This window comes from Empedobacter stercoris (assembly GCF_025244765.1).
Classification (GTDB): domain Bacteria; phylum Bacteroidota; class Bacteroidia; order Flavobacteriales; family Weeksellaceae; genus Empedobacter; species Empedobacter stercoris.
This window is the reverse complement of sequence record NZ_CP104209.1, coordinates 1,742,501-1,800,171: the sequence shown is the minus strand read 5'-3', so window position 1 is coordinate 1,800,171 and position 57,671 is coordinate 1,742,501. Positions and strand designations below refer to the sequence as shown.

Here is a 57,671-nt window from a genome sequence, read left to right as displayed (position 1 = left end):
TTGTATCGAGATTTTGTGTTGGTATCTGCCAAAGAAATGGAGTTTTTTGTAAGAATATAATAACTTCCTCCCGCTGTTGCAAGAAGGTTAAACTTATCGAAACTTGCTAATTTGTATTCTGCTTCTACAGGAACTTCAATGTAATTAATTTTTTGTTCCATATTATTTGTTTCAGAAGAAAGCATAGTCATCATCGTACTTTGAGAGGTATTATTGGCAACTACTCTAATATTAGTGTGATAATTAATGTTATTAGATGATTTTGGAGCGTTTGCAGAAAGTGCAGAAATCCCAGTATTGATTCCAGAATTAACATTTGTTGTATGCTGTTGTAACTCCAATTTAGCAATACCAGAACGGATGTTTAAATTTTTATTTATTCGAACCGAAACTTTTGCACCATACGCAACTGTAATGCTGTTTTTGATGTTATAATCGTTAAATTCATTCGCTAAAATAGACTTTGAATCTAATATTATGGTTGGATTAACATAAGAAGAAATGGCCAGAATAGGCGCTTTAGGTTTGATTTCTATTTTTTCCTCTTCTTTTTTCTTCTTTTCTTCTTCAAGAACCAATTCTAATGGTTTTTCGTCTTGATTTTTTAGGATAGTATTTTGCTGAAAATTATTTCCTTTCTCACTAAAAGAGTTATTCTTTTGGTCTGATAGCTCGTTTTGGAAAGAATTATTTAGGGGAAATTTTTGTGTTTGATTTTCTTCTTTTTGATTTGTAGTAGAAAACAACGTTGACTTTTTATTTAATTCATCAAAATATGAATTTGGTTGTTTAGTCATATTATCATCTTGTGGAAGATTGTTTGTTGTTGAAGTTACTGGATTTTTAAAAGAATTTTTCTCCTCTACATTTTCATTTTTATTTGAAAAGTTTTGATTAGAATTTATGTTAGTTTTTACAATTTCATTCGTTGGAAACGGATGATTTGTAGTCGCATCATTTTGATTAAAATAATAATACACCGAAATTCCAGCAACCAAACATGCTGCAGTGGAACTTATCCAATAAAAAATCGGAACAATACGTTTTTTCTTCTCTTTTTCATCCAATTTTTGTTGAATATTTTTCCACGCATCTGTCGGTGGTAATTGTGGTTGAGAGAGTTTATCTTTAATATGTTGATCTAATTTGTTCATTTGTTGACAGTTTTTAAAAGGTTGAGTTTTTGTTTTAATAAATTTCGCGCTCTTGATAAGTTTGATTTTGAAGTTCCTACCGAAATATTTAACATTTCTGCAATTTCTTGGTGTGTAAATTCTTCAAAAACATAGAGGTTAAAAACTTGCCTGTACTGAGGTGGAAGATTATGAACAACTTCTAATAATTGTTGATAATCAAAATTATCCTCAATATCTTCGTCGTCATCTTGTGTTATAATGAGTTTTTCATAGTCTTCAAATGGTAAAGTGTTTTTCTTTTTTAATTTCTCTAAATTGAGATTTACCATTATTCGTTTCATCCATCCTTCAAACGATCCTTCAAATTTGAATTGGTTAACCTTATTAAAGATATGAATAAATCCCTCTTGAAAAATATCTTGCGCATCTTCGTAACTTTCGGCATAGCGAAGACATATCGAGAACAAAACAGGTGAAAATTCAAGATAAATTTCTTCTTGTGCTTTTCTATTTTGTTCTTGACATTGCTTGATTAAATATTCAAGAGAGTCTTTATTCAAACTGATTGGACTTTATTTTTCTTTGATATCTAAAATGATTGAATCATAAATAGGTTTGTTTGATTCAATATTATTTCCTGTCCAGAATTTTAAGGTATATTGCCCAGCTTCTTTAGGAGTAAAATTTAACGTTTTTGTTTCTGAAGTAAGTTCTTGTACACATGAAGAACCGCTTGCTTGACTTGCATAAACTCCAATATGATGTTTAAATTTTGTATCTCCACTTAAAGAACTAAATTGAATAAAGTTCTGACAAGAATTTGCTTTTTGATAGGTTACATGAATATTAGTTTTTTCTCCTACTGGCATTATAGAGTCTTTGTGAACGTAGATATCAGTTGTAGGTAAAAAACCATAATTTGTAAAATCTCCATCATCATCTAAACAGCTAAAAGTTGATAATCCTAAAGCGCTAACCAAAGCAAACATGCTTAATTTTTTCATTAATTTCATTGTATGAGTTTTTTAATTGTTATAAATGTAAGATTACAATTTTTTAAAATGGTTGCGTTTTAAATTTAATTTTAACACTATAAAATTAAAAATCCTCTTGAGAATCAAGAGGATTGTTTTGTTAGAAAAGGTTGTAAACTTTTAAGTTAGGTCAATCCGAAACATTTTTAACAATAGACTGAATGACATCTATAGACTACAAGATTACAAAATCAATAAAAGGTTGCGTCAATCTTTTATTTTTCTCTTCATTTATTTTTTAAATCCTCTACGATTAAATTTGCTGTTCTTTCTGAAGCGCCAATTCCTCCAAGTTTATGGTACAATTCTTCGTAATCTTGAAGGATTTTATCTCGTTTAGGTGAATTTAATATCAGATTTAATTCTCGTTTAATATTTTCGTACGTTAAGTCATATTGTATTAATTCTTTTACGACTTCTTCATCCATAATTAAATTGACCAATGAAATAAAACGAATATTTTTCACTACACGTTTTCCGATCTCATACGAAATTGCATTTCCCTTGTAACAAACCACTTCTGGAACTTTTAACAAAGCTGTTTCTAATGTTGCTGTTCCCGATGTAACCAAGGCTGCATGTGAAATACGTAATAAATCGTAGGTTTTATTTTCAACAATTTTCAATTGATTTCCGACAATTTTTTTATAATTTTCTGATGGTTGAGAAGGAGCTCCTGCCACAACAAACTGATAATCTGGAAAATCTTTTTCTACGGAAAGCATCAAGGGTAATTTGACTTTAATCTCTTGTGTTCGACTACCTGGAAGCAAAGCTATAATTGGTCTTTCGTCTAAATTGTGCTCTTTTCGAAATCGTTGTTCATCAATTGCGGGAAGATGATTGAGCGAATCTAACAAAGGATTTCCTACAAAATCGACTTTATAATCATAACGTTGATAAAATTCTTCTTCGAACGGAAGAATGACAAACATTTTATCGACAACTTTTTTAATTTTATGAACTCGTCCCGTTTTCCAAGCCCATATTTGTGGCGAAATGTAATAGTAAACTTTAATTCCAAGTTTTTTTACAAACTCTGCAATTCTTAAATTAAAACCAGGATAGTCAACTAAAATTACCGCATCAGGTTTATAGGTTTCGATGTCTTTTTTGGAAACAGAAATATTTCCTAAAATCGTTTTCAAATTCATTACAACTTCAGCAAACCCCATAAACGCCAAATCTCTGTAATGTTTGACTAAAGTTCCGCCTTGCGCTTGCATCAAATCTCCTCCCCAAAACCTAAATTCGGCATGTGGATCTTTTAATTTTAATTCTTTCATTAAGTTCGATGCGTGTAAATCGCCCGAAGCTTCACCTGCAATGATATAGTATTTCAATGGAAATCATTTTTCTTCTTACAAAGATAGGAGAAATCTATAAGTGGAGTAGATTTCAATGTTTTTTATTGCGTAAATTTACTCTTTCAAAGAAAGAAAAATGTCAGACGAGATTATAAATAAAGTTGCCAATAGTAGCTTAGTCACAATTGATTTACAGGATTATTATCCTGATGGAGATCGTGTTGTTTTTGACTTGAAAGATTGGTTATATGAAGAATTGATTCTTAGAGAAAAAGATTTTAGAGAAAATCTGAAAAATCATGATTGGTCACAATATCAAGATAAATATGTTGCATTAACGTGTACAGCAGATGCAATTGTTCCGTCTTGGGCATATTTGTTGGTCGCAGCATACTTGTCGGGAATAGTAAAACGCGTTGTTCACGGAAGTTTAGAAGATTTGGATACGATTTTGTACACAGAGATTGTCGATCATTTACCTTATGATGATTATATCGATGGAAAAATAATTGTAAAAGGATGTTCGTACAAACCCGTTCCAGATTCGGCTTATATTCAATTAATAGAACGTTTGCAACCTATTGTTAGTTCGTTAATGTTTGGTGAAGCATGCAGTACCGTTCCACTTTATAAAAAGAAGAAATAAAAAAAATCCGCTCATTGAGCGGATTTTTTACACAACAATAAATCGTAATTTATTGATTAGTTCTGAAAACTAATTTATTATCTCCTGGTTTTTCTTCGAAATAATCGATTAAAACCGCATCATTATCATTAATAGAACCTTTCAAAATTTCTTTTGATAATTCGTTTAATACATCTTGTTGAATGACTCTTTTTAGAGGTCTTGCTCCAAATTGAGGATCATATCCTTTTTTCGCTAAATATTCTACAGCTTCTGGTGTAATATCTAATGTGATGTCTCGTTGTGCTAATTTTTTAGCCACTCCATTCAAATAAATAGATACAATTCCAGAAATTTGGTTTTCACTTAGCGGACGGAATAATATGATTTCATCAATACGATTTAAAAACTCTGGTCTAAAATTTTGTTTTAACTCATCAAAAACAAGTTGTTTTGTTTCATCATAAATCTGTGGGACATTGTTTTCGTCAATATCAGCAAATTTGTCTAAAATTGTATGCGAACCAAAGTTAGAAGTCATGATGATAATTGTATTTTTAAAGTTGACCACACGACCTTTGTTATCTGTCAAACGACCATCATCTAAAACTTGTAACAAAATATTGAAAACATCTGGATGCGCTTTCTCAATCTCATCTAACAAAATAACCGAGTAAGGACGACGACGAACCGCTTCTGTTAATTGTCCACCTTCATCATAACCTACATAGCCCGGAGGTGCCCCAACTAAACGAGAAACCGCATGGCGTTCTTGATACTCAGACATGTCGATACGCGTCATTGCATTTTCATCGTCAAACAAGAATTCGGCTAAAGCTTTTGCCAACTCCGTTTTACCAACCCCGGTAGATCCTAAGAATAAGAACGAACCGATTGGTTTTCCTTCGTCGCTAAGACCTGCACGAGAACGGCGAATGGCATCAGAAACAGCTGTAATAGCTTCTTCTTGCCCTAAAACACGTTTGTGTAATTGGCTTTCTAAATTCAATAATTTTTCACGATCAGATTGCATCATTTTTTGAGCAGGAACACCTGTCCATTTCGAAACAACTTCTGCGATATCATCTGCATCAACAAATTCTTTCACCAATTTGTTGTGTTTGTTTTCTTCTAAATTTTTCTCAGCATCTTCTAAATCTTTTTTGGCATTTACTAAATCTTCAAATTCTAATTTAGATGCTTTTGCATAATCGTATTCACGTTTTGCACGTTCGATATCAAATTTGATATTTTCGATATGTTTTCTCAAATCCTGAACTTCATCAGCACGTGTTCTTTCTGCTTCCCATTTCGAGTTCAATTGATTTCTTTCATCTTGAAGATTTGATAATTCTTCTTTTAAAAGATTCAATTTTTTCTCATCATTTTCACGTTTTATCGCTTCAATTTCAATTTCTAATTGAATAATTCTTCGGTCTAATTTATCTAAATCTTCTGGTTTAGAATTCATTTCCATACGTAATTTAGAAGCTGCTTCATCCATCAAATCAATCGCTTTATCTGGTAAAAAACGATCTGTGATGTAACGTGTTGATAATTTTACAGCCGCAATAATAGCTTCATCTTTGATACCTATTTTATGATGTTGTTCGTATTTATCTTTAATACCACGCAAGATCGAAATTGCAGATTCTTCATCAGGCTCTTCCACCATTACTTTCTGAAAACGACGCTCTAAAGCTTTGTCTTTTTCAAAGTATTTCTGATATTCATTCAACGTTGTAGCTCCTATTGAACGTAATTCACCACGAGCCAAAGCTGGTTTCAGAATATTAGCTGCATCCATAGCACCTTCTCCACCACCACCTGCACCAACAAGTGTATGAATTTCATCGATGAATAAAATAATTTCACCATTTGAAGAAGTAACTTCTTTTACAACAGCTTTTAATCGCTCTTCAAATTCTCCTTTGTATTTTGCTCCCGCAACTAAAGCACCCATATCCAATGAAAAAATTTGTTTGTTCAAAAGATTTTCGGGTACATCACCATCAATAATTCGATGAGCCAAACCTTCTGCTATAGCGGTTTTACCTACACCTGGTTCACCAATTAGAATTGGGTTGTTTTTTGTTCGACGAGATAGAATTTGTAAAACACGACGAATTTCTTCATCACGACCAATTACAGGATCTAATTTCCCTTCTTTTGCTAAATCTGTTAAATTTTTAGCGTATTTGTTTAATGAATTATATGTTCCTTCTGCATTTTCAGAAGTTACTCTTTCTCCGTTTCTCAATTCTGTTACTAATTTTTTTGTGTTCTCGAATGTTACACCTTTATTTTTTAATAACTGACTAACAGGTGAACCATTCTTAATTATACCTAATAATAAATGTTCTAATGTGATAAAATCATCATTCATTCCTTTTGCAATTTCTTTCGCTGATTGCAAAATTTGGTTAGAAGAATTGGAAAGATGATTCCTTTGTTGCCCTTCAATTTTAGGGTATTTATTGATTTCAAGATCTAATTCTGGTTTTAATAAATCGAATTTGACACCTTGTTTTTCTAAGATTAATGATAACACATTTTCATCAACATCAATCATTCCTCCTAAAATATGAGCAGGTTCTATCGCTTGATTTTTATGTGAAACTGCGATTTGTTGCGCGGCCTGTATTGCTTCTCGACCCTTTATTGTAAATTGATTAAAATCCATTGACCCTTAGTTTTTTATATTCGTTTTGTATGGTTTTATTCCATCAAAAAAAATTCCAAAGTAGATAAGATGTTAAAAAACTGACTTTTTGACCTTATTGAATAAAAAAAAGAGACATTTTGACAATGTCTCCTTTAGGATTTTGGTTAATACTGACTTTAAAACAAACCTTCTACAGATAAATAACGTTCGCCTGTATCATAGTTTATCGTTATAATTTTAGCTTCATTTCCTATTATATCCAATTTTTTAGAAACAGCAGCAAGAGATGCACCTGTTGAAATTCCAACAAATAAACCTTCTTCTTTAGCAACTTTTTTGGTGAATTCAAAAGCTTCTTCTTTTGTAATTTGAATTGATTGATCAACAATAGTTAAATCTAAATTTTTCGGTAGAAATCCAGCTCCAATTCCTTGAAGAGCATGTGGACCAGGATTTCCTCCTGAAATCACAGGTGAATCTGTTGGTTCTACAGCAAAAACTTTAGTTGAAGAATTCGCTTCTTTTAATGCTTTTCCAATACCAGAAAGATGTCCTCCCGTACCAACACCTGTAATTAAATAATCAATTCCTTGAGGAAAATCTGCAAGAATTTCTTTGGCTGTTGTAGTATAATGAATAGTTGGATTTGAATTATTTTCAAATTGTTGTGGAACCCAAGCTCCTTCTATGTTTTCAGCTAATTCTTGTGCTTTTGCGATTGCACCTTTCATTCCTAATTCTTTTGGAGTCAAAACAAATTCAGCTCCATAAGCTTCCATTATTTTTCGGCGTTCAATCGACATTGATTCTGGCATTGTAATAATCATTTTATAGCCTTTTACTGCAGCTACAAAAGACAATCCAATACCAGTATTACCTGAAGTAGGTTCGATAATTGTTCCTCCAGGTTGTAAAATACCTGCTTTTTCAGCATCTTCAATCATTGCCAAAGCTATACGATCTTTGATTGATCCTCCTGGATTTTGTTTCTCAATTTTTATGTATACATGATGATTTGGAAATAATTTATTCAATTTGATTATTGGTGTATTTCCAATGGTTTCTAAGATATTATTATAAATCATTTTGATAGATTTTTAGATGATATAATCGTGATGTTGTTCAATTTTTTGCTTCTTTATTTGTGGTTTATTTTCTTGATAAACAATCGAATTATCTTCGATACTTTCTGTAATCCAAACATTACCTCCAATTATAGAGTTTTCACCTATTACAGTTGTTCCACCTAAAATAGTAGCTCCAGCATAGATTGTTACATTATTTTCGATGGTTGGATGACGTTTTTTATCCGCTAAATTCTTCGAAACATAAAATGCTCCTAAAGTTACACCTTGATAAATTTTGACATGATCCCCAATAATAGTTGTTTCTCCAATTACTATTCCAGTACCATGATCTATATAAAAGTTTTTTCCAATTGTGGCACCAGGATGAATATCAATTCCAGTTTTAGAATGTGCGTATTCTGAGAAAAAACGTGGTAAAATTGGAGTGTCCAATTTGAATAAAATATTAGCTAAACGATGGATAGCGATTGCAAAAAAACCAGGATAGGCTAAAATAATTTCTATTTCGGATTTTGAAGCAGGGTCATTCGCATAAAAAATGTAAATAAGATTTTCTAATTCTTGTCGTAGTTGCGTAAATTGTTCAAAGAAATAAAGACTAATTTTATTTGATTTTTCTTCTGGAACAATTTTTAGCAAAATAGTATTGAATTGATTTAACAAATCTTCTTTTCTGTAAGTTGAATTTGGTTGCTGAAAAATTTCATCGTAAATGATAGATTCAATTATTGGTTCTAAATCCGCTTTGTTGAATGGTAAACTATATTTTGAGAAATGGGTCATTTTACTTTATCTATAAACTCTATAAAAATAGTAGACAAATGTATTCATTTTTTTAGGTTTCTGTATAAAAATAAGCTAAAAATCTTTTTTTTTGATAAATATGAAACATTTATATGGCGATTATAGATGGAAAACAATACGTTGTATTGACTTGAATAAATAAAATTATATACTATTTATTTAAAAAATTACTAACTTTTAAATATTTAAAAAACAAATGTTTAAATGTATTTAAGCATTTAGTTTATACGATTTGTATAAAAAATAATACTTAGTGTTTTGTTTACACCAAAAAAGAGTTACTTTAGTGAAATAAATTTTAAAGGATAAAAATATGAAAAAATCAATTTTATTCGGATTATTCTTTATGTTGACATCTTTAATGTATGCGCAATCACCGATTGGAACATGGAAAACAATTGATGATGAAACAAAACAAGCGAAGTCTTACGTAGAGATTTTCGAGAAAGATGGAAAACTGTATGGTAAAGTCACTAAGATTTTAACAAAAGGAAAAGAAGACGCTAAATGTACAGATTGTTCAGGAGCGTTAAAAAATAAACCAATTTTAGGAATGCAAATTCTTACAGGTCTTAAAAAAGATGGTAAAGAATGGAATGGAGGAAAAATCCTTGATCCTAATAATGGAAAAGAATACAAAGCAAAAATGTCATTAAATGGTAATGACAAACTTGATGTAAGAGGTTATATCGGAATTTCTCTTGTTGGAAGAACGCAAACTTGGCATCGAGTTAAATAAATCAAAACAAAAACGAAAAGGTTACTCTGAGTAATCAAACCACAAAATTTACTCTATAATGACTATTTCTTAAAAAGAATAGTCATTATTTTTTTTGCTTAAATTTGCAAAGTCAAAATTATTCTTTTGATGATTAAAAATATAAAATGAGTTTAACTAAAAGAGCGTTCAACTACGCTAAACCATATAAAAGTTCGTTTATAACAGCGATCATCTTCAACTTACTTTACGCACTTTTCAATGTTGTTGCATTAGCTTTTATGATGCCAATTTTGAGCGTTTTATTTGGTGAAGAAAATAATGAAGTTGTCACGAAACCTATCTATTCGGGTAAATTAGATGATTTGAAGCAGTTCTTTTCTGATTATTCGGCTTACTATATGAATGAAGTTTCTCAAACAGAAGGACCTATTTATGTGTTGGCAATTTCCTGTGTCATTTTTATAGTCGCTTTTTTATTCCGAAATATTTTTAGTTTTTTATCGGAAACATGTTTAGTGGATTTACGTTCAGGTGTTACACGTGATTTACGTGTTGATATTCACAACAAAATTATCGATTTACCTGTTGCATATTTTACTGAAAAACGAAAAGGAGATATGATTAATCGTATTTCGAGTGATGTGAATGAAGTAGAATCAAATATTCTCAATTCGATTGTCGAAATTGTTCGATCGCCAATTATGATTATCGTTTTTGTGGGTGTATTATTTACGGTTAGTTATCAATTGACCATATTCGCTATTTTAGTTTTTCCTATTATGGGGACAATTATTTCCTTGATCGGTAAAAGCTTAAAAAAAGCTGCTGCTCATGCACAAGATGAATTATCAAACATTATTACCTATGTGGATGAAACGTTGACATCTCTAAAAATCATTAAGATTTTTAATGCTGAAGACCAAGTGAAAGGACGATTTGATGAATCGATTAATCGTTACAGAAAATACCTTCAAAAGGTTATGAAAAAGAGAGCTTTAGCTTCGCCTACAAGTGAGTTTTTAGGTGCGGTTACAATTGGATTGATAGTCTTTTTTGGAGGAAAATTATCATTAGAAGGAAATGGATTAACAGGTTCACAATTCATTTTTTATATTGCAACTTTTTACACTTTATTAGACCCAATTAAAAAGTTTTCGAAAGCTTTATCAGATGTTCAGAAAGGAGAGGTTTCTGCTCAACGAATCTTTGAAGTTTTGGATGCAGATGTATCAATTCAAGATTTACCAAATGCAAAAGGAATTGAAGCTTTTGAAGATAAAATCGAGTTTCGAAATGTAACATTCGCCTATGGAAAACATGATGTCATCAAAGATTTTAATTTAACAATAAATAAAGGAGAAACAGTTGCTTTAGTTGGGCAATCAGGTTCAGGAAAATCGACTTTAGCGAATTTAATTACGCGTTTTTGGGATGTAAAATCTGGCCAAATATTAATTGATGGAATTGATATTAAACATATAAAACTACACGATTATCGCTTATTATTTGGATTGGTAACGCAGGATTCTATCCTGTTTAATGATACTATTTTTAATAATATTTCATTGGGAGATAAATCGCCAAGTGAGGAGAAAGTTGTGAGTGCTGCGCGAATTGCTAATGCAGAAGAGTTTATAATCAAAATGCCAGAAAAATACCAAGAGTCGGTAGGAGAGGGTGGAAGCAAACTTTCTGGTGGACAAAAACAACGTTTAAGTATTGCGCGTGCAGTTTACAAGAATCCACCAATTATGGTTTTGGATGAGGCGACTTCGGCATTGGATACTAAATCGGAGAAATTGGTACAAGTTGCCTTAAATAATATGATGCAAAATCGTACTTCTTTGGTTATTGCGCACCGTTTATCTACAATTCAGAATGCAGATAAAATTGTGGTGATGGAAGCTGGAAAAATTATTGAAGAAGGAAATCATCATTCATTAATAGAGAAAAAAGGTGTTTACGCAAATCTTGTAAACATGCAAAATTTTGAATAAAAACTTTAGTATATTCTAAAAAAATCCGCTCACGAGCGGATTTTTTTTTGATATTATTTTAAATAGATTTAATCTCAAATCCTAATTTTGTCCAATCTTCCCAAAATGTCGGATATGACTTTTCTACGACCATTTCATTGTTAATGCGAATCGCATATTTCTGAGCTAAAGGCGCCATACACATTGCCATTCTATGGTCATTATATGTTTCAAAAGTTGGCGTTTCAGAAAAATCTTGATAACCTTCTATCGCTAAAGAATCATCAGTAATACGAATAATCGCACCTAATTTTTCTAACTCATTTTTCAATGCAACCAAACGATCTGTTTCTTTGATTTTTAATGTTTCTAACCCTGTTAAAATACAATTTACTTTCAGTCCAACACAAGTTGCGGCAATGGTTTGTGCAATATCTGGTGTATTGATTAAATTTAATTCAATCTTTTGTTTAGGCTGAAAATTCGCATCGTTTTTTAAGCTTAAAATTCCATTATCAAAAGTAGAAATCACACCGAAGTTTTCTGCATATATATTTTGCAAAGCCGAATCTCCTTGTAAAGAGTCTTCGAAATATGTAGAAATTTTAACTTCAGAATTTTGTGATAAAGCAATCAAACTATAATAGTAAGAAGCCGAACTCCAATCGGATTCAACTTGTACTATTTGCGCTTCGATCCTTTTCGTAAAAGGAACTTGAATTGTATTTCCTTCGAAAGTGGCTTTAATTCCAACTTTATTCAACAACTGAATTGTCATTTGAATATATGGAACAGAAATAATTTTTCCGTCAAGATTTATCGTCAATCCATTTTCTAATTTCGTTCCAATTAAACATAACGCTGTGATGTATTGCGAACTAATATTAGATGGAATAGTGATTGTTTCTTTGGTTAATTTTTTTCCTACAATAGACAAAGGTGGATAGCCTTCATTCTCTTGATACGAAATTTCTGCACCCAATTCGTTTAACGCATCTACCAAAATTTTTATAGGACGTTGTTTCATTCGATCAGAACCTGTTAACGTTACTTTTCGTCCGTCTTGAATAGAAAAATAAGCTGTCAAAAATCGCATAGCGGTTCCAGCGTGATGAATATCGATTAAATCTGTTTTGTTTGCTAAAGCCTTTTGCATTAACTGAGAATCTTCTGAATTTGAAATATTTTCTAAAGTCAAAACATTCTCAAATAATTGGTTTAATAACAATAAACGATTGCTTTCGCTTTTGGATCCTGTTATCGATAGTTGATTATTGATGGGAGATTGTAGCGCAGAAATTTCAATCATATTTATTTTAATTTATCATTATTTTGATGACGATCATGATCACGTTTTGTCTTGTAATCTAATTTTTTGTAAAAAGCAGACTCTAAATCAACACCAGTTTGATTTGCTAAACAAAGCGCTACAAAAATAACATCGGCCAATTCTTCGCCTAAGTCTTTGTTTTTATCTGATTCTTTTTCTGACTGCTCACCATAACGACGAGCAATAATACGAGCAACTTCACCAACTTCTTCTGTTAGTTGTGCCATATTTGTTAACTCGTTAAAATAACGAACACCGTGTTCTTTAATCCAATTATCAACGTCTAATTGTGCTTGTTTAAGGCTCATTTTGTTTAAAATTTTTAAAAGATAAAGGTACAAAAATAAAAAGCCAACTCGCGTTTGGAGTTGGCTTTATTCGCAGTTTCTATATTTTTATTGTTTAACTAAAATCACTTGCTGACTTTCAGCTTGAATGATATTTGTTAAAAATTCTTTCAATGGTTTGTAATATTGTGCTGGTAAAGTACTGTAAGGCATTACTTTTTGAGCTTGAGCAATAATATAGCCATCTTTTTCTATTACTTTGCAAATATATCCCCCAACTTGATCTGGCATTGTAAATTGTTTATCTACAGGTAAAGTTTCTACTTTGTATCCTTCAGGAATTTTAATTTTCACTGTATTTGTATTCGTTATTGGCGCACCAAATTCGATGTTATAATTACGTTGTTCTAAATTCAAGTTATGTTTTGTGTTTGTTACAAAAAGAAAGGGATTGAATAAGATTTTGTTTCCTGCAACATCCACTTTTACATCATCAAATTTGAATTGATGACGAATATTATTTTGATTGTTATCTTGTGTTTTAAAATCAGAAATTTCGAAATTATAATCTTCTACAAATTCTTTTTCGAACGCTTTTGGATCGTTTGCAATTTCATTTTTATCGAACATATAAAAGTAATTATCTCTTACATTAGAAAATTGACCTTTCAAATTTCCATCAGTAGTTAAATCGGCGGTAATTGATATTTTATTATTCGTCATAACAGAATTGCGCAAAGGAATTTCTTTGATTCCTTTTTCATTTACCATAAATCCACGATCGTTGATTGCTCTTAGTGGCAATAAATTGATTTGTGCATTCTTATCCGTCGCATCCATCAGATAAAAATCATTATCCACATCTGCCCCAACAATGACATAATTTAGTTTGCTGCGAGAAGGAAATGAATAATTAATTAATCCATTTTGCAAAGAACTTAACACAATAGGATTAGCATTTAATCCAGCTTTTCGCAACATTGTAGTCAATAATAAATTAAGATCAGCAACATTTCCAGATTTCTCATTAAATGTTTTTCTTATTCCTTTTTCAGTTGTTTCGCTGTGGTATTCGTTCCACGTAAAATTCTTTTTAACGTAATCATAGATAGCAGTCATTTTTTCGGTATTCGTATTTTTTCCTGCTATTGTTGCGTTTACCGTCTCGTCTAAAAAGTTATTTCCGTTTAATTGGCGACCAAAACCTTCGTGATCCATCAAGTCTTTTCCAATGCGTTCCCAAGTAGTCGCATAATTTTCTGTTGTTCTACCCGGTACTGAGAAAGAGGCTAGCTCTAACTGAATACTTGCTAACATATTTCGTGGATTGAGCACATAAGCTTCGCGAGAATAAGAAGGTAAGTTGGTTAAAGTGTAGGTTTGGGTATTTAATTTTAGTTTTTGAGTAGTTGAAGTAGCTCCTTGGTTTCCCATATCTCCTCCGAAACTTGAAACACCTCTGTTTCCAAAGGAAGTACTTGTAAATGTTTCTTCTTTCGAGTTAGTTGATATTTTAGGCGTAAAACCACCTCTCAAATCTTGTTGATAATTAAAATATTCCTGATTTTGAAATGTAAAATTACTTGCAACAACTGGTATTGATTGTTGGAAATACCAAGCGTCAGTTTGTCGAACAAAAGGAGAAACAATTTCGTATGTATATTCTAAGATTGAGCCATTTTTAACATTTGGAAATGTAAAGGTTTGCTTATCTAAAAAACGATGAACTTTTTCTAAGAAAATATCTTTTTTCTCTACTTTTTGCTCAACTATTTTTCCATTTTCTAAGTTATAAGTAACAGCTTTTAAAGAAAGTAATTTATCTTGATCAGTTGTTGTGCTTTTATAAATAGGAATTTCAATTTTTAAAACATCGTCAGGTGTTTTGTCTTTATCAAAGACAATCATGCGATAAAAAACTTTTTTTGTTTGTTCAACACCGCCCTGATTTGTATTGAAACTTACTTTATAATTTCCATCTGCATACAAAACTTCTGCTGGAGCATCTGCCTGTATTGTACTCTTTGTTTTCTCGAAATCTTGTTTTGATATTTTTCCAAATTTCACATCTTGCGCAAAACTTGAAACTGTAGCAACAGAGGCCACTATCGCAATTAATGTTTTCATATAAGTGTGTTATAGTTTTTCTAAAAGTAATTTTGTGTTGTCATATCCTGCTATTTGTCGGCGAAATTCTACATATTCATTGAACTTTTCTTTGGTAAATTTTCCAGGCAATTGTTTGTAAATACGTTTAACCTCGATTGTGGCATTTTCTTTTGGATTGATTTCTAAATGATATTCACCAAAAACCGATTTCACAGAAATTGAATCAAATTTTTGAGGCAATCTATAACCAGCAGGTAATGCAAGCGAATAGATTACTTCGTCAACATATCCAGATTCAATTTTAAAATCAAACTTTCTGTCTTTTGCCTTTTTCAAAGAGGTTTCTTCACGATTTACAGGAATCATATTAATGATGATATTGTTTCCCTGAATTTTAGCGTAATTAGGAACTGAAAAATCAAAATTGGATGTAAAAACTGCATTTTCCCAATCGTTTTCAAACTCTTTTTGCTTAAAATGAATTCCTTGTAAAGATGAAAATCTGTTTTTTAGACGAATATCAAGATCCTTTTCACTAAGTTGATTGTATCTTGCTAAATTTTCATAAATCAATCCTTTTGACGTTTCTTTAAATTGAAAATTCAGTGTTCCATCAACAGAGATTGTAGCATTACCAGTTACGATTAATTGATTGTCTTCTGGTTTGAAACTTTGAGAAGGAATTATTTTTCCACCTTTTTCATCTAAAATAAATACTTTTCTGTTCGCTGTAAAATCACCTAAATAATTAAATGCTGAAGTTTGACTAGTTGTTTCTAACCATATATCTTCGTCTTTTAATGGTACATACAAGATAACATGATCACCTTGTAAATACATCATATCCTCAGTCATATCTTGTGCAGGTGATCCTGAGTGTACTTCGGTATAATAAGATTTGATGCCAACAGCATCTAACATCGACATCGTGTAATTTGTCAACGCTTTACAATCGCCATAACTTTTACTTTCTACATAAGAAGCGGGAAATGGCGACAGTCCACCGATACCTAATTGTACACCAATATAACGGACTTTGTTTTGGAGATGTTTGTACAAAATCTGGACTTTCTCTTTTTCTGATTTTGCATCTTTTACAAGCTGTTGGAAAAATGATTTTTGAGCTGTTGTAAAATCTTGTTTACCTCCCACTAAATAATCGTAGGTCCATTTTCCGTAATCATTCCAATTATCAAATGTACCTTTAACTCCATCGATATTAATTTGATTCGAAGCTAAAACAGCATTTGGAAAAATATTTCTGATGCTCAACATTTTATCTTCTTCGTTAAAAGCTGGAATATGATTAAATCTATAGTTTAGATTATTCGTATCACCTTCTTTTTGAATGTTAAATCCGACAAAATTATTTTCCTTAATTCGGATAACAGAATTTGTTTTATTCGTGAAAGAATAAGATGATTTTTCGATGGATAAATTTGGAGCTTTTACAGGAAACCATTTTGGGATACCAATCGTATTTTTACTCGTAATCGAAATTTTATAATGTATCGTATAAGGATATTGAGTAGGCGTGAAATTAAGGTATTTGATACGATCATCCGTGTACATTTGACCACTACTCACAAAACTTTGATCACTAAAATCTTTGGATTTAAATTTTTTAATTTCCTTGCCATTCGCATCAAACAACACAGCTTCTAATGCATCAATTTTGATATTCGGATTGTAATGTGCTTGTGCTCTTACATAGCTATCTCCAGCTTTATTCAAAACTGTAACCACAACTTCTTTTGTGTGTTTGAGTTCATCAATTTTTAAAAGATCAATTTTTTCATCCTCCTTTCGGACAACAGCATAGGCATCTTTTAACAAATCGGCTGGAATTTGATCGACTGCATAATTTTGCGAAAAGCAAAAAGAACTGATAAATAAAGTTGTAAAAAGTAGAGTTTTATTCATTCAATAATAGTGTTATATTAATTATTCTTTATTTTTCGAATCGATAAAAATGGTTACTGGACCATCGTTGAGTAATTCAACTTTCATATCGGCACCGAAAATTCCTTTTTGTACAGGCTTGTAATTGGTCTCTAAAACCTCCAAAAAAGAGTGATATTGCTCTTGAGCTAAATCTGGTTTTGATGCTTTTATGTAAGAAGGACGGTTTCCTTTTTTTGTTGAAGCATGTAACGTGAACTGGGAAACGATCAAAATGTCACCTTTTGTTTGTTGCACGTCTAAATTCATTACCTCGTTTTCATCGTTAAAAATTCTTAATTGAATCATTTTTTTTGAAATCCATTCAAAATCTTCTTTTGTATCCTCAGGCTCAAAACCTACCAAAGCCAAAATTCCGTTGTTTATTTTTCCAGTTATTTCTCCTTCAACCATTACAGAAGCATGTTGTACACGCTGTAAAATCATTCGCATAAATAAGGTGTCTTGTATTTAATAAAAAAACTTTAGAAATTTAAGAAAAAGTTAACAAATAAAAAAGCGTTAAAAACACATATTTTAAATGAGTTTTAACGCTTTGTCGTAATTTTAGTTTGGAAAGCAATCGCTTTATGTTTATTATGGTTAATTTAATTGATTAAAATAAATTTCATTTTCAATAATTATTGCATAATCTAATTCATACAGATTAGAGATTTCTTTTGCTAAGATTAATTCTCGCTCAATACTATCTAATCGACTTTGATTGTTTTCACTATTTTCGAACTCAGCAATCCATAATTTATTTGGATTAATTGGCTGCCATTTTAAAACTTCCAAATGTTTCAAAAATATTTCTTTTTGTTCTTTTGTGCATTCAACAAAATCCAATGCTATCTGCACAGATAAATTGCTCATTCAAAATAATTTTAGCAAAAATAAACGGTGTGAATGGTCTTTTTTTACGTGAAACCGTAATTTGAAAAAAAAATAATCCATTTCTGTAGAAATGGATTATTTATGCTATTTTATTTACCAGTGTAAATATCTTCTTCTAAAAAAGTGAGGTAATTTTCGTAACGTGAAATAGCTATTTCATCATTTTCAACGGCATCTCGAACAGCACATTTTGGTTCGTTAACATGAATACAATTATCAAACTTACAATTGTATTTCAACGTTAAAATTTCAGGAAAGTAACCTTGCAATTCAGATTTATCAATGTGTACTAAACCAAATTCTTTGATTCCAGGAGTATCGATAATGAAACCACCAAAAGGCCATTCGTACATTTGGGCAAAAGTTGTGGTATGCTGTCCTTTGCTATTAAAATCAGATACTTCGTGCGTTTTTAAATTTAAATCGGGATTTAATGTATTTAATAATGTAGATTTTCCAACTCCAGAATGTCCTGAAACTAAACTTACTTTATCTTTCATTAACGCTTTTACTTTATCTAAATTTAAACCTGTTTCGGCAGAAATATCAATGCTTTCGTAACCAATTGTATTGTATATTGATTTGTAAATTTCTAGTTCAGCGATTTCATCTGCTGTGTACGTATCCATTTTATTGAATAGAATGACAACAGGAATATGATAAGCTTCGGCAGTAATCAAGAATCGGTCAATAAAACCAAACGAAGTTTTGGGATTAGTAAGCGTTACAACCAAAAAAGCGACATCAATATTAGAAGCAATAATGTGTGTTTTTTTGGAAAGGTTGACCGATTTTCGAATGATGTAATTCTTACGGTCATATATTTTTGTAATAACCGCAATATCATCTTTATCAATTTCAAAATCAACCTCATCACCAACCGCAATTGGGTTAGTGTGTTTGATATTTGCTATTCTAAATTTTCCTCTAATTCTTGCCTGATAAGTTGTACCATCTTCCGTAAGAAGATGATACCAGCTACCAGTAGATTTTATGACAATTCCTTTCAATATTGTTTATATTTTTTCTTCTTTTTTAACCATAATCTGGTTCTGTTGTGCAACAGACTCTTGATGTATTGCTTGTAATAATTTATCAACAAAATCCTCCGATAAACCTAAAGAAACTCCAGCTTTTACCGAATTATCTTTAATTTGTTTCCAACGATCTGGTTGAAAAACAGCCACATTATGTTCTTTTTTCAATTCTCCAATAGAATTTGCAACTCTCATACGTTGTGCAATAGTATCTAAAATAGAGTTATCTAATTCATCAATTTGATGACGTAAGTTTTCAATTCCAGTTTTGTAAATTGCATCTGGATCATCAGATTGGCGAATTTCTAAATCTTTCAAGATTTCTAATAAACGAGCTGGCGTAATTTGTTGTGCAGCATCCGACCAAGCTTCATCAGGATTATTATGTGTTTCAATCATTAATCCGTTGTACTCGAAATTGAAGGCTTGTTGAGCAACATCAAATAAACCTGTTCTATTTCCACAAATATGAGATGGATCACATATAATTGGAACATTAGGTAATTTATTTTTGAAATCTAACGCTATTTGCCATTGTGGATTGTTACGGTATTTTGTCTTTTTATACGTAGAGAAACCACGGTGAATGGCACCTAAGTTTTTGATTCCTTGACCCTCTAAACGTTCTAAAGCTCCAATCCATAAATCTAAATCTGGATTAACAGGATTTTTCACCAAAACAGTTTTGTCTGTATCGCGTAAAGCTTCTGCTATTTCCTGAACTGTAAACGGGTTTACAGTAGAACGTGCACCAATCCACAATACATCAACATCATATTCTAATGCTAATTTTGCGTGATTTGCGTTGGCAATTTCAGTTGCGATTTTCATTCCGAATTCGTCTTTTACTTTTTTCAACCAGTTTAATCCGATTGCACCAACTCCTTCGAAACAATTTGGTTTAGTACGAGGCTTCCAAATTCCAGCACGAAAAACTTGTACATAATCTTTGTCCAAATCTTCGGCGATTGTCATCATTTGTTTTTCACTTTCTGCACTACAAGGTCCAGCGATGATCATTGGTTTATCGTATTCTTTTATCCAATTATTATTTTCCATAATGTTTACAAATTTAAGGTTTAATATTTACTTGTTTGAGTGTAAATTATTTATTCTTTTTTGTGATTCTTCGCCAAGCTCAGAAAGACAGCTATTATTTTATTTATTTAAGATTCGACGTATGTCGTTCGTATTTTTTAAATATTGATGAATATCAGTAGCTTCTTTTTCTTCAATCATTTTTCTGATTTTAGAAATTTGGGTTTGATAAGCATCAATCGCATTGAGTAAATTTTCTCGGTTCTGAATCAAAATAGGTGTCCACATATCAGGTGAACTTTTTGCTAAACGAACAGTAGATTCAAACCCAGAACCTGCCATGTCAAAAATTGCTTCTTCGTTTTTTTCTTCTTCTAAAACAGTTTGTCCCAAGGCAAACGATGTAATATGTGAAAGATGAGAAACATAAGCAATATGTGCATCATGCGCATCAGATGTCATCGTTTTGACATTCATCCAAAGCGATTGATAAATCTTTTTCACTTTTTTAACAGCTTCTTTTTCACTTTTTTCAACATCACATAAAATTGCGACTTTGTTTAAGAAAAGTTCTGGAAAAGCTGCTTTTGGTCCTGAATTTTCAGTTCCAGCAATTGGATGTGTAGCAACAAACTGTTTTCTTTTGGGATGATTCAAAACCTTTTTACAAATTCCAGCTTTTGTTGATCCCATATCCATCACAATTGTTTTATCATTAATTTGATCCAAAATCTCTGGTAATACTTTCTGAATCGAATTAATTGGAACTGCAATAACGACTAAATCTGATTGAGAAAGTGCTTCATTTAATGGTGCAATTTCATCGACAATACCTAATTCTAACGCTTCAATTTGATGCGTTACATTTTGATCTACTCCAATAATTTTTTCGGCAAAACCAACTTTTTTTAACGCTAAAGCAAACGAACCTCCGATTAATCCTAAACCGATTACTGAAATTGTTTTCATGCTTCGACTCTTTTCTTAACTTCAATCAACTTCTCTAATGGTGCACATAGTGAGAATCGAATAAAACCTTCACCATTGCTTCCGAAAATACTTCCTGGTGTTATAAACACTTTCTTGTCGTGAAGAATTTGGTCAATAAATTCTTTATCATCTTTTCCATCTGGAAGCTTTGCCCAAATAAACATTCCTGCAGCATCTGGGTTATAGTTTACATTTAGAATATCTGCAATTTCCCAAATCACTTTTCTTCGTTCTGCGTATACTTTTGTCAACTCATCGTACCAAGAATCATCGACTAAAAGTGCTTTTGTAGCGGCTTTTTGTATAGCAAAATTCATTCCCGAATCCATGTTAGATTTCACTTTTAATATAGCGTTAATAAAAGCTTCTTTTCCGATTACCATTCCTACACGCCACCCCGCAATATTAAAGGTTTTACTTAAGGAATTCAGTTCAATACAAACCTCTTTTGCGCCATCAATTGCTAATATACTTGTTGGTTCATCGTTCAGAATAAAACTATACGGATTATCATTGACGATTAAAATATTGTGACGAGTAGCAAATTCCACTATTTTTCTTAGAACATCTTTCGAAGCTTTAGCTCCTGTAGGCATATGTGGGTAATTTAACCACATGATTTTGGGTTTTTGTTCAGCTAATTTTTCTAATTGTTCAAAATCTGGCAGCCAATTATTTTCATCTTTCAAATCGTAGAACAAGGGTTCTGCTTGTACTAATTCAGTTACCGAAGAATACGTTGGGTAACCAGGATTTGGTATCAAAACTTTATCGCCTTCATTCAGAAAAGCCATCGAAATATGCATAATTCCTTCTTTTGAACCCATCAGCGGTAAAATTTCAGTTGTAGGATTAGCTGTTACATGAAACTTATTTTTGTAAAAATTAGCCATTGCCTCTCTCATTTCTGGAATACCTCGATAACTTTGATAACCATTAATTCCGCTTTGAGAATTTTTGATTAATGCTGCAATCACATCTGGATGAGGTTGTAAATCTGGACTTCCAATTCCTAATGAAATGATTGGTATGTCGGTTTTCATGTTCGCTATTTCTTGTAATTTTTTCGAGAAATAGTATTCCTGAACACTTTCTAATCGTTGGGCTTCTGCTATCATTTTTTTCCCAGTTTATATTCGCCTAATATTTCTAAATCCGTTAATTTTCGTGCAATTTTACCAAGTAACTCATAATATTTTTCTTTTTGATCGAACGTAATGTCGATGTGAAAAGAATATTCCCAAGGTTTTTCGATAATTGGAACAGATTGTATTTTATCCATATTAATTCCACATTCCGCAATTTGATTCAGTACATCTACCAAAGCACCAGCTTTGTGTGGAACTGAAAATCGCATCGAAACTTTGTTGAAATCTTCGTAATCATTGTGCTCGCGTTGCAATACAAAAAAACGAGTAAAATTATCTTGAAACGTTTGAATGCTCGAAGCTAAAATGTCTAATCCATAAACTTCTGCTGCCTTTCGAGAGGCTATCGCCGCAACATCATTTAAATCTTGTTCTACAATATCTTTGGCTGTTAATGCGGTATCAATATCATTTACAACGCGCCAAGTTGGATGTTTTTCAAGAAACTTATCACATTGTAATAAGGCCATTTGATGCGAACGAACTTCTTTTACGTCTTCTAAAATTTGTCCTTTTTTGACCATTAGTTGATGTTGAATGGATAAATAAATCTCGCCAACAACTTTTAAATTGTATTTTGTAAGCAATGCATAGTTTGGTAAAATTGCTCCGGCGATTGTGTTTTCAATTGCCATTACTGCTTTGTCAACCTTTCCTTTTGCAAGCGATTTTGCCAAGGTTTTGAATGTATCACATTCTACAATTTCGATGTCATTTCCTAAATAATTATTGGCAGCTTCATGATGATACGAACCAATATAACCTTGTATTGCAACTCTTGTTTTCATTTTTTTTCCACAAAAAAAGTCCCACAAAATGCGGGACTTTAAATTATCTTATGTTGATGTTACAATCAATTACGACAACGCAGTCCCTGCTCTCCTGGATAATATCCAAAAAAGTAAAAGAAAAATGCGTTAAAATAATTGAATGATGTCATTCTTGACTTTTTTATTTTTACAGTTACAAATCTAAAAGATAAAATTTTATATATCCAAATCTTTTTCACTAATTTTATCGAAATTTTTTCATCAAATGGGAATAATCATTAAAGATTTAGTAAAAAAATACGGCGAACAATTAGCTTTAGACAATGTTTCATTTTCTATAAACAATGGAGAAGTTGTTGGTTTATTAGGACCAAATGGAGCAGGAAAATCTACCTTGATGAAAAGTATTACCAATGCAATTAATACAGATGCTGGAGAAATTTCTGTGAATGACTTGAATGTTTCGACTCAACCAATAGAATCAAAGAAATTGATTGGGTTTTTACAAGAAAATAATCCGCTGTATATGGATATGTACGTGAAAGAATATTTAGAATTTGTCACAAACATAAGAAAAGTACCAAAATCAAAAATAGATGAAGTAATTGAAAAAGTAGGGTTATCTCCCGAAAAACACAAGAAAATTCATCAGTTATCAAAAGGTTATAAACAACGTGTCGGATTGGCTCAAGCGATTATTTCGAGTCCAGAAATATTAATTTTAGATGAGCCTACAAATGGTTTGGATCCAAATCAAATTATAGAAATAAGAGAAGTTATTCGTGAAATTGGAAAAGAAAAAACAGTGATTTTATCGACGCATATTATGCAAGAAGTAGAAGCGCTTTGTTCACGTGTAATTCTATTGAATAAAGGTAAAATTATCGCAGATCAATCTATTGAAGAATTTAAAGGACAATATAAAAACTTGGAAGAAGCTTTTCATGTTTTGACACAATAATAAAATCCGCTCATTGAGCGGATTTTATTTATGAATTATTTCTTTTTCAAGATAAAAACTTCTTTTATTTTTTCGGGATTAACTTTTTCGTTTTTAGATGTTGTTTCAAGTTTAGTGATTAATTGATTTACTTCTTCCTCTGAAGCTGGACCACCGATATTTTCACCATTCACACGAGAATCTTCTAAGACTTTTCCTGTCGAATCTAAAATTACCCAAAAAGGTAAACCTTGATCTTTTCCTCTTAATTTCTCATTAACAGCATCTCCACCGGGCGTTTCTAAATTTTTCTTTTCTGCTCGTTCTTGTACTGTCATAAAAGTCTTGACATAATTCGCATCAAAATAAGATTTTACAAGAGGATCGTCCATGTTTTTTTCCATCTTTTTACACCAACCACACCAAGAAGCATGAAAAATTAAAAAGACATTTTTATTTTCAACTTTTGCTTGATTTTGAGCTTTAGTTAATATTTCTGTTGCTGTTTGTGCATTTACAATACTACTTAAGGCGATTACAAAACCAATAATTAAAACGTTTAATTTCATTGTAATAAGTATTTAAGTAAATGTAAAAAAATAATTGTATTTTCAATTAAAATTAACACTTATGAAACATTATTTAGGATTTATTTTCTTGATTTTACTGACAAGTTGTGCTACGAATAACATAAAAACAATAGAAGGAAAATGGCAACAAGACTTTTTGGATTATAAATCGAAAGTGGTAGAAGTTCCATTGTCAAAAAGTAATGCAATCATGGATGTTTCTAAAATTAAATCAAAACTGAAAATTGAATTTGATTTTCAGGACGGTTATGAAAAAGATGTGACAGATTCTATTGTTTTTAATTTTCCTCAACTCAAATTCAGAAAGATCAATCTTGATAAAACATCTAATTATTATGATTTGAATTATGATACTACATGCGATTGCTTGTTGGGCGAAATGAAATCATATTCTGGTAATGTCTTAAATATAAAATTGAACAGAGTTTCTTCGGTTCAATAAATTTAATGGAAATCATTATCTTTGCACAAAATTATTAGAACATCGATCTAATAATCAATCATTAAAAAAAGAGACAACATATATGAAATGTGGAATTGTTGGATTGCCTAATGTTGGTAAATCTACTTTATTTAACTGTTTGTCGAATGCAAAAGCACAATCGGCGAATTATCCTTTCTGTACAATTGAACCTAATGTAGGAACGGTTTCTGTACCAGATACACGTCTAAATCAATTAGAAGAAATTGTAAACCCAGAACGCGTTGTACCTGCAGTTGTAGAAATAGTGGACATTGCTGGTTTGGTAAAAGGAGCAAGTAAAGGAGAAGGTTTAGGAAATCAATTTTTAGGAAATATTCGTGAGTGTAATGCTATTATTCACGTTTTACGTTGTTTCGAAAACGAAAACATTACGCACGTTGACGGATCTATCGATCCTATTCGTGATAAAGAAACAATTGATTTAGAATTGCAATTAAAGGATTTAGATACGGTTGTAAAACGAATCGATAAGTCTAAAAAAGCGGCTAAAGCTGGTAACAAAGAAGAACAAAAAATAGTAGAAGTTTTGACTGCTGTTATTGCTCATTTAGAAGAGTTAAAAAATGTTCGTGAAATGGAATTAGATGAAAAAGAACAAGAAATTATTGATTCTTTGCAATTAATTACAGCGAAACCAGTTTTGTACTTGTGTAATGTTGACGAATCTGCAGCAAAAGATGGAAACGAATTTGTTGCGAAAGTAAAAGAAGCGGTAAAAGACGAACATGCAGAAGTATTGGTTTTAGCAGCTCAAATTGAAGCGGATATCAACGAGTTAGAAACATACGACGAGCGTCAAATTTTCTTAGAAGAATTAGGATTAGAGGAGCCTGGTGTTAATCGTTTGATTCGCTCTGCTTATTCTTTACTAAACTTAGAAACTTATTTTACAGCTGGTGTAAAAGAAGTTCGTGCATGGACAATTAAAAAAGGATCTACAGGACCACAAGCTGCTGGAGTTATTCACACCGATTTTGAAAAAGGATTTATTCGTGCAGAAGTAATCAAATTTGAAGATTTCTTGACTTACGGTTCTGAAGCAAAATGTCGTGAAGCAGGAAAATTAAACGTAGAAGGTAAAGCATATATCGTACAAGACGGTGATATTATGCATTTCTTATTTAATGTTTAAGCATATATTGAAACGAAATATAGAAAGCTCAATCGAAAGATTGAGCTTTTTTTTGTACGATTAATTTAGTTAAATCTTAAAAAGAAGTAAATAATATTCAATAAAGTATTTGTTTTATGGTGAAAATGTAGATTTATGTGAAATTTTTCAGGATGTTTAATCAAATGAAGAGTGAATTTAATTATATTACCATCTAATTTATTAACACGAATAAGATATGATTAAAAATTTACTTTTATTAGGAGGTGTATTGTTTGCTTCTCAAATTAATGCTCAGACTACAATTTTCGAAGAAAATTTTGATACACCAGAAAAACAAGCTTTATGGACAATAGGTGATTTGGATGGAGATAAAGATACTTGGCAATTTGTAGAAGCAGCAGAAGCAGAAGCGCCTTCGTTTACGGGGTCTTTCGCTTGGTCTTTTTCTTGGTTTTTTCAAGTTTTTACGCCAGACAATACTTTAACAAGTCCTATATTCACAATTCCTGAAGGTAATAAAACCGAATTGACATTTAAAGTTTCAGCTGCAGATAACGAAGAAGGTTATTTTGAAGAACATTATGCTGTTTATGTAATTCCTGCAAATACAACTTTTGTAGGTACTGAGACGCCTGTTTATGAAGAAACCTTAGACGGTGGTTATTTCGATGTTGCCAAAACAGTAAATGTGGATATTTCTGATTATGCTGGTCAAGATGTGCAATTGGTTTTTAGACATTACGATTGTTCTGATATTTTATATATAGGATTGGATGATGTTAAAGTTGTACAAGAAAAATTAGCTGTTTCAGATGTTAATCAATCTACAATTACAGTATTCCAAGATAATGGATTCGTAAAAATAGCAGGAATAAAAGAGGTGAAAAGAGTTAAAATATTTGATGTTACAGGAAAACAAATGTTAGAAGTTCAGAAGTCAGAAGCTAATATTTCAACCTTGCCAAAAGGAGTTTACATTGTTAATTTCTATACGGAAGATAGCGTTATTTCGAGAAAAATTATAAAAAAATAAAAGTAAACGAGTTGTGTAATTGCAACTCGTTTTTTTTTGTTTAAGAAAACAAAATCATTATCATGAAATCTTTGTCTTAAATTTATCGCTTGATGTTCATTTGTCAATTGATTCAACAAAAAATAAGAGAAGAAGCATGAGGCAACTTTGATTTAATCATTTTCCAAAATAGGTTGATTTCACTCAAAATCAAATCAATGAACCTTCAAAATATTAAGATTTTTTTTCTTATTTTTGTAAAACTCGTTTTAACACTCAACAACTCAAATGTCAGAAATAGATCAACAAGTAAATTATACGGAAGACAATATCAAAACTCTTGATTGGCGCGAACATATTCGTATGCGACCTGGTATGTATATTGGGAAGCTGGGAGATGGTTCGTCTCAAGATGATGGGATTTATATATTGTTGAAAGAGATTGTAGATAACTGTATCGACGAATTTGTGATGGGAGCAGGGAAAACTATCGAGATTAATCTGCGCGAAGATGAAGTAACAATTCGTGATTATGGTCGTGGAATTCCTCTTGGAAAAATGGTTGATGCTGTTTCTAAGATGAATACAGGAGGTAAATACGATTCACAGGCCTTCAAGAAATCGGTTGGTTTAAATGGTGTTGGTACAAAAGCGGTAAATGCTTTGTCGACATCATTTCGTGTTCAATCTATTCGTGATGGAAAAACGCGTGTAGCAGAATTTGAGAAAGGAATTCTGAAATCTCAAGAAGATGAGAAAGAAACCTCTTTAAGAAAAGGTACCAAAATTACGTTTGTTCCAGATAAATCAATTTTCCTGAATTTTAAATTCAGAAAGGAATATGTAGATAAAATGTTGAGAAACTATGTCTATTTAAATCCTGGATTGAAAATTATTTTTAATGGAGAAGAATTCTTTTCGAAAGATGGATTGAAAGATTTATTGAAAGATAATATTGAAGAAGAAACAATCTACGAGATTATTCATCTGAAAGGAGATGATATAGAATTAGCGATGACGCATAGCTCAAAATCTTATTCAGAAACCTATTATTCTTTCGTAAATGGACAAAACACAACGCAAGGAGGAACACATTTAACAGCTTTTAAAGAAGCAATTGTAAAAACAGTACGCGAATTTTACAATAAAAATTATGATCCTGCGGATATCAGAAAATCGATTATTGGAGCAATTTCGATTAAAGTCATTGAACCTGTTTTTGAATCTCAAACGAAAACAAAACTTGGTTCGAATGAAATTGGACCAGGAATGACAACAGTTCGTACGTTTGTAAATGATTTTATCAAAACAAATCTTGATAACTTTTTACACAAAAATACAGAAGTTGCACAAGCACTTGAACGTAAGATAAAACAATCGGAAACCGAACGAAAAGAACTTTCCGGAATTCGAAAATTAGCACGTGATCGAGCTAAAAAAGTAAGTTTGCATAACAAAAAATTGCGCGATTGTCGTCAACATTATAACGATCCAAAAGCTGAATTGCGTTTAGATACAACGATTTTTATTACCGAAGGAGATTCTGCCAGCGGATCAATCACGAAAAGTAGAAGTGTAGAAACGCAAGCTGTATTTAGTTTGAGAGGAAAACCGTTAAATTCGTATGGTTTAACAAAGAAAATTGTGTACGAAAATGAAGAATTTAATTTGTTACAAGCTGCATTAAACATAGAAGAAGGATTAGAAGATCTACGCTACAATAATGTTGTAATTGCAACTGATGCCGATGTCGATGGAATGCATATTCGTTTGTTGATTATTACGTTTTTCTTACAGTTTTTTCCAGAATTGATCAAAGAAGGGCATTTATATATTTTACAAACACCTCTTTTTCGAGTAAGAAATAAAAAAGAAACACGTTATTGTTATTCTGAAGCCGAACGAATAAAAGCGTTGGAAGAAGTGAAAAATCCTGAAATCACACGATTCAAAGGATTAGGTGAAATATCGCCAGATGAGTTTAAACATTTTATTGGAAAAGATATTCGTTTAGAACCTGTAATGATTGGAAAAGATCAAACGATTGATAGTCTTTTAGAATTTTACATGGGAAAAAACACACCAACAAGACAAGAGTTTATTATTAACAATTTAGCAATAGAAGCTATAAAAAATTAAAATTATATAAATCAAATTCTTTCTATCTACCTAATAACCTATTATAATATTTATGAAAAAAAATAATATAAATGTGATACAGCTTTTCAGAATGCTTAACATCACAATCGTTATTTTAATCATTCTAAACATCATTATGTATACGGGTATTTTACCGCACAAGTATCACATAATACCACCTTATATTGTATCTGTTTTTATCGCATTACTGATTTATGTGAGTTGTAAAAGTGGAAATCAATTTTTTGCAATTGACACAAAAGGGGAAACGATAACATTTGAAACAAAGAATGTAGGATTTTTATCCTTCTTAAATTCAAAACCAAACAAAATCGATTTACCAAAATATAAATTAATCAAGTACGATTTTCAGAAAGGACTATTTTCTAAAACACTTGTTTTTTATATCAATAGTAAAAAGAATCCTACCAATTTAACAAAAGTGAAATTTCGTTTAGCATTCATATCTAATCGAAATCTTAATATTATTTTGACAGAATTAGATAAAATTGTTTCGTCTAATTCTATAGTTAAAAAAAAAGTAGAAGTAGCTATTTAACATGATGCAAGACAATCAAGAGAGCATCAAGAAAGTTTCTGGTATGTACCAAGAATGGTTTCTTGACTATGCTTCTTATGTAATTTTAGAACGAGCAATTCCCTCTATTTATGATGGATTGAAACCAGTTCAACGTAGAATTTTACATTCAATGCGTGAGTTGGAAGACGGACGATACAACAAAGTTGCGAACATTGTAGGAAATACAATGAAATATCATCCACACGGTGATATGGCGATTAGTGATGCAATGGTGCAAATTGGTCAAAAAGAATTGTTGATTGACATGCAAGGAAACTGGGGAAATACCTACACTGGCGACCGTGCAGCTGCATCTCGTTATATAGAAGCACGATTAACTAAATTTGCATTAGAAGTTGTCTATAATCCAAAAACAACAAAATGGCAACCATCGTATGATGGTCGAAATAAAGAACCAATCGATTTACCAATCAAGTTTCCTTTACTTTTAGCACAGGGAGTAGAAGGAATTGCAGTAGGTCTATCAACAAAGATTTTACCTCATAATTTTAATGAATTAATTGATGCGTCAATTTTACATCTAAAAGGAAAGAAATTTCAAATTTTTCCAGATTTCTTAACTTCAGGATTGATTGATGTTTCTGATTATAATGACGGATTAAGAGGAGGTAAAGTTCGGATTCGTGCAAAAATTTTACAAGAAGATAAAACAACGCTCAAAATCACAGAAATTCCTTTTGGAACAACAACAGGATCTATGATCGACTCGGTGTTGAAAGCCAATGACAAAGGGAAAATCAAGATTAAAAAAATCGAAGATAATACCGCAGCAGAAGTTGAAATTTTAATTCATCTCGTTCCAGGAAGTAGCCTCGATAAAACAATTGATGCACTTTATGCATTCACTGATTGCGAAATTTCTATTTCGCCAAATGCGTGTGTCATCAATGAACAAACTCCCGAATTTTTGACCGTTTCTGAAATTCTGATTCATAACACCAACAATACTGTTGACTTATTGAAAAAGGAATTGGAAATTGAGTTAGATGAGTTACAAGAACAATGGCATTTCTCTTCTTTGGAACGAATTTTTATCGAGAATAGAATCTACCACGATATCGAAGAAGAAGAAACATGGGAAGGAGTAATTGCTGCGATTGATAAAGGGTTAAAACCACATATTGCGCACTTAGTTCGCCCTGTTACAGAAGAAGATATTGTCCGATTAACTGAAATCCGAATCAAACGTATTTCGAAATTTGATTTAGATAAAGCCCAACAATTTATTGAATCGTTAGAAGATAAAATCGAAAATGTAAAGCGTCATTTAGCTAATTTAATTGATTATGCGATTGATTATTTCAAAAATCTAAAAACAAAATACGGAAAAGGTAAAGAACGTAAAACAGAAATTAGAACATTTGATACGATTGATGCAACAAAAGTTGCAGTAGCAAATACACGATTTTACGTGGATAGAACAGAAGGTTTTATCGGAACTTCATTGAAAAAAGATGAATTTTTATTCGAATGTTCTGACATTGATGACATTGTTGTTTTCAAAAATGATGGCTCCATGATTGTAACTAAGGTTGATACAAAGACATTTGTTGGAAAAGGAATTATTCATATCGGAATTTGGCATAAAAATGATAAACGTACCATTTATAATTTGATTTATCGCGATGGTAAAAATGGCCCTGCTTATCAAAAACGTTTTGCTGTAACCGGAATTACACGCGACAAAGAATATGATTTAACAGCAGGAAATAAAGGTTCAGAAGTGTTATATTTTTCAGCAAATCCAAATGGAGAAGCAGAAGTCGTTTCAATTATTCTGAAAACGCATCAACGCATCAAAAAATTGAAATTTGATATAGATTTTGCTGATTTAGCCATTAAAGGTCGTGCTTCAAAAGGTAATTTGGTTACTAAATACCCTATCAAAAAAATAGAATTAAAAGAGGAGGGAGTTTCAACTTTAGCCCCTCGTGAAATTTGGTTTGACACGGGTACAAAACGTTTAAACGCCGATGGAATTGGCATTTTATTGGGTTCTTTTAAAGGAGATGATAAAATTTTAACGATTAATAAAAAAGGTGAAGCGAAATTGGTTTCATTTGATTTGAGTAATCGTTTTGACGAGGATTTAGAAATTATCGAAAAATGGAAACCTGCAAAACCAATTTCTTGTGTGTATTTCGATGCAGAGAAAGAACGTTATTTCGTGAAACGCTTTGTATTAGAGGATACGTTTTCTCCTCAAATTTTCTATACATTAGAAGATGGAAAATCGTCAATTAAAGTTATTTCGACAGATTATTTACCTGTAATTGAACTGATTTTTCCTAAAGTGAAAGGTGTAGAAAAAGAACCAGAAGTGATTAATTTAGAAGAATTTATAACGGTTAAAGGTATAAAAGCACAAGGAAATCAGTTAACAACGTTTAAGTTGAAACAAATAAATATTTTGGAGCCACTTCCATTCGACGAACCAGAAGAAGAGGAAGAATCAGAGTCAGAAGAAGAGCAGCAGCCGACATTGTTTGATGCAATAGAGGAGAATACAAATGAAGAAGAAAATATAAAAGAATAATGGGGGATATCTCACTCGTTGCATTAGCCGTAATTGGCGTAAATGTATTGGTAAGTTGGAAAGGATTTAATGATCATGCTTTCTTTGATAAATATAAATTTCAGGTAGGATCTATCCTGCATCACAAAGAATATTATAGAATTTTAAGTTCTGGGTTTTTACATGTTGATTTTACACATTTGTTGTTTAATATGTTAACCTTGTATTTTTTTGCAAACCCTGTGATTGCATTTTTTGCAAGTCCAGAAGGATTTTTGTTTGGAGATTTCTCGAATGCAAAATTAAATATAGGCTACGGCATGTTTCTTTTGGTCTTTTTAGCAGCTGTTATAGGGGGAAACCTTTTGTCGGTATTGATTCATAAAAAAGAAAACTTTTATTCAGCTGTAGGAGCTTCGGGAGGAGTAACAGGAATTTTATTTGCTGCGATTGCAGCTTTTCCTGAAATGGAATTACGATTATTTTTTGCACTTCCTATTCCTGCTTGGATTTTTGCCATTCTATATTTAGGATATTCTGTTTACGGGATGAAAACTAATTTAGGTAACATTGGACATTCCGCACATTTAGGAGGCGCAATTGTAGGGATGCTTACTGCTATTCTATTTTATCCAACTATATTACAAATTAATACCTATTATATTTTAGGAATGATGCTTCCGCTAATCGTTTTATTTATAATGATATTGAAAGAACATCGGAAATAAAAAAATGATTATAAAAATAAAAAGCTTCAAAATTTAATTTGAAGCTTTTTTTATGATAATGAAATAGATTATATCTAATTATAATACTCTTTTTACATATAAGAATTTTGGACCCCAGTATCTGTCATTTAAAGAAGAAACAATAACTCCTTTTGATGTTGAAGAATGAATAAATTCTAAAACTCCATCTTTATTACGTCCATGTACAATACCAACGTGCGATACTCTACCACGACCTCTTGTAGCAAAGAAAACCAAGTCTCCTTCTTTAGCTTCTGATGTACTAACTGTAAAACCTTCTTTTGCTTGATCAGCTGACACACGAGGTAAATTTTTATTAAAAGTTTCGAATACATTTCTAACAAAAGCAGAACAATCAATACCATTTCTTGTTGTGCCTCCGTATCGGTATGGAGTACCAATATAAGTTTCAGCTTCTTTTAATAAAAATCCAGAAAACAATTCGTTTGTTTCTTCTAAAACACTGTTTAACACGACCATAGATTTTGCGTCATCGTTAATTTCTATTGGTGTTACATCCAGATTGGCATGTTTGTTGATTATTTTAGCTTGAGTTTCAATCGCTCTTGGCTTCGGAATGAAACTTCTCGAAGAATATTCTGTAGCTTCGTTAACTGGGGTTAAAGATGAACAAGATGTTATAAACATCGTGCAAACCACCGCAGCTACACCTAATATCGATGCTTTCATATATTGAGTATTCGTTTGTATAAATTTTAATAGCATCGCTAAAGTAATTGTTAAAATTATAACTCATTATATACAAGCAACATTTTGACAAAATATTAACTTCCTTAACATTTTTTTAACATAAATTTTAATAAAAAAACTTTTAATTAAATTTGGAACTTTAAAAATTAGTTCTAAATTTGCACTCGCTTTTCACAAGAAGTTGTAAAGCCGTCATGCGGCCCATTCGTCTAGTGGTTAGGACATCAGGTTTTCATCCTGGAAACAGGAGTTCGATTCTCCTATGGGCTACATTAAAAGTGTTTTAGAAAATTATTAAATTAATTTGGCGAGATAGAATATTTGTTTATATCTTTGCCGAACTAAAATAGAAAGAGATTTAAGTTATGGCAAATCATAAGTCAGCATTAAAAAGAATTAGACAATCAGCGGTAAGACGCGATCGTAATAAATATTATCATAAATCAGCTCGTACAGCTATTAAAGCGTTAAGAACTGAATCTGATAAAAATGAAGCAGAAACTGTTTTTCCAAAAGTTTCTTCAATGATTGATAAGTTAGCAAAAAGAAACATTATTCATAAGAATAAAGCTTCAAACTTAAAATCAAAGTTAGCGAAACATATTGCGGGATTAGCTTAATAAAATAAAAGTGGTCCCTTCGTCTATCGGTTAGGACACTAGATTTTCATTCTAGAAAGAGGGGTTCGATTCCCCTAGGGACTACAAATTAATAGATGGATTGCATTATTGCAATCTTTTTTTTCCTTGTTCATAGTTGTTGATTTTTATTAAACAACCAGTAGAATACTGTGTAAAGGAAATTGTTTTTTGTGTTTTGTTTGTAAAGGTTAATCATATTGTTTAGATGATTAATCGGGAATGAAAATGTCGCTGTATAATTCAACTTGGTTCAAATTATTAGAATTATACATCGACTTTTCTACAACTCCCAACACAAAATGAAGTTCATTCAAAAAAAAAAGAATATTCGAATTATTTAATTCATATTAAGTGGTCCCTTCGTCTATCGGTTAGGACACTAGATTTTCATTCTAGAAAGAGGGGTTCGATTCCCCTAGGGACTACAAATTTGACTTAAATAAAAAAAATAAAAAATATTTCGAAAATTGTTTGGTATTAAAAAATAAACGTTTATTTTTGCACCACAATAATACGAAAGGAGGTCCCTTCGTCTATCGGTTAGGACACTAGATTTTCATTCTAGAAAGAGGGGTTCGATTCCCCTAGGGACTACAAAAAAGCATTCAAAACTGAATGCTTTTTTATTTTGAAATAGTTTAGTTTATATTGGTTCGTTGTAATCAATAAAAAAGCGTTTGAAGAAATAGACTTCAAACGCTTTTTGCTTTTATATCTATATCATTACAATTTTGGAATAGCAGCTATTAACTCTTTTGTGTAGTTCGTTGTAGGATGTGCGTATACTTTATCCGCATCATCTAATTCTTTCATTTCACCATGTTGCATTACCAACAATTGATCACTCATATATTTTACAACAGCCAAATCGTGTGAAATAAAGATATAAGTAAATCTAAATTCCGTTTTTAAATCATTTAGAAGATTTAAAACTTGTGCTTGCACAGAGACATCTAAAGCAGAAACAGATTCATCACAAATAATAAATTTTGGGTTTAAAGCCAATGCACGAGCAATTCCGATACGTTGACGCTGACCTCCCGAGAATTCATGTGGGTATTTATTCAAATCTTGTGCTGTTAAGCCTACTTTTTTCAAAAGTGTAGAAGCCGTTTGCAATCGTTCCGTTTTATTTTGTCCAATTCTATGGACTTGCATCGGTTCAGTAATAATTTGTGCAACCGTTTGTCGTGGATTCAAACTTGAATATGGATCTTGAAAAATAATCTGGATTTCTCTTCTTAATTTTCGAATCTCTTCTTTTTTAAGTTTAGTAATATCAACTCCATTATAATATATTTCACCTGCAGTCGGTTTTTCCAATAATAAAACAGTTCTACTCAACGTTGTTTTTCCAGAACCAGACTCACCAACTAATCCCATTGTTTCACCTGGATAAACCTTAAATGAAATATCATCTACAGCTTTTACACTCGGTATTGTTGAATCTCCAAATAAGGAAGATGGATAAAAATATTTTTTTAAATTCTTGACTTCTAAGATAGGTGGATTTGCATATATCTTTTCGTGAAAACTTGTTCGTTCTTCTTTTGTATAGGTTGCTGTTTTAAAATCTGGGTTATCAAGAAAATCTTTTACAGTTGGTAAACGTTTTGCACGTTCTTCTAATCGAGGTCGACAAGCAATTAGTCCTTTTGTATAATTTTCTTTTGGATGATGAAAAATAGTTTCTACATTTCCTTGTTCTACAACATGACCTCGAAACATGACCAAAACCTCTTCACAAACATTTGCAATTACGCCCAAATCATGTGATATAAACAACATGCTCATATTGTTTTTTAATTGTAATTCCTTCAATAAATCGAGTGTTGCTCTTTGTACTGTTACATCCAAAGCAGTTGTAGGTTCATCGGCAATCAATAATTTAGGCTCGCAAGAAATTGCCATAGCAATCATCACACGTTGCTTTTGTCCACCAGATAATTCGTGTGGATACGCTTTATAAATACGTTCTGGATTTGGTAATTTAACTTGTTCGAAAAGGTGTAAAACTTTCTTTTTTGCTTCGTCTTTGTTTAATTTTTGATGCAAACGAATGGCTTCTTCTACTTGTTCACCACAACGTAAACTTGGATTAAGTGAAGTCATTGGTTCTTGAAAAATCATTCCGATTTCATTACCTCTAATTTCTTCTAATTCTTTGGGAGAAAGTTTTAGTAAATCAATCATTTTATCATCTTGACGAAAAAGAATTTCACTTTCTGGATGAATCGTCGCATTTGGAGATAATAATCCCATGATTGCTAAAGATGTCAAAGACTTTCCCGAACCAGATTCTCCCACAATACCTAAAGTATCGCCTTGTTCAACTTTGAAATTAATGTTGTTCAGCACTTGTTTATCTCCAAAAGAAATTGATAAATTTTTAACCTCAATGATATAATGTAAACTTTGATTTTGCATTGCAAATAGTTGCTTGGTAAATGAAGTGGAAATTTAGTGATTTTTAATGATTTTCTTCACTCTATAAATTCTAAGATTTTGTATTTATTTATTTTGTAATTTTGCTACGAATCAAACCGTTGTGATTTATAATATTTTTTATTAATTTAGACATATTGATTTACTGGCTCACAAAAACTTATAACAAGTCAGTTTCTTAAATTCGAAGAATGGATACATACTCCCAGATTTCGACATTGTTTTTAGTCGCTAATCACAATGTCGCCGATGAAATTTCTGTAGCAAAACTTTTGCTTACAATTTTCCTTGTTTTATTAAATGGTTTTTTCGTTGCAGCAGAATTTGCAATTGTAAAAGTACGTTCGTCACAAATTGAAGTCAATCAAGATATAAATGAAAGAACTTCGAATGCTGCAAAGCGAATTGTAACACATTTAGATTCTTACCTTGCAGCAACACAATTAGGAATTACTTTAGCTTCCTTAGGATTGGGTTGGGTTGGAGAAAGTTCTATCACACCAATTATTTTAAAACTTTTTGAAGTTTTAGGTTTAACCTCTCCATCTTGGACTACGATTGCACAAAATGCAGCTATTCCAGCTTCATTCTTTATTGTGACAATTTTGCACATTGTTTTTGGAGAATTAGCACCAAAGTCATTAGCAATTCAGTATCCAACAAAAACAACATTTGCTGTTGCTTGGTCACTTAGAGTGTTTTATTTTGTATTCAAACCACTTATTGTAATGATGAATGGTATGGCTAATATTATTCTTCGAGCATTTGGAATTCACCCTATTCATGGAGGAGAAATACATACAGAAGAGGAATTAAAAATGATTATTACCGAAAGTACCGAAGGTGGTGCAATCGAAGAATCAGAGCGAAATCTGATTCAAAATGTTTTTGATTTTGATGATCGTCGTGTCATGAATATTCAAACATTACGTAAAAATGTATCCGCAATTAATATCAATACTTCTGTAAAAGAAGCGTTAGATTATGCGATTAATGAAGGATATTCTCGTTACCCTGTTTATGAAGAAGAATTTGATAATATAAAAGGGATTATTTACGCGAAAGATTTGATTAAACAATTATTAGAAAATCCTAACCAAACGGAGATCGAAGGTTTGTTACGTGAACCTATTTTTATTTCAGAAAATGCATTGATTAAAAATGTAATGAAACAATTTCAGAAAAAGCATATGCAAATTGCGGTTGTGACTAACGAAGTTGGTGAAGTAGCAGGAATTGTTTCGATGGAAGATATTTTAGAGGAATTAGTTGGTGAGATTCAGGATGAATATGACAACGAAGATCCTATTGTTTCGCGTGTTTCGGAAGGTATTTATAATGTAAATGCTCACAATGCAATTAGTGATATTAATCGCTTAGTTCCTTTTAAATTCGAAGAAAGTGAACATTATGATACGTTGGCTGGGTTGATTTCTGAATGTTATCCTGACAAAGAATTGTCCGAAGGTGATTTGGTTGATTTGGAAGAATACACAGGAACAATTATTAAAATGTACCGAAATTCGGTAGAACAAATTCAATTAAAAGTGAAAGAAGAATTCATCGAGAATTACCGAGATGAACCTGACACAGCTGAAGATGATGAAAATTAGTCTTTAAAATATGAATGAAAAATCCGCTCAACAACGAGCGGATTTTTTTATTTTATATATCTTCTTTTCTCGAGAGCGGAATATCATATCTCATTTTTCGAAAAACATTAATCAAGGTCACCACATCTTTTTCACAGTAATCTTTAATGCGTTCGACATTATTTTCGTCATAATAAACCTTTGCGACCTGCGAACCATCTATATCATCTTTTGGCGTAGGAATTTCGAATACATTGGCTAATAAATCCAACGATGTATAATTTTTATAATCGCCAAATTTCCATAATTCCATGGTATCTAAATGCTGAACTTCCCAAGGTTTTTTGCCAAATAATTGTAGAATTGCAGGAATTTCAATTTGATTAATCATCATTCGGCGAGCGATGTAAGGAAAATCAAATTCTTTTCCATTATGTGCACATAATAGATGATCTGGTTTGAAAAAATTTTCAATTAACATCGAATTAAAATCTTCTAACAATTTCTTTTCGTCGTGTCCATAGAAGCTTTTGATGTGAATAAATGAATCTTTGACAACAATCCCTACAGAAATACAAACAATTTTACCAAATTCAGCCAAAATGCCTGCACGTTCATGGTAAAATTCTTCTGGAGAAATTTCATTATTATTACGTTGATAAGCTGTTTTCTTTTCCCAAAGCGCTTTTGTTCTGTCTGATAAAAGGTTCCAATCATCTGTTTGTGGAACCGTTTCGATGTCTAAAAATAATATTTTACTGTAAGGAATTCGTTGGATCATTTTCTTTTACTTTTTGATTAATACGCATCGCTTCGTCAACTAATCGATAAACATCACCATCGGCTATTGGATGGTTATTTGGAAGATCATTATGTGTTTTCCCTGTTCGGGCAATTACTATTTTTTCTGACGGAATTACAATGACACGTTGTCCCAAATGTCCTAACATTGCATAAAAAGGTGTCTTGTAATCGTAATCCATCCAAACAGAATAACCATAAATTTTTGGTTCATTTGGTTCGAACGCTTTTTTGTTTGGTAAAACCATTTTCTGTACAAATGTAGAATCTAAGATCTGTTTTCCATACCAATTTCCATCATTCAGTAACAATTGTCCAAGCTTTGCAAAATCGCGAGTTGTCGCATTGAAACAACAGTAGGTCTTTTCCATTCCCTTTGGACTGTCTTTGGACCATTGTGCATCCATTTCCATTCCCATAGGTTGCCAAAACTCGTCTTGGAAATATTGCGATAACGATTTATTTTCAATAGCACGTTCAATAACGATTCCTAATAATTGTGTATCACTCGACTGGTATTTAAAATGTTTTCCAGGTTGAGAAACAAATTTTCGATCTAACATTTGTTTCACAATATCATCTCCATAATACGCTTTTGCAGTAGGATTAAGAGGAAAATAATAATCTTCATCCCAATCATATCCTGATGTCATAGCAGATAAATCGCCAATTGTACATTGCGAACCAAATCGATCATCTTTAAATTCTGGAATAAAATCAGTGATTTTTTGATCTAAGCTTTTGATGTAACCTTGCTCTATTGCTTTTCCTAACATCATTGTCGTAAATGTTTTTGCCATCGAAAACGAATTGGTAATATCATTTTGTGCATAACCGTTAAAATAATATTCGCTCAGAATCTGATGATCTTTGATGATAACAAATCCAGCTGTACCAAAATCTTTCATCTCTTTTTCAAAGTTAACTGACAAAGGAAATTGATTATAATCCAAATGTTGATGCCAAACTCGCGGAGAACCTGCCAAAATTACATTATTGTCAAAATCTTTGTAGTCATTTATATTAGCTGTTTTTTCACCTTTCATATAAGTTAATTTTACACCACGAAAAATGTAATCATTCCCTGTTGCATAAAGAGTTAGAATTAATACGCAAATGATTATAATGAACCATTTTATTATTTTCCAAAGTATTTTCATCTCAAAAAATTATAATCTTTTACTAAAATAAGCTTTTACTATTAAATAATGTTAAAATTCTATCACTTCGGAATCGTTTTTGTAGAGTTAATATGTATCTTTATACGAGAAAATAAATCTAAAAAATAAATATTATGGCTTTTGAATTAGCAAAATTACCTTATGCATTTGATGCATTAGAACCTCATATTGACGCAAAAACAATGGAAATTCACCATGATAAACACCATGCTGCGTACACAAATAACTTAAATGCCGCTATTGAAGGAACTGATTTAGCAAATGCTACAATCGAAGAAATCTTAGCTAAAGGTACAGATAAACCAGCTGTTCGTAACAATGGTGGTGGGTTTTACAACCACAATTTATTTTGGGAAATTTTAACTCCAGGTGGAGCGAAACAACCAACTGCTGAAGTTGCTGAAGCAATTAATGCTGCTTTTGGATCTTTCGAAGCTTTCAAAGATGAATTTGCTAAAGCTGCTGCAACACGCTTTGGTTCTGGATGGGCTTGGTTAATCGTAAAAGATGGTAAATTAGTTGTAACATCAACTCCAAATCAAGATTCTACTTTGATGCCAGTTGCTGATGTACAAGGATTCCCTATTTTAGGATTAGATGTTTGGGAGCATGCTTATTACTTAAACTACCAAAATCGTCGTCCTGATTATATCGAGGCTTTTTTCAATGTAATTAACTGGGATAAAGTTGCAGAAAGATTTGCATCTGCTAAATAATAAGGTTTAAAATTTTAAACAATATAAGACTTGTGTAGAAATACGCAAGTCTTTTTTTATCTTTGGAAAATGGGAATAATTATTTTAGAGAATATAAAAATTTATTCGAATCACGGATGTTTAGAAGAAGAAGCAAGAATTGGTTCGGATTATTTGGTTGATTTGGAAGCACATGCCGATTTTACAAAAGCATGTGATTCGGACGAGTTAGTTGATGCCTTGGATTATGTATCCTTAAATAAAATTGTAAAGGAAGAAGTGGGTGTTCGATCTAAATTGTTAGAACATGTTTGTAAAAGAGTATTAGATCGTGTAGGTCAAGAACTTACGAATGTGACTTATGCTAAAGTAAAATTGTCTAAGCTGAATCCTCCTATTGGTGGGCATGTAGAAAAAGTAAGTATTATTTTAGAAAAAACATATTAAAGTTTTTTTTTCTGAAAATATTACTATATTTGCAGTCCAAAAGAACGGGAATGGTTCCTTGACCGAGAGGCTAGGTAGCGGTCTGCAAAACCGTCCACAGCGGTTCGAATCCGCTAGGAACCTCAAAAGCTTTAATCAATTTGATTAAAGCTTTTTTTATTTTCCGAAAACTTATTACATAAACAACACCAAACTCACAGCCATCACAAACATACCGATAACGATACCGTAAGTAGATAATTTTTTTCCGGCATATTCTTTAGCAGTTGGAATTAGTTCATTAATCGAAATATACACCATCATTCCAGCAACACTTGCGAAGATTGCTCCGAAAATTGATTCATCAAAGAATTGCAAAAGGACAAAATATCCGATTAAAGCGCCAATTGGTTCTGTTAATCCTGAAAGAAAAGAATACCAAAAAGCTTTCTTTCTATTTTTTGTTGCATAATATATAGGTATCGCTACTGCGATTCCTTCTGGAATGTTATGTATGGCAATTGCGGCAGCGATTGAAATGCCGTAGGTAGGATTTTCTAATGCAGAAAGAAAAGTGGCTAAACCTTCAGGGAAGTTGTGAATAGATAATGCCAAAGCAGAAAACATTCCTAATCGTAAAAGTTTTTGATCGGTTGTTTCTGTTTTATTTTCTTCGTGGTGATGATGTGGTAAAATTTTATCAATTAGAATAATAATTAATATTCCTATAAAAAATCCCAATAAAGTATAACTGTAACCTAACTTTTCTCCAAAAACAGCGGATAAAGATAATCGTGCTTTTGTTAAAATTTCTACAAAAGATACATATAGCATTACTCCAGCAGAAATCCCTAACATCACACCTAAAAATTTTGGATTGAATTTTTTGTACAATAAACACAAAACACTTCCAATTCCAGTACTGATCCCAGCAAGAAAAGTTAAACTAAAAGCAAATATAAATGGGCTTGAAAACATCTATTTTAATAAGTAAGTTAGATTAATCTAACAAATATAAAGTTTTCTTTCCTTTGAATCAAAATAAATTAACCATAGAAAATTCAATGTATTTTGTCAGTTAATAGTATTTATGAAAAGGATACACTTATTTTTGTTTCATTAGTCTTTATTTTATGGAACTTTTAGACGAAAATATACAAAGCGATTTATATCGTTCAACTTTAGAATTAGTTTCTCAATTAGGTTTGTCCAGTTACTCAACAACAGTAATTACAACCCTATTATTATCAATTGCACTTGTTATTATTTTATATGCGATTGATTTTCTATTGCGTAAAGTGTTGTTATTACTATTGACAAATATGATTCAGAAGAGCAAAACAAAGATCGATGATTTATTAATTAAAAACAGAGTTTTACAATTCCTTACCCATATCGTTCCTGTTATTGTCGCTAAAGAAGCAATTCCGCTAATCTTTAAAGGTTTTCCGAATTGGATAAAAATTGCAGTGCAAATAACCGACGTTGTGTTAGTAGTAACAATAGGATTATTTTTCAATGTAATTTTCAGAACATTCAGAGATTTTCTTCGAAGCAAAAAATCATTTGCGGACAAACCAATTGATAGTTATTTGCAAGTAATGAATATTACGTTGTTTTTTATTTGTGGAATTCTTATTTTCTCGATTGTGACAGGTAAATCACCTATTACATTTTTGGTTTCGTTGGGTGCTGCATCTGCAGTTTTGATGTTGGTTTTCAAAGATTCGATTTTAGGATTTGTAGCGAGTATACAAGTTTCCATGAATGATATGGTGCGTGTAGGTGATTGGATTGAGATGACGAAATATGGCGCAGACGGAACGGTAATCGAAATTAATTTAGGAACAGTGAAAGTCCAGAATTTTGATAAGACTATTACAACAATTCCAACGTATGCATTGGTTTCTGATTCGTTTCGTAATTATCGAGGAATGCAAAATGCAGGAGGAAGACGTATAAAACGCTCGATAAATGTAAAAATGAATTCGATTCGATTTTTAACTGAAGATGAAATTGAAGAATTAAAAAAAATTAGAATGTTGTATGATTTTATTGTTGATCGCTCCAATGAAATTGCACAATATAATGTATCGAACAAAGTTGATCCAACAATCTTAGCAAATGGAAGACGGATGACAAATATTGGATTATTTCGTCAATACATCAAAACATACACGTATAATAGTCCTAAGATTAGAAAAGATTTAATGTTCGAGGTTCGCCAACTTCAACCAACAGAACATGGTTTGCCAATCGAATTGTTTATGTTTACCAATACAACAGTTTGGAATGAATATGAAGTGATAATGGCAGATATTTTTGATCATATTATTGCGGTTGTTCCATATTTTCATTTAGAAATTTACGAATCGCCTTCTTCGGACGATATGCGTGTCATAGCAGAAGCACTGAATAGAAATATTTAACACAGAAGCTGAACATTATTGTTCAGCTTCTGTGTTATTATTTGGTTTTTCCATCAAATTCTTCATCAAATTTTTTAATTTTTGATACATAAAAGATGTGAACAGAATGAGTATTCCTAAAACAATGAACGATATAATTCTGAAAACATTACTCATTTCCCAAACATCAACCAAATATAATTTTAGAATGATCAATCCAAATAGAGCAATTCCTACTATAGGAAAGCCTTTGAGTTGTTTTCTTAATCCAAAATAAATCAACACAAATCCCAATACTGCCCATATAATCGGTAATAATATCATTCGAAAAATATCTGCTTGATGTGAAAAGTTAGTTGTTCCCTCATTTAGTGTTAATAACATAAACGAATTGTATTTCTCAAAACTAATCACGTAAACAACCAAAAGCATACTGATGATTTGTTTGGCAGTTGAGGTTTTGAAATCGTGATTTTTTACAATTAAATAGACGAGATAAGCGGTAGGAAGTAGATAAGTTAAGTAAATAAAATAACTATTGATGCCGTAATTCGTTTTACTTGATAACAACGGAATATTAGCAAACAGTGGTAAAAGTAGAACGCACAATCCAGCTGAAATCTGCAATACTAGCTGCAATGTACTTCCTAAATTTAGTCTTTTCCGTAGTGCTAAAATTAAAGCAATAAAGAATAAAGTATAAATCAAAATGTAACTTATAATCATCATAAAGTTGAAATAAGGTTCGATTTGGTAAATTAATTCGAACAATATTCCTGTATACATCAATAAAAGTGATGTTGAGATGAAGATGAATTTTGAATGATTGAGCTTGAACCCTAAGAATTGTTCTTCTGTTTCGAAATCTTTCATCAAATATATATTCGCGATAGAACAAATTAGTGCAATGATACTTGTGATAAAAACATGATTGAATAAAAGTGGTAAACGCGAATTGCTATCGATATAATCAAACCAATTAACACATAAAGCAATCAAAAGAAATGGAAACATTGCGATGAAAAAGATTTTGAAAATATTTTCGCGACTTTTTTTCCACAGAAATAATAATAACGTAGATTCTATTGCAAAACAAACCGAAACAACATTTGCTTTGAATTGTAATGCAATCGCAGCAGTAATTAGGGCAATACTCAAACCTATTAAGGTATTTTGTAATAAATTATTTTTAGACGTTTTGTAGATATAAATCGCGCCAAAAGCATTAATTAATCCTACTATAAACACAATCAAGCCATTGTTATTTCCAACAATATAATAATAGACGGAAGATATTAAAATGGTTGATAGAATTGTATTGAAGCTTAGTAAAAGTGAGTTCCAAACTGAAAATTCTTCTTTTTTGATGTAGTTGATTAAACTTGTAACAGTAAAAGTAACGTAAAGTAGTGCGTAGAAAAGATATTGAGACGAGGTTTTAGATTGATCAATCCATGAGATACTATATATAGACGTAAAACAAAAAGCGATAAACGAAATAACTTGCCAGTTTTTTCGCCATGCCATAAAGAGCATGCTAAAATTGAGAATAACCAAGTAAGCAAACAGGAAAATATAATTACTTTCGCCTGTGCTAATCATCAATGGAGCTGTAAAACCTCCAAGTATAGAAAAAATAGCCAAGACTTGTCGATTATACAACATCGCCATAACAATTGAGAAAATTGTAACGAGTGTTAATAACGTAAAAGTTACGTGTTGAGAAAGTAACTGATATTCTCGAAAAGCAATGGTTAGCGTGAAGTACATGACGGTTAATCCTCCTCCAATTAAGATAGAAGAAAAGATAGCGTAGTTTTTCCTAATGTTGTGTGCTATACCAATAATACTCAAGCCCACTACAAGTCCAATTAACACACGAAATGTTTCGTTGATCCAATTTTGGTCAATCGCATATTTCACGAAATAAGCAATTCCTAAAACTAAGGTTACAATTCCAAAAATAGTTAAGAAATTATCTCTGATAAATGTAATCCCATTGTTGAGGTGCTTGTCAATATTATTTTCTGTTTTTTGTCTTGGAGGAACTTCGTCAAAAATACGTTTTGGTGGTTCTGTCTTATTAAATGAAACAATTTCGGATTGAGGTGCAACAGCTTCTTCAACTTTTTTGGGTTGCTCCACAATTGTTGTTGATTTAATGGTTATTTCTTTTTCGTCTAATTGCTGTTGCAAATGTCTAAGTTTCGTTTCTTGTTCATCAAGCTGTTTTTTGAGTTGAGAAACTTTGTTAAACAAAATCACAATTAAGACAATTATAATAATGGCAATAAAAAATTCCATAATGTGTTTTTAGGAAAAATGAAGTTAGGCTTTTTTTTTCAGAAAGCTTAAAATTTTGTTTCTCATATACCAAAATCATTCTGTTTTCGTTATTCTACAAAATCCTTATTTTTGCTAAATGTTTAAAAACCTAAGTACATTATTGTTTATCGCGCTGTCGTCTTCGATTTTTGCGCAAGATGGAACGCGTGTTTACGAGTTTTTAAACATTACAACATCACCACGTCAAGCAGCTTTGGGAGGAAATGCAGCGACTTCTTGGGATGCTGATCCTAATTCGTCTTTATGGAACCCTGCATTGATGAATCGTGATATGCACGGACAATTCGGAATCAATTATGTGAATTATATTGCAGATGTCGATTTTGGTACATTTTCAACAGTCTATGAAATCGATCAAGAGAATTATCTTTCTGTACATGGTCAATATGTAGATTACGGAAAACTAATCGGAACGGATGAAAGTGGAAATATTACAGGGAATTTCAAAGCGAATGATGCAGCAATAACAGTGGGGTATGCACGTGTTTTAGGTGATTATTGGACAATTGGAGCAAATGTTAAATACATCAATTCTACTATCGAATCGTATAAATCTTCGGCAATAGCTGGAGATGTAGGATTATCCTATCATGATTTCGATAAAAATATCAATGTATCGCTGGTTGTGCGTAATATCGGAGGACAAATCCAAACGTACAATGGAAAAAAAGAAGACATGCCAACGCAAGTTAACTTAGGAATCTCACATCGATTGGAACATGTTCCGTTAGAATTTACATTTTCTTTGCACGATTTACAGAAATTTGATATTTCTCAATCCTATAATAAGAGTGGACAAGAAGTATCTAATGGACGAAAAATGATGGATCACGTTTCAGTAGGAGCAGAGTTGTTTCCAAATTCAGATTTTAACATGCGAATAGGGTATAATTTCAAACGAGGAAATGAGTTAGCAGCCGAGGGAGTTCGCTCATTATCTGGATTAACGTATGGTTTTGGAATTCGAGTGAATGCTTTCCGATTCGAGTTTGGACACGCGAATTACCACAAATCTGGTGGCTCTAATCATTTTGGACTAATCATTAATTTAGACCGCATTATTCAAGGTCGTGATTATTGGAGAAGTAATCCTTGGTTATAAAAACTTTTCAAACCACTATAAAATCTTATCTTTGTCTTCAATTTCTATTTAGATGAAAGAAAATTTAATTATTGCAATCGACGGATATTCTTCTACCGGAAAAAGTTCGATGTCAAAAATTATTGCAAAAAATCTTGGTTATACTCACATTGATAGTGGTGCAATGTATCGCGCCGTAACCTTATATGCGTTTCAGCATCAGTATATTGCTGAGAATAAAATTGATGAAACATCATTAATAGCCAATTTATCTAACATTAAGATAGAATTTATACAAGATTCTTTAACACAAAAGAATTTAACATACCTGAATGGAATAAATGTTGAAGATGAGATTCGCACCATGCAAGTTTCTAAAATGGTTAGTCCAATTTCCGAAATTCCTGCAGTTCGCGATTATTGCGTGGCTTTACAGCAACAGATGGGCGAAAAAGGTGGTATTGTGATGGACGGTCGCGATATCGGAACAACAGTTTTTCCAAAAGCTGATGTCAAGATTTTTGTAACAGCTTCGCCAGAAGTACGAGCAAAGCGTCGCTTTTTAGAATATCAGCAGCAAGGAAAAGACATTCCGTTAGATGAGGTACTAAAAAATGTGAACGAAAGAGATTATATCGATTCTCACCGTGATTATTCACCCCTTCGCAAAGCAGGTGATGCCATAGAAGTTGACAATTCGCAGATGAATCTCGAAGAAACAGTCGATAAAGTGATGCAAATTATCGAGTCAAAATTTTAATAGAACCAATAGTAGAATAATAGAGAAGGAAAATAGTGATGTTTTCCTTTTTTTTTTTGACTAATTTATTTCGCTTCGCGAAACCTTTCCCGAGTTCATAACCCAAAAGTAGCCGCTGCCCATTTGCTTGATTCAGCAAATCGTCACCGCCTAATCATTCCATGCAGTGAAAATACAAACCTCGCGCGCAATGAGTTTCCTTTTTTCAAATTATAAACCGTCCAAAAAAAAGTATTGTATACACTCTACTGCCTCTCTGCTGCCACTATGTTGCCTTCATCTTGCCTTCATCCTGCCTTTAAGTAGGGAGTAAGCTGCAAGTACGAATTGAGGATATAGCTGATTTTCACGAAACTTAAATCAAAATTATGACTAAAAATATTAGTTCTATTTTTAAGTAGCGTAGGGTATTTTTCTTTCATTTCAGTATTGATTGGAACTCAAGGTTGGAAAAATATGTTTGATAGTCTAAAAAATATAAAAGAAAATCCACTCGATTTTTATATGTTTTTATGGCCAATTATAATTTCAGGAATACTCTTATTTGTTAACATAAAACTTTATTTGAATTTAAAATCACACAAAAAAAATCCACAAACAATTCTAAATATGCAATTAATTATTATGATTAATTTACTCACTTTCAGTAAATAGCGTCTATTTTACTTTTTATTTGGGTTTTATAGAAAGTTGCGTATATTTGAGAGTTGTACAACATTTTACCAAAACACTCTCCTAAATGAAAATCAACAAATTATATTTAATAATCTCAATCATAAATTGCACATTTGGTTTTGCTCAAAATTCGATAGGTTCAAAAATTAACACTAAAATTAATAATGATTTTATATCTAGTATAAAGTCTTTTGTAGGAAAACTAAATCCTGAAGAATATAAAGAAACCCGAAAAGAAATATTAAAAGAACTTAAAGTTGAAATACCTGAAGAAAAAGCGATTTTAATTCATTTTTATCAATATGGTGTAAACTGCTATGAATATGGTTTAAAAGAGAGGAATGCTTTGGGTGTTATCCAAAATACCATCAAAATATCATCAAAAATTTCAAAAGAAAATAACACAATTGATTTTTTTATATATACTTCCAATGCATTGCATAAAGAAAGAATTCAAGATAAAAATATTTTTATTTTAGATTCAGGATTTTTTGAGAAAAACATATTTACACTAAAGGAAAATTGCAGAGCATTTTTCATCTTAAAAACTAATGGAGAATTTATGAAATATTATGGCTCAGATTATTTCACGGAAGTAAGTAATTTTCTGAAAAAACAATAAAAACGTCGTACAACATCGCATTGGCGAAATGGCGGTTTAATGGAGAGATTGAAAGTTTCTCCTTTTTTTGTCGCAACAGCCTTTTATATTTCCTTTTTTCATAAATTTAGAAAATAATAAAAGGCTGTTGCTTAGCTTAGTGCAAAATTGAAAGTTTAGGCTTTCTAAACCGCCACTATCGCCAATACGCGGCCCGTTAGCGGTAATAGTAAAAGATAGATATGTCAAAAATTAAGTTGTTTAACAAAGGGGATGTAATACTAACAAATCCTGAAAATGGATATTATGGAATTGCAATTGTTTTGAGTGAAACAGAAAAAACACCAGAATCGCATCCAAGATGTCATATAGCTATTACTCCACTAATTTTTGATTACGAAATTGAATTTTCTGATTTAATATTAATAGACTTGAAACCACTTGAATTTGAAAGAAAATATAGTTTAAATGGGAATAAAGAATTTTACAAGAAAGAAATTGCAATTGGCGTTTATACAAGGCGAAATAAAAATAACTTCAAAATTATTGGGAATATAAATCCTGAAATTATATATAATGGACCTTTACCTTTCGAACCCTTATATGATTTAGATATTAAATGGCCTTTATATGGAGATACTGATGAATACTTAGGAAGAGCTGCTTATAATCAGTGGAAAAATAATAAACAAAAATACTACTACCGCTAACGTTTTGAGGCTTTGCGAAGGAGCGGCAAATAAAGCACTAACTTTCAACTTTGCACCAACGTTAGCAAAACCATTTTTTCTATTTGCTAATTTACATTTTAAAAGCAAATAAAAAATGGTTTTGCGGATTAAATGCACAAACCTTGAATTAACCACTTAACCCGCTCTTTTGCAAAACCGATGTTGGCGGTAGTTTTTTTATCTTATTTTGTGTAGGATTTCTTTCAGTTTGGGTTCAATATTTAGTTCATCAAATAGTTTTTCCGATAAATTTAATGAGTTCTCAAAAGCCAAAACGATGTTTTTGGGATTTAAATCTGATGTTACTTTTTTATACTCTGAATACCAAATCGTGTCAATGTCCTTTTCGAGACTTTTAGTCGGACTTTCCCAATGTTGCGTTTTGCTTGTTCTTGCTCTTATAAGCCAAAGCAAGTATTTCTGCACATTTGATAAACTGTGATGAGCGTGAGCAAATTCTTCTCGTTTAATCAAGTTGCTTGTTGTCAGTACAACATTCAGTAATGATTGGCTTAACCACAAAATATTTTCATTTGTTATTCTTTCGGGCGATTTCGTTTTGATTTGATTAAGCGTTTTCGTTAAAAGTCCATCTTTGTCGGTTAGGTTCATTTGGTCAAAATCGCTAAATTCAACAATTCCGTCCCAAGATTTGATAATTTCAATTTCCTCCGTTTTTAAAAAATGGAATTCTCCTCTGACCATATTCTCGAAAATAGCAACTTCACTTCCATATTCGTTTGTAAAATATAAAGCCAAAGGATGAATTTGATTTACCCATTTTTCTGTCGAGAAATTTTCTTTATTTTTCAAGAAGATGTAAAATTCGATGTCAGAATATTTGTCTCCTTCGTTTTTGGTAAATGAACCATACATAAAAACGGCGGAAACATTTTCGTCTTGTTGAGCTATATATTTTGTTTTGTCAATCATTTGTAACTGTGTCATTTTTCTAATTTTTAAATGTTGATAATAGAAATTTTCACTACTTTTTGAAAGCAATGAAAAAGTTTTACGTTGTTTATTTTGGACAGTTACTTATAGCTTCATCGGATTATACTTTTTTATTTTCAACATTCTGTTTGGTAAAATTACCGCCAACATCGGTTTTGCGAAATGGCGGGTTAAGTGCAAACTTCAACTTTTGTGCATTTTTCCCGCCGAATGTGTTCCACATTCAGCTTTTTTTAATAATTTAGCTTCTGTGGAAACACATCGGCTACGTTACTGCTAAATTGAACTTTCGGTTCAATTTATCCGCCACTTCGCCAATGCGTTTCCCGTTATCTGCAACCCAATTTGAACGACGTCGATGAAATGAAGTTAGACAATTATAAACCGAAAAATGATGTGTTGAAAAAATACATTGACAGTTATTATTTCATTTCGGAAAACAAAAAATCTAAGCAGATTAAATACTATACATTTCCAAATAATTTCTGTATTCTTTCGGTAAACCAAAATGCTAAAGTAGAACTCAAAGAAAATTCATACTTCATTTCGAGTGCTAAAACAGATGATATTTTGGCTGATATTGTTGTAAGATATTCCGAACCAATAGAAGTTGTTTATGAAAACGCAGTAGATGAAATCACTATAAAATTCAATCCGCTTGGAATAAATCATTTCATTGAAAATCCTGAAATTTTCAAGCAATCGAAAATGGATAACTTTGTTCCTTTTTCTGACTACACTGAAACAATGAAAATGATTTTTAATGAAAGAGACCGTAACAAGCAAATTGAACTTCTTGAAAATTATTGGTTATCAAAATTTGTAACGAAAGATTTAACCTTAATGGAACAAATTTTAGCTGATATAGAAACTGAATTAACAATTGATGCGATTGCTAAAAAACATAGCATTTCCAGAAAACATATCAACGCTTTGTTTTTAAAACATATCGGAAAGCCACCTTCAGAATATCGTAAGATTTATCGGTTTAGAAATACGCTAATAGAAAATAAAAAAAGTAAAAACCTTACTACACTATCTCACGGAAGTCTTTTTTATGACCAATCGCATTTTATCAAAGATTTTAAGGCTTTGACAAAAATAAAACCAAGCTGGTTTTTCAAAAATATAGATACTGAACAAGACAACATTTGGCTCTTTATGTAAGTGGTTACATTTTTACAATTTTTAGAATAAAACGATAAATAGTTTTGTCCTTTAATTTTTAATCGAATTTTAGAATGAGGCTTTTACAACATCATACATTATTATCGTTTATTTTTCTAATTCCTTTGGTTGTTTCCGCACAACAACATACAATTACAGGGAAAATTGTTGATACAGAAAAATACCCCATTGATTTTAGCAATGTTGTACTGCTGAATAACGATAACTTCGAGTCTGGATATACAATAACAGATAGCTTGGGAATATTTCGTTTAAATGCTGATAAGGGAACATACCATTTACTCATAGAACAATTTGGAGAAGAATTGTATCGTAAAGAAATTCAACTAAATCAAGATTTAGATTTAGGAATCATTGAGGTAAATCCATCGGTAATGCTTGAAGGAATAGTAATTGAAGGAAGAAGAAAAACCATCGAGCAAAAGATAGACCGACTTGTATATAATATTGGAAATGACCCATTATCCAAAACACTTACTACGGAAGATTTAATAAAAAGAGTTCCTTTGTTACGAGTTCGAGATAATAATATCAGTATTGTTGGAAAAGGAGCTGTAAACGTATCTGTAAACGGTAAACTACAACAGATAAGTAGTAGTGAGTTGGTTTCGTTTCTCAATAATTTTGACCCATCAATGTTGAAAAGCATTGAAGTTATCACAACACCACCTGCTAATTTTAGTGCACAAGGCAATGCAGGTATAATCAATATTGTGACTACACAAAAGATGAATACAGAGGAAAATTGGAGTGCTTCGGTAAGAAGTGCATATATTCAACGCTCTTTGCCAGGAACAAATAACGGAATATCGTTCAATTACAATAAAAACAAATTTTCAGCAAGTGCAAATGTCAACTACACATTAACACAATTGAATGTTGATTTAGAAAGCAAAGGAAATGATATTGAAGAAATAACAGACCGAAAAGATAAAGGGAATCAATTTGGTGGTTATCTGAACCTTAATTACCGACCATCTGAAAAACACGATATTTCAACTTCGTTTAATGTTTTTAATTCAGTAAATGAAAACAATTATACCAATAAAAGATTTACAACTTCTACTTTCCTAACAGATGGAAAAAGAAGAAATGAGCATACAAGATATTCTGCTGACTTGAATTATATTTATAAAATAGATTCACTTGGTAAAACAATTACCGCATTTACCAGTTATAATGCAAATTTGCCGACCGAAAAATTTAATACAGTAACCACAGAACAAGGAACAACTATAACAGATTATCTCAATAATTTAGGAGAACAAAGTTATAAGGCATTTTCTGCACAAATTGATTTTCATTTTCCGTATAAAATTGGAGAATTGGATTATGGTGTGCAGTATTATACTTTGAAAAATGATGCCACAATAAACTACACATTGAATGGAAACGGCAATTCGGAAAGTTTTCTGTATGATGAAAAGAATTACGCTTTGTATGCAAGTTTCGCAACAAAAGATATTGGCAAATTTCGTTTTAAAGGCGGACTTCGTTACGAATACAACAACGTAAATTTAAAGAACCAAAATAATAACAACAATTTCCCTGAACGCAAGAAAGGAAATCTTTTCCCAAGTTTTTATGCTCTTTACAATATGGAAAACGGAGATAAATTGTCCGTTAATTATTCAAGAAGAATTAACCGTCCTGAATTCTCAACTGTTACACCATTTCGTTGGTACAATAATCCGTACAGCTATGAAACAGGAAACCCTTACATTTTACCCTATACAAGTGATAATATTCAGTTAAACTATTCCAAAGGAGATTTTATGATTTCTGCTTATGCACAATTTGTAAAAAACGGTTATGGAAGTGTAGATATTTTTGAAAACAACGAATGGATTTATACTTATGAAAACTACCTTGACCAAGACCGTTACGGGATAACTGCAAGTTACTTTCTCTATGAATTGAAATGGTTGGAAACCGATTTATTTACAACCTTTTACCAAAACAATCTAAAATCAAAAGTTGATTATATAGAGGGTAAAACAGGATATGGCTTTTCATACCAAATCAACAACAACATATTTCTTGACCAAGACAAAAAGTATATTCTCTCGGTTAATTATTGGCAGGATTTACCATTTTGGGATAATAATATCTACAACCACTCTTTCGGAAGTCTTGACATTGGAGCTAACATAAGTTTGTTAGACAAAAAGCTAAATATTGGATTATTGGTTACAGATATAGCCAATCAATCTATAACGAGAACAAGAGCAGAATTTACTAACTATTCTGTTCACAGAAGAGAATATTTCGATGCTCGAAGCTATCGAATTTCATTGAGATACAATTTCGGTTCGTCTTCTGTAAAATCAGTAAAAAGTACAGATAAATTCAACGAAAGAGAAAGAATGAATTAGTAAAAATGGGCAGCAGATAACAACGGTAACTGTTACACAACTCCAATTTTTATAAAAATTTAAAATATTTGACCTCGTTTAAGCCATTTTAAGCGAGGTTTATTTTTAGAGAATTATGCTGAATTGTAATATCAGGTTTGCTTAAAACTCAACTTTTTAAGTCGTGAAGGAGTACTTTTGTAAAAAGCTGTATTTCCCTTGTTTTAGGGAAACAACTTGGGCTAAAACACTCGGGGTTTTGAAAATAAAGCGCAGGTATTTCTTCAAGTTGTAAGATAAACTTGACATCAAAACGTGTTTATTGGCTTGTGCCATTCCTCTGCTGTTGATTCGTTTTAGGTTAAAGAAGTTAATCAACGTTCCTAAAACGGGTTCTACTGTAGCACTTCGACGCTTTACTAACCTGTGGTGATATGCTTTGTTTTGGGTGAGTTTTTCGTGCATTTTATCGTACAAAGGTTTGTAAATACTTTCTTGACTTTGGCTGCCGTAATATTTTTGAGTGGATTTGTACAAAAAATGTAAATCTAATGCTTGATTTACACGGCGATAAAAGTTATCGGGTGGAACTAACCTTTCTAAGCTTAGTTCGTAAAATAATTGTGGGGTAAATTCTTTTCGTCCTTGCATACTACAAGATCCGAATTTTTTTTTTATTTTTGAGTTGTGCAACAAGCACATCGTATTGGCAATAGGCGGGCTGAACGGCTTCGTATCAACGGAAGTGCAAAATTCAACTTCTGTTCTTCGATTAAAGTTCAGTGCTAAAAATCCCGCCCATCGCCAATACACGGACCGTTAGCAAAAATACATTACACACAACAATGAAATCAAAAATCACTTTATTTCTATTAAGTTTAAGTTTTTTTATTATTGGATTTATAATATATTACTATTATGCTGAATTTGTTTCTAATTTTTTCTCAGAAACAAATAATATAGTTAATACTTCTCCTAATCCTCATTTCATTGATAGATGGTTATTTTGTCTAGGTATGGCAATCATTCCTTTAGTTTTAAATACTTTTAAAACTAAAAAAAACATTATACTTTCGTTAAGTTTAATTATTGGATTAATTACAATTTTTGCATCATATCATGTAAATTTCATCAACGAGAATCTAAATAATTTAACAACTTTTGATTCTAGTAATATTAAAATTGGTTTATTTTTCACATTAGGTATTATTAGCGCATATTTGATAAAAATTCTAATAAAAAATATCAAATAAAATGTACTTCTGCTAACATAGGTAACTGTTGCACAACTCCAAATTTCGATTTCAGTTAGACAAAAAAAGCAAAGAATTGAGCTACATTGGAAGCGATGAATAAAAAAACTGCTTATAACATCTACTCATTTTCTGTGGTAAAAACGATGTTTTCGGGTCGGAAATCTACTATCTAGTTTCTCAAATCTAAAAATCTCAAAAAATATTTCCCGTCATAACAATCAGTTAGGGATAGAAAGTAAAATAAATGTAAAATGTGTTTGGAAGTTCGGAAAAATGGGTTGTATATTTGCAATCCCAATACGAAAGACGAGTAGTATTGTAGTTGACATAAAGTAAAACAAGCGACAAAAATTTTTAAAAATAAATTTTGTTGATTTAACAAATAAGTTTTATCTTTGCAACCTCAAATCACGAGAGTGATTTTGCTGCGAAGTAAATTGATTTGTTGAAATAAAAACTTTAAAATTTTTAAAATAAAATTTGGTAGTTAAGAAATAAGTTTTACCTTTGCAACCGCTTACAGAAACAGCGATGTTTTGTAAGTTATAAACTGAGAAGTTCATTTGAAATTATAATATATACAGAAGAAAAAATAAGCCGAATAATAACGAAGTCAATCCTTGAATAATGGAGCTTAAGGAAATTCGAAGTTGTAAAAACATAAGTCTTATAGACTAAACAAAATAATTTACAATGGAGAGTTTGATCCTGGCTCAGGATGAACGCTAGCGGGAGGCCTAACACATGCAAGCCGAGGGGTATAATTCTTTCGGGAATTAGAGACCGGCGCACGGGTGAGTAACGCGTATGCAACTTGCCCTACTGAAAAGGATAGCCCTTCGAAAGGAGGATTAATACTTTATAATAGATTTCATAGCATTATGGAATTTTGAAAGATTTATCGCAGTAGGATAGGCATGCGTAAGATTAGATAGTTGGTGAGGTAACGGCTCACCAAGTCGACGATCTTTAGGGGGCCTGAGAGGGTGAACCCCCACACTGGTACTGAGACACGGACCAGACTCCTACGGGAGGCAGCAGTGAGGAATATTGGACAATGGGTGGAAGCCTGATCCAGCCATCCCGCGTGTAGGAAGACGGCCTTATGGGTTGTAAACTACTTTTATCTGGGGATAAACCTATCTACGAGTAGATAGCTGAAGGTACCAGAAGAATAAGCACCGGCTAACTCCGTGCCAGCAGCCGCGGTAATACGGAGGGTGCAAGCGTTATCCGGATTTATTGGGTTTAAAGGGTCCGTAGGCGGATTAATCAGTCAGTGGTGAAATCTCATAGCTTAACTATGAAACTGCCATTGATACTGTTAGTCTTGAGTAATGTTGAAGTTGCTGGAATGTGTAGTGTAGCGGTGAAATGCTTAGATATTACGCAGAACACCAATTGCGAAGGCAGGTGACTAAACATTAACTGACGCTGATGGACGAAAGCGTGGGGAGCGAACAGGATTAGATACCCTGGTAGTCCACGCCGTAAACGATGGATACTTGCTGTTGGATTTTCGGATTCAGTGGCTAAGCGAAAGTTATAAGTATCCCACCTGGGGAGTACGTTCGCAAGAATGAAACTCAAAGGAATTGACGGGGGCCCGCACAAGCGGTGGAGCATGTGGTTTAATTCGATGATACGCGAGGAACCTTACCAAGGCTTAAATGCATAATGACAGGACTAGAAATAGTTTTTTCTTCGGACAGAATGCAAGGTGCTGCATGGCTGTCGTCAGCTCGTGCCGTGAGGTGTTAGGTTAAGTCCTGCAACGA

General features: G+C 31.8%; 51 protein-coding genes, 5 tRNA genes and 1 rRNA gene (2 of these 57 running past the window's edge). 29 read left to right on the top strand and 28 right to left on the bottom strand.

Annotation, left to right across the window (positions count from 1 at the left end; genetic code table 11):
• The 4 genes from NZD85_RS08550 to lpxB form a co-directional block, all read right to left on the bottom strand.
• Positions 1–1,154: the 5' portion of a porin family protein gene (locus NZD85_RS08550; RefSeq protein WP_260541435.1), read on the bottom strand. It extends 196 nt beyond the left edge of the window; only the first 1,154 of its 1,350 coding nucleotides appear in the window; it begins with the start codon at positions 1,152–1,154; its stop codon lies off the left edge, out of view.
• Positions 1,151–1,696, bottom strand: a complete 546-nt coding sequence (locus NZD85_RS08545; RefSeq protein WP_225539119.1) for an RNA polymerase sigma factor — start codon at positions 1,694–1,696, stop codon at positions 1,151–1,153. Before NZD85_RS08545 ends, NZD85_RS08550 begins: the two co-directional genes overlap by 4 nt.
• Positions 1,697–1,708: 12 nt before the next feature.
• Positions 1,709–2,149 (bottom strand): hypothetical protein, encoded by a 441-nt coding sequence (locus tag NZD85_RS08540; protein WP_260541434.1) that lies wholly within the window; start codon positions 2,147–2,149, stop codon positions 1,709–1,711.
• A gap of 248 nt (positions 2,150–2,397) precedes the next feature.
• Positions 2,398–3,513, bottom strand: coding sequence for a lipid-A-disaccharide synthase (gene lpxB, locus NZD85_RS08535; RefSeq protein ID WP_260541433.1), 1,116 nt, complete (start codon positions 3,511–3,513; stop codon positions 2,398–2,400).
• Between the two features lie 100 nt (positions 3,514–3,613).
• Between lpxB and NZD85_RS08530 the strand changes: the two genes are divergently transcribed.
• Positions 3,614–4,123 carry a DUF2480 family protein gene (locus NZD85_RS08530; protein WP_260541432.1) on the top strand — a complete coding sequence of 170 codons (510 nt, stop codon included), beginning with the start codon at positions 3,614–3,616 and terminating at the stop codon, positions 4,121–4,123.
• Positions 4,124–4,172: 49 nt separating this feature from the next.
• On the opposite strand, the gene clpB is transcribed toward NZD85_RS08530, so the two are convergent.
• The 3 genes from clpB to epsC all read right to left on the bottom strand — a co-directional run bounded on the left by clpB (position 4,173) and on the right by epsC (position 8,638).
• Positions 4,173–6,785, bottom strand: a complete 2,613-nt coding sequence (clpB, locus tag NZD85_RS08525) for an ATP-dependent chaperone ClpB (RefSeq protein ID WP_260541431.1) — start codon at positions 6,783–6,785, stop codon at positions 4,173–4,175.
• 158 nt (positions 6,786–6,943) lie between these two features.
• Complete coding sequence (gene cysK, locus NZD85_RS08520) at positions 6,944–7,852, bottom strand: cysteine synthase A (protein ID WP_225541948.1); 909 nt, start codon at positions 7,850–7,852, stop codon at positions 6,944–6,946.
• A 12-nt stretch (positions 7,853–7,864) separates the two neighbouring features.
• Positions 7,865–8,638: a serine O-acetyltransferase EpsC gene (epsC, locus tag NZD85_RS08515; RefSeq protein ID WP_260541430.1), complete on the bottom strand. Its 774-nt coding sequence runs from the start codon at positions 8,636–8,638 to the stop codon at positions 7,865–7,867.
• Between the two features lie 334 nt (positions 8,639–8,972).
• Here epsC and NZD85_RS08510 point away from each other — a divergent pair, with 334 nt between their 5' ends.
• Entirely contained in the window at positions 8,973–9,398 is a 426-nt protein-coding gene (locus tag NZD85_RS08510) for a DUF2147 domain-containing protein (protein ID WP_225541950.1), read from the top strand.
• 146 nt (positions 9,399–9,544) lie between these two features.
• A complete protein-coding gene (locus NZD85_RS08505) occupies positions 9,545–11,377 on the top strand; it encodes an ABC transporter ATP-binding protein (protein WP_188319525.1) in 1,833 nt (610 codons plus the stop codon).
• A 58-nt stretch (positions 11,378–11,435) separates the two neighbouring features.
• Here the strand turns inward: NZD85_RS08505 and NZD85_RS08500 are convergent, their stop codons facing one another.
• The 11 genes from NZD85_RS08500 to NZD85_RS08450 all read right to left on the bottom strand — a co-directional run bounded on the left by NZD85_RS08500 (position 11,436) and on the right by NZD85_RS08450 (position 22,921).
• Positions 11,436–12,665 (bottom strand): 3-phosphoshikimate 1-carboxyvinyltransferase, encoded by a 1,230-nt coding sequence (locus NZD85_RS08500; RefSeq protein ID WP_260541429.1) that lies wholly within the window; start codon positions 12,663–12,665, stop codon positions 11,436–11,438.
• Between the two features lie 2 nt (positions 12,666–12,667).
• Positions 12,668–12,994: a nucleotide pyrophosphohydrolase gene (locus tag NZD85_RS08495; RefSeq protein ID WP_135834709.1), complete on the bottom strand. Its 327-nt coding sequence runs from the start codon at positions 12,992–12,994 to the stop codon at positions 12,668–12,670.
• A gap of 87 nt (positions 12,995–13,081) precedes the next feature.
• Positions 13,082–15,100: a DUF3857 domain-containing protein gene (locus NZD85_RS08490; protein ID WP_260541428.1), complete on the bottom strand. Its 2,019-nt coding sequence runs from the start codon at positions 15,098–15,100 to the stop codon at positions 13,082–13,084.
• 9 nt (positions 15,101–15,109) lie between these two features.
• Entirely contained in the window at positions 15,110–17,005 is a 1,896-nt protein-coding gene (locus tag NZD85_RS08485; RefSeq protein ID WP_260541427.1) for a DUF3857 domain-containing protein, read from the bottom strand.
• A 21-nt stretch (positions 17,006–17,026) separates the two neighbouring features.
• Positions 17,027–17,476, bottom strand: a complete 450-nt coding sequence (gene dtd, locus NZD85_RS08480; protein ID WP_260541426.1) for a D-aminoacyl-tRNA deacylase — start codon at positions 17,474–17,476, stop codon at positions 17,027–17,029.
• 150 nt (positions 17,477–17,626) lie between these two features.
• Positions 17,627–17,899 carry a hypothetical protein gene (locus tag NZD85_RS08475; protein ID WP_260541425.1) on the bottom strand — a complete coding sequence of 91 codons (273 nt, stop codon included), beginning with the start codon at positions 17,897–17,899 and terminating at the stop codon, positions 17,627–17,629.
• A gap of 110 nt (positions 17,900–18,009) precedes the next feature.
• Positions 18,010–18,930 carry a ribosome small subunit-dependent GTPase A gene (gene rsgA / locus NZD85_RS08470; protein WP_260541424.1) on the bottom strand — a complete coding sequence of 307 codons (921 nt, stop codon included), beginning with the start codon at positions 18,928–18,930 and terminating at the stop codon, positions 18,010–18,012.
• A 6-nt stretch (positions 18,931–18,936) separates the two neighbouring features.
• Positions 18,937–20,016 (bottom strand): bifunctional 3-deoxy-7-phosphoheptulonate synthase/chorismate mutase type II, encoded by a 1,080-nt coding sequence (locus NZD85_RS08465; protein ID WP_225542410.1) that lies wholly within the window; start codon positions 20,014–20,016, stop codon positions 18,937–18,939.
• Between the two features lie 99 nt (positions 20,017–20,115).
• A complete protein-coding gene (locus tag NZD85_RS08460; RefSeq protein WP_171622732.1) occupies positions 20,116–20,964 on the bottom strand; it encodes a prephenate dehydrogenase in 849 nt (282 codons plus the stop codon).
• A complete protein-coding gene (locus NZD85_RS08455; RefSeq protein ID WP_260541423.1) occupies positions 20,961–22,103 on the bottom strand; it encodes a pyridoxal phosphate-dependent aminotransferase in 1,143 nt (380 codons plus the stop codon). The genes NZD85_RS08460 and NZD85_RS08455 overlap by 4 nt, the downstream gene beginning before the upstream one ends.
• Positions 22,100–22,921, bottom strand: coding sequence for a prephenate dehydratase (locus tag NZD85_RS08450; RefSeq protein ID WP_225542407.1), 822 nt, complete (start codon positions 22,919–22,921; stop codon positions 22,100–22,102). Before NZD85_RS08450 ends, NZD85_RS08455 begins: the two co-directional genes overlap by 4 nt.
• 247 nt (positions 22,922–23,168) lie before the next feature.
• On the opposite strand from NZD85_RS08450, the gene NZD85_RS08445 reads away from it, so the two are divergent.
• Positions 23,169–23,864: an ABC transporter ATP-binding protein gene (locus NZD85_RS08445; protein ID WP_171622729.1), complete on the top strand. Its 696-nt coding sequence runs from the start codon at positions 23,169–23,171 to the stop codon at positions 23,862–23,864.
• A gap of 35 nt (positions 23,865–23,899) precedes the next feature.
• Here NZD85_RS08445 and NZD85_RS08440 read toward each other — a convergent pair whose 3' ends face one another.
• Positions 23,900–24,412, bottom strand: a complete 513-nt coding sequence (locus NZD85_RS08440; protein WP_260541422.1) for a thioredoxin family protein — start codon at positions 24,410–24,412, stop codon at positions 23,900–23,902.
• Positions 24,413–24,473: 61 nt separating this feature from the next.
• Between NZD85_RS08440 and NZD85_RS08435 the strand changes: the two genes are divergently transcribed.
• The 7 genes from NZD85_RS08435 to NZD85_RS08405 all read left to right on the top strand — a co-directional run bounded on the left by NZD85_RS08435 (position 24,474) and on the right by NZD85_RS08405 (position 33,026).
• Entirely contained in the window at positions 24,474–24,875 is a 402-nt protein-coding gene (locus tag NZD85_RS08435) for a hypothetical protein (RefSeq protein ID WP_260541421.1), read from the top strand.
• Between the two features lie 82 nt (positions 24,876–24,957).
• Positions 24,958–26,049 (top strand): redox-regulated ATPase YchF, encoded by a 1,092-nt coding sequence (gene ychF, locus NZD85_RS08430; protein WP_171622726.1) that lies wholly within the window; start codon positions 24,958–24,960, stop codon positions 26,047–26,049.
• Positions 26,050–26,266: 217 nt separating this feature from the next.
• A complete protein-coding gene (locus NZD85_RS08425; RefSeq protein ID WP_171622725.1) occupies positions 26,267–27,064 on the top strand; it encodes a T9SS-dependent choice-of-anchor J family protein in 798 nt (265 codons plus the stop codon).
• A gap of 267 nt (positions 27,065–27,331) precedes the next feature.
• Entirely contained in the window at positions 27,332–29,182 is a 1,851-nt protein-coding gene (locus NZD85_RS08420) for a DNA topoisomerase IV subunit B (RefSeq protein WP_260541416.1), read from the top strand.
• A 52-nt stretch (positions 29,183–29,234) separates the two neighbouring features.
• Positions 29,235–29,741, top strand: coding sequence for a hypothetical protein (locus NZD85_RS08415; RefSeq protein ID WP_260541415.1), 507 nt, complete (start codon positions 29,235–29,237; stop codon positions 29,739–29,741).
• Positions 29,742–29,745: 4 nt separating this feature from the next.
• A complete protein-coding gene (locus NZD85_RS08410; protein WP_260541414.1) occupies positions 29,746–32,319 on the top strand; it encodes a DNA gyrase/topoisomerase IV subunit A in 2,574 nt (857 codons plus the stop codon).
• Entirely contained in the window at positions 32,319–33,026 is a 708-nt protein-coding gene (locus tag NZD85_RS08405; protein ID WP_171622721.1) for a rhomboid family intramembrane serine protease, read from the top strand. Before NZD85_RS08410 ends, NZD85_RS08405 begins: the two co-directional genes overlap by 1 nt.
• A 78-nt stretch (positions 33,027–33,104) precedes the next feature.
• On the opposite strand, the gene NZD85_RS08400 is transcribed toward NZD85_RS08405, so the two are convergent.
• On the bottom strand, positions 33,105–33,737 hold the full coding sequence (locus NZD85_RS08400; RefSeq protein ID WP_260541412.1) for a C40 family peptidase: 633 nt from the start codon (positions 33,735–33,737) through the stop codon (positions 33,105–33,107).
• 219 nt (positions 33,738–33,956) lie between these two features.
• Here NZD85_RS08400 and NZD85_RS08395 point away from each other — a divergent pair.
• The 5 genes from NZD85_RS08395 to NZD85_RS08375 all read left to right on the top strand — a co-directional run bounded on the left by NZD85_RS08395 (position 33,957) and on the right by NZD85_RS08375 (position 34,993).
• A tRNA-Glu gene (locus tag NZD85_RS08395) sits at positions 33,957–34,028 on the top strand.
• Between the two features lie 95 nt (positions 34,029–34,123).
• Positions 34,124–34,378: a 30S ribosomal protein S20 gene (rpsT, locus tag NZD85_RS08390; RefSeq protein ID WP_171622719.1), complete on the top strand. Its 255-nt coding sequence runs from the start codon at positions 34,124–34,126 to the stop codon at positions 34,376–34,378.
• A 12-nt stretch (positions 34,379–34,390) separates the two neighbouring features.
• Positions 34,391–34,462, top strand: a tRNA-Glu gene (locus NZD85_RS08385).
• 290 nt (positions 34,463–34,752) lie between these two features.
• Positions 34,753–34,824, top strand: a tRNA-Glu gene (locus tag NZD85_RS08380).
• 97 nt (positions 34,825–34,921) lie between these two features.
• A tRNA-Glu gene (locus NZD85_RS08375) sits at positions 34,922–34,993 on the top strand.
• A gap of 129 nt (positions 34,994–35,122) precedes the next feature.
• On the opposite strand, the gene NZD85_RS08370 is transcribed toward NZD85_RS08375, so the two are convergent.
• Positions 35,123–36,826: an ABC transporter ATP-binding protein gene (locus tag NZD85_RS08370; protein WP_260541410.1), complete on the bottom strand. Its 1,704-nt coding sequence runs from the start codon at positions 36,824–36,826 to the stop codon at positions 35,123–35,125.
• A 209-nt stretch (positions 36,827–37,035) separates the two neighbouring features.
• Here NZD85_RS08370 and NZD85_RS08365 point away from each other — a divergent pair, with 209 nt between their 5' ends.
• Entirely contained in the window at positions 37,036–38,457 is a 1,422-nt protein-coding gene (locus NZD85_RS08365) for a hemolysin family protein (protein ID WP_260541409.1), read from the top strand.
• A gap of 52 nt (positions 38,458–38,509) precedes the next feature.
• Here NZD85_RS08365 and NZD85_RS08360 read toward each other — a convergent pair whose 3' ends face one another.
• Both NZD85_RS08360 and NZD85_RS08355 read right to left on the bottom strand, forming a co-directional pair.
• A complete protein-coding gene (locus NZD85_RS08360; RefSeq protein ID WP_171622716.1) occupies positions 38,510–39,217 on the bottom strand; it encodes a 3'-5' exonuclease in 708 nt (235 codons plus the stop codon).
• The gene (locus NZD85_RS08355) at positions 39,192–40,397 is read right to left on the bottom strand and encodes a serine hydrolase domain-containing protein (protein ID WP_260541408.1); all 1,206 of its coding nucleotides are present in this window, start codon (positions 40,395–40,397) and stop codon (positions 39,192–39,194) included. Before NZD85_RS08355 ends, NZD85_RS08360 begins: the two co-directional genes overlap by 26 nt.
• A gap of 134 nt (positions 40,398–40,531) precedes the next feature.
• On the opposite strand from NZD85_RS08355, the gene NZD85_RS08350 reads away from it, so the two are divergent.
• From NZD85_RS08350 to NZD85_RS08340, 3 genes are all read left to right on the top strand, one after another.
• A complete protein-coding gene (locus NZD85_RS08350) occupies positions 40,532–41,134 on the top strand; it encodes a superoxide dismutase (RefSeq protein WP_260541407.1) in 603 nt (200 codons plus the stop codon).
• A 69-nt stretch (positions 41,135–41,203) separates the two neighbouring features.
• Positions 41,204–41,560 carry a dihydroneopterin aldolase gene (gene folB, locus NZD85_RS08345; RefSeq protein ID WP_260541405.1) on the top strand — a complete coding sequence of 119 codons (357 nt, stop codon included), beginning with the start codon at positions 41,204–41,206 and terminating at the stop codon, positions 41,558–41,560.
• Between the two features lie 52 nt (positions 41,561–41,612).
• Positions 41,613–41,683 (top strand) — tRNA-Cys (locus tag NZD85_RS08340).
• Positions 41,684–41,734: 51 nt separating this feature from the next.
• On the opposite strand, the gene zupT is transcribed toward NZD85_RS08340, so the two are convergent.
• The gene (gene zupT, locus NZD85_RS08335; protein WP_188319543.1) at positions 41,735–42,517 is read right to left on the bottom strand and encodes a zinc transporter ZupT; all 783 of its coding nucleotides are present in this window, start codon (positions 42,515–42,517) and stop codon (positions 41,735–41,737) included.
• Positions 42,518–42,672: 155 nt separating this feature from the next.
• Here zupT and NZD85_RS08330 point away from each other — a divergent pair, with 155 nt between their 5' ends.
• Complete coding sequence (locus tag NZD85_RS08330) at positions 42,673–43,968, top strand: mechanosensitive ion channel family protein (protein WP_260541401.1); 1,296 nt, start codon at positions 42,673–42,675, stop codon at positions 43,966–43,968.
• Positions 43,969–43,983: 15 nt separating this feature from the next.
• On the opposite strand, the gene NZD85_RS08325 is transcribed toward NZD85_RS08330, so the two are convergent.
• A complete protein-coding gene (locus NZD85_RS08325) occupies positions 43,984–46,251 on the bottom strand; it encodes a DUF2339 domain-containing protein (protein WP_260541400.1) in 2,268 nt (755 codons plus the stop codon).
• Positions 46,252–46,369: 118 nt separating this feature from the next.
• Between NZD85_RS08325 and porQ the strand changes: the two genes are divergently transcribed.
• The 4 genes from porQ (at position 46,370) to NZD85_RS08305 (ending at position 50,120) form a co-directional block, all read left to right on the top strand.
• Complete coding sequence (gene porQ, locus NZD85_RS08320; protein ID WP_260541399.1) at positions 46,370–47,395, top strand: type IX secretion system protein PorQ; 1,026 nt, start codon at positions 46,370–46,372, stop codon at positions 47,393–47,395.
• A gap of 52 nt (positions 47,396–47,447) precedes the next feature.
• Positions 47,448–48,134: a (d)CMP kinase gene (gene cmk, locus NZD85_RS08315; RefSeq protein WP_260541398.1), complete on the top strand. Its 687-nt coding sequence runs from the start codon at positions 47,448–47,450 to the stop codon at positions 48,132–48,134.
• Positions 48,135–48,873: 739 nt separating this feature from the next.
• Entirely contained in the window at positions 48,874–49,431 is a 558-nt protein-coding gene (locus NZD85_RS08310; protein WP_260541397.1) for a hypothetical protein, read from the top strand.
• A gap of 221 nt (positions 49,432–49,652) precedes the next feature.
• Complete coding sequence (locus tag NZD85_RS08305) at positions 49,653–50,120, top strand: hypothetical protein (RefSeq protein WP_260541395.1); 468 nt, start codon at positions 49,653–49,655, stop codon at positions 50,118–50,120.
• 198 nt (positions 50,121–50,318) lie between these two features.
• Here the strand turns inward: NZD85_RS08305 and lnu(H) are convergent, their stop codons facing one another.
• Together lnu(H) and NZD85_RS08295 are read right to left on the bottom strand one after the other, a co-directional pair.
• On the bottom strand, positions 50,319–51,089 hold the full coding sequence (gene lnu(H) / locus NZD85_RS08300; protein ID WP_064964663.1) for a lincosamide nucleotidyltransferase Lnu(H): 771 nt from the start codon (positions 51,087–51,089) through the stop codon (positions 50,319–50,321).
• A gap of 106 nt (positions 51,090–51,195) precedes the next feature.
• Positions 51,196–51,318: a hypothetical protein gene (locus tag NZD85_RS08295; RefSeq protein ID WP_260541393.1), complete on the bottom strand. Its 123-nt coding sequence runs from the start codon at positions 51,316–51,318 to the stop codon at positions 51,196–51,198.
• Between the two features lie 140 nt (positions 51,319–51,458).
• On the opposite strand from NZD85_RS08295, the gene NZD85_RS08290 reads away from it, so the two are divergent.
• Complete coding sequence (locus NZD85_RS08290) at positions 51,459–52,262, top strand: helix-turn-helix domain-containing protein (RefSeq protein ID WP_260541390.1); 804 nt, start codon at positions 51,459–51,461, stop codon at positions 52,260–52,262.
• Between the two features lie 74 nt (positions 52,263–52,336).
• Positions 52,337–54,658, top strand: coding sequence for a TonB-dependent receptor (locus NZD85_RS08285; RefSeq protein ID WP_260541388.1), 2,322 nt, complete (start codon positions 52,337–52,339; stop codon positions 54,656–54,658).
• A gap of 156 nt (positions 54,659–54,814) precedes the next feature.
• Here NZD85_RS08285 and NZD85_RS08280 read toward each other — a convergent pair whose 3' ends face one another.
• The gene (locus NZD85_RS08280) at positions 54,815–55,288 is read right to left on the bottom strand and encodes a transposase (RefSeq protein ID WP_260541385.1); all 474 of its coding nucleotides are present in this window, start codon (positions 55,286–55,288) and stop codon (positions 54,815–54,817) included.
• A gap of 194 nt (positions 55,289–55,482) precedes the next feature.
• Between NZD85_RS08280 and NZD85_RS08275 the strand changes: the two genes are divergently transcribed.
• Together NZD85_RS08275 and NZD85_RS08270 are read left to right on the top strand one after the other, a co-directional pair.
• Positions 55,483–55,890, top strand: coding sequence for a hypothetical protein (locus tag NZD85_RS08275; RefSeq protein WP_260541382.1), 408 nt, complete (start codon positions 55,483–55,485; stop codon positions 55,888–55,890).
• Positions 55,891–56,583: 693 nt separating this feature from the next.
• Positions 56,584–57,671, top strand: a 16S ribosomal RNA gene (locus tag NZD85_RS08270); it runs 431 nt beyond the window's last position.

What these genes read in the sequence shown, in the direction of transcription:
- NZD85_RS08485 (WP_260541427.1), bottom strand. Translation starts at nt 17,005, where the DNA reads ATGAATAAAACTCTACTTTTTACAACTTTATTTATCAGTTCTTTTTGC.
- NZD85_RS08355 (WP_260541408.1), bottom strand. Translation starts at nt 40,397, where the DNA reads ATGAAAATACTTTGGAAAATAATAAAATGGTTCATTATAATCATTTGC.
- NZD85_RS08440 (WP_260541422.1), bottom strand. Translation starts at nt 24,412, where the DNA reads ATGAAATTAAACGTTTTAATTATTGGTTTTGTAATCGCCTTAAGTAGT.
- NZD85_RS08305 (WP_260541395.1), top strand. Translation starts at nt 49,653, where the DNA reads ATGTCAAAAATTAAGTTGTTTAACAAAGGGGATGTAATACTAACAAAT.
- NZD85_RS08330 (WP_260541401.1), top strand. Translation starts at nt 42,673, where the DNA reads ATGGAACTTTTAGACGAAAATATACAAAGCGATTTATATCGTTCAACT.
- NZD85_RS08500 (WP_260541429.1), bottom strand. Translation starts at nt 12,665, where the DNA reads ATGATTGAAATTTCTGCGCTACAATCTCCCATCAATAATCAACTATCG.
- NZD85_RS08425 (WP_171622725.1), top strand. Translation starts at nt 26,267, where the DNA reads ATGATTAAAAATTTACTTTTATTAGGAGGTGTATTGTTTGCTTCTCAA.
- cmk (WP_260541398.1), top strand. Translation starts at nt 47,448, where the DNA reads ATGAAAGAAAATTTAATTATTGCAATCGACGGATATTCTTCTACCGGA.
- NZD85_RS08370 (WP_260541410.1), bottom strand. Translation starts at nt 36,826, where the DNA reads ATGCAAAATCAAAGTTTACATTATATCATTGAGGTTAAAAATTTATCA.
- NZD85_RS08415 (WP_260541415.1), top strand. Translation starts at nt 29,235, where the DNA reads ATGAAAAAAAATAATATAAATGTGATACAGCTTTTCAGAATGCTTAAC.
- epsC (WP_260541430.1), bottom strand. Translation starts at nt 8,638, where the DNA reads ATGACCCATTTCTCAAAATATAGTTTACCATTCAACAAAGCGGATTTA.
- NZD85_RS08365 (WP_260541409.1), top strand. Translation starts at nt 37,036, where the DNA reads ATGGATACATACTCCCAGATTTCGACATTGTTTTTAGTCGCTAATCAC.
- NZD85_RS08460 (WP_171622732.1), bottom strand. Translation starts at nt 20,964, where the DNA reads ATGAAAACAATTTCAGTAATCGGTTTAGGATTAATCGGAGGTTCGTTT.
- NZD85_RS08540 (WP_260541434.1), bottom strand. Translation starts at nt 2,149, where the DNA reads ATGAAATTAATGAAAAAATTAAGCATGTTTGCTTTGGTTAGCGCTTTA.
- NZD85_RS08490 (WP_260541428.1), bottom strand. Translation starts at nt 15,100, where the DNA reads ATGAAAACATTAATTGCGATAGTGGCCTCTGTTGCTACAGTTTCAAGT.
- NZD85_RS08275 (WP_260541382.1), top strand. Translation starts at nt 55,483, where the DNA reads ATGAAATCAAAAATCACTTTATTTCTATTAAGTTTAAGTTTTTTTATT.
- NZD85_RS08400 (WP_260541412.1), bottom strand. Translation starts at nt 33,737, where the DNA reads ATGAAAGCATCGATATTAGGTGTAGCTGCGGTGGTTTGCACGATGTTT.
- NZD85_RS08405 (WP_171622721.1), top strand. Translation starts at nt 32,319, where the DNA reads ATGGGGGATATCTCACTCGTTGCATTAGCCGTAATTGGCGTAAATGTA.
- dtd (WP_260541426.1), bottom strand. Translation starts at nt 17,476, where the DNA reads ATGCGAATGATTTTACAGCGTGTACAACATGCTTCTGTAATGGTTGAA.
- NZD85_RS08290 (WP_260541390.1), top strand. Translation starts at nt 51,459, where the DNA reads ATGAAGTTAGACAATTATAAACCGAAAAATGATGTGTTGAAAAAATAC.
- NZD85_RS08495 (WP_135834709.1), bottom strand. Translation starts at nt 12,994, where the DNA reads ATGAGCCTTAAACAAGCACAATTAGACGTTGATAATTGGATTAAAGAA.
- NZD85_RS08450 (WP_225542407.1), bottom strand. Translation starts at nt 22,921, where the DNA reads ATGAAAACAAGAGTTGCAATACAAGGTTATATTGGTTCGTATCATCAT.
- NZD85_RS08455 (WP_260541423.1), bottom strand. Translation starts at nt 22,103, where the DNA reads ATGATAGCAGAAGCCCAACGATTAGAAAGTGTTCAGGAATACTATTTC.
- NZD85_RS08420 (WP_260541416.1), top strand. Translation starts at nt 27,332, where the DNA reads ATGTCAGAAATAGATCAACAAGTAAATTATACGGAAGACAATATCAAA.
- NZD85_RS08530 (WP_260541432.1), top strand. Translation starts at nt 3,614, where the DNA reads ATGTCAGACGAGATTATAAATAAAGTTGCCAATAGTAGCTTAGTCACA.
- cysK (WP_225541948.1), bottom strand. Translation starts at nt 7,852, where the DNA reads ATGATTTATAATAATATCTTAGAAACCATTGGAAATACACCAATAATC.
- NZD85_RS08280 (WP_260541385.1), bottom strand. Translation starts at nt 55,288, where the DNA reads ATGCAAGGACGAAAAGAATTTACCCCACAATTATTTTACGAACTAAGC.
- NZD85_RS08325 (WP_260541400.1), bottom strand. Translation starts at nt 46,251, where the DNA reads ATGGAATTTTTTATTGCCATTATTATAATTGTCTTAATTGTGATTTTG.
- rpsT (WP_171622719.1), top strand. Translation starts at nt 34,124, where the DNA reads ATGGCAAATCATAAGTCAGCATTAAAAAGAATTAGACAATCAGCGGTA.
- NZD85_RS08350 (WP_260541407.1), top strand. Translation starts at nt 40,532, where the DNA reads ATGGCTTTTGAATTAGCAAAATTACCTTATGCATTTGATGCATTAGAA.
- folB (WP_260541405.1), top strand. Translation starts at nt 41,204, where the DNA reads ATGGGAATAATTATTTTAGAGAATATAAAAATTTATTCGAATCACGGA.
- clpB (WP_260541431.1), bottom strand. Translation starts at nt 6,785, where the DNA reads ATGGATTTTAATCAATTTACAATAAAGGGTCGAGAAGCAATACAGGCC.
- porQ (WP_260541399.1), top strand. Translation starts at nt 46,370, where the DNA reads ATGTTTAAAAACCTAAGTACATTATTGTTTATCGCGCTGTCGTCTTCG.
- zupT (WP_188319543.1), bottom strand. Translation starts at nt 42,517, where the DNA reads ATGTTTTCAAGCCCATTTATATTTGCTTTTAGTTTAACTTTTCTTGCT.
- NZD85_RS08445 (WP_171622729.1), top strand. Translation starts at nt 23,169, where the DNA reads ATGGGAATAATCATTAAAGATTTAGTAAAAAAATACGGCGAACAATTA.
- NZD85_RS08505 (WP_188319525.1), top strand. Translation starts at nt 9,545, where the DNA reads ATGAGTTTAACTAAAAGAGCGTTCAACTACGCTAAACCATATAAAAGT.
- NZD85_RS08295 (WP_260541393.1), bottom strand. Translation starts at nt 51,318, where the DNA reads ATGTGGAACACATTCGGCGGGAAAAATGCACAAAAGTTGAAGTTTGCA.
- NZD85_RS08410 (WP_260541414.1), top strand. Translation starts at nt 29,746, where the DNA reads ATGCAAGACAATCAAGAGAGCATCAAGAAAGTTTCTGGTATGTACCAA.
- NZD85_RS08285 (WP_260541388.1), top strand. Translation starts at nt 52,337, where the DNA reads ATGAGGCTTTTACAACATCATACATTATTATCGTTTATTTTTCTAATT.
- NZD85_RS08435 (WP_260541421.1), top strand. Translation starts at nt 24,474, where the DNA reads ATGAAACATTATTTAGGATTTATTTTCTTGATTTTACTGACAAGTTGT.
- NZD85_RS08510 (WP_225541950.1), top strand. Translation starts at nt 8,973, where the DNA reads ATGAAAAAATCAATTTTATTCGGATTATTCTTTATGTTGACATCTTTA.
- NZD85_RS08475 (WP_260541425.1), bottom strand. Translation starts at nt 17,899, where the DNA reads ATGAGCAATTTATCTGTGCAGATAGCATTGGATTTTGTTGAATGCACA.
- NZD85_RS08310 (WP_260541397.1), top strand. Translation starts at nt 48,874, where the DNA reads ATGAAAATCAACAAATTATATTTAATAATCTCAATCATAAATTGCACA.
- NZD85_RS08360 (WP_171622716.1), bottom strand. Translation starts at nt 39,217, where the DNA reads ATGATCCAACGAATTCCTTACAGTAAAATATTATTTTTAGACATCGAA.
- ychF (WP_171622726.1), top strand. Translation starts at nt 24,958, where the DNA reads ATGAAATGTGGAATTGTTGGATTGCCTAATGTTGGTAAATCTACTTTA.
- NZD85_RS08465 (WP_225542410.1), bottom strand. Translation starts at nt 20,016, where the DNA reads ATGGAAAATAATAATTGGATAAAAGAATACGATAAACCAATGATCATC.